The organism is Leptospira yanagawae serovar Saopaulo str. Sao Paulo = ATCC 700523 (assembly GCF_000332475.2).
GTDB lineage: Bacteria > Spirochaetota > Leptospiria > Leptospirales > Leptospiraceae > Leptospira_A > Leptospira_A yanagawae.
On sequence record NZ_AOGX02000015.1, the window covers coordinates 230,687 to 286,720 of the forward strand.

60 protein-coding genes and 1 tRNA gene (2 of these 61 only partly in view) are annotated in these 56,034 nt (G+C 37.6%); 26 read left to right on the forward strand and 35 right to left on the reverse strand.

Annotated features, from left to right (window positions below; all coding sequences use genetic code 11):
- Both LEP1GSC202_RS04700 and LEP1GSC202_RS04705 read left to right on the forward strand, forming a co-directional pair.
- Nucleotides 1–637: the final stretch of an ArnT family glycosyltransferase gene (locus tag LEP1GSC202_RS04700; protein ID WP_015676647.1), read on the forward strand. It extends 797 nt beyond the left edge of the window; 637 of the gene's 1,434 nt are visible here — the last part of the coding sequence; the start codon falls outside the window, past its left edge; the stop codon is at nt 635–637.
- 110 nt (nt 638–747) lie between these two features.
- Nucleotides 748–1,275 (forward strand): SGNH/GDSL hydrolase family protein, encoded by a 528-nt coding sequence (locus LEP1GSC202_RS04705; RefSeq protein ID WP_039928573.1) that lies wholly within the window; start codon nt 748–750, stop codon nt 1,273–1,275.
- Here the strand turns inward: LEP1GSC202_RS04705 and LEP1GSC202_RS04710 are convergent.
- Both LEP1GSC202_RS04710 and LEP1GSC202_RS04715 read right to left on the reverse strand, forming a co-directional pair.
- Nucleotides 1,264–2,055, reverse strand: coding sequence for a type III pantothenate kinase (locus LEP1GSC202_RS04710; protein WP_015677079.1), 792 nt, complete (start codon nt 2,053–2,055; stop codon nt 1,264–1,266). The two genes, LEP1GSC202_RS04705 and LEP1GSC202_RS04710, sit on opposite strands and share 12 nt — an antisense overlap.
- Nucleotides 2,056–2,811 carry a biotin--[acetyl-CoA-carboxylase] ligase gene (locus LEP1GSC202_RS04715; RefSeq protein ID WP_015677196.1) on the reverse strand — a complete coding sequence of 252 codons (756 nt, stop codon included), beginning with the start codon at nt 2,809–2,811 and terminating at the stop codon, nt 2,056–2,058. It abuts the gene before it with no gap.
- A gap of 61 nt (nt 2,812–2,872) precedes the next feature.
- Between LEP1GSC202_RS04715 and LEP1GSC202_RS04720 the strand changes: the two genes are divergently transcribed.
- Nucleotides 2,873–3,688 (forward strand): SDR family NAD(P)-dependent oxidoreductase, encoded by an 816-nt coding sequence (locus LEP1GSC202_RS04720; RefSeq protein WP_015676451.1) that lies wholly within the window; start codon nt 2,873–2,875, stop codon nt 3,686–3,688.
- Between the two features lie 12 nt (nt 3,689–3,700).
- Nucleotides 3,701–4,588, forward strand: coding sequence for a methylenetetrahydrofolate reductase [NAD(P)H] (gene metF, locus LEP1GSC202_RS04725; protein WP_015676442.1), 888 nt, complete (start codon nt 3,701–3,703; stop codon nt 4,586–4,588).
- Here the strand turns inward: metF and LEP1GSC202_RS04730 are convergent.
- On the reverse strand, nt 4,553–5,050 hold the full coding sequence (locus tag LEP1GSC202_RS04730; protein ID WP_015677518.1) for an MORN repeat-containing protein: 498 nt from the start codon (nt 5,048–5,050) through the stop codon (nt 4,553–4,555). The two genes, metF and LEP1GSC202_RS04730, sit on opposite strands and share 36 nt — an antisense overlap.
- A 78-nt stretch (nt 5,051–5,128) precedes the next feature.
- Between LEP1GSC202_RS04730 and LEP1GSC202_RS04735 the strand changes: the two genes are divergently transcribed.
- The 3 genes from LEP1GSC202_RS04735 to LEP1GSC202_RS04745 are packed head-to-tail and all read left to right on the forward strand — an operon-like array spanning nt 5,129 to nt 7,703.
- Nucleotides 5,129–5,494 (forward strand): response regulator, encoded by a 366-nt coding sequence (locus LEP1GSC202_RS04735; RefSeq protein WP_015677174.1) that lies wholly within the window; start codon nt 5,129–5,131, stop codon nt 5,492–5,494.
- Entirely contained in the window at nt 5,491–6,093 is a 603-nt protein-coding gene (locus tag LEP1GSC202_RS04740) for a chemotaxis protein CheX (RefSeq protein WP_015676609.1), read from the forward strand. The genes LEP1GSC202_RS04735 and LEP1GSC202_RS04740 overlap by 4 nt, the downstream gene beginning before the upstream one ends.
- Nucleotides 6,093–7,703, forward strand: a complete 1,611-nt coding sequence (locus LEP1GSC202_RS04745; protein ID WP_015676735.1) for an ATP-binding protein — start codon at nt 6,093–6,095, stop codon at nt 7,701–7,703. The genes LEP1GSC202_RS04740 and LEP1GSC202_RS04745 overlap by 1 nt, the downstream gene beginning before the upstream one ends.
- Nucleotides 7,704–7,743: 40 nt before the next feature.
- Here LEP1GSC202_RS04745 and LEP1GSC202_RS04750 read toward each other — a convergent pair whose 3' ends face one another.
- The 3 genes from LEP1GSC202_RS04750 to prfA form a co-directional block, all read right to left on the reverse strand.
- Nucleotides 7,744–8,328: a hypothetical protein gene (locus LEP1GSC202_RS04750; RefSeq protein WP_015677486.1), complete on the reverse strand. Its 585-nt coding sequence runs from the start codon at nt 8,326–8,328 to the stop codon at nt 7,744–7,746.
- A gap of 3 nt (nt 8,329–8,331) precedes the next feature.
- A complete protein-coding gene (locus tag LEP1GSC202_RS04755; protein ID WP_015676838.1) occupies nt 8,332–10,041 on the reverse strand; it encodes a S8 family serine peptidase in 1,710 nt (569 codons plus the stop codon).
- Between the two features lie 75 nt (nt 10,042–10,116).
- Complete coding sequence (prfA, locus tag LEP1GSC202_RS04760) at nt 10,117–11,178, reverse strand: peptide chain release factor 1 (RefSeq protein WP_039928174.1); 1,062 nt, start codon at nt 11,176–11,178, stop codon at nt 10,117–10,119.
- 67 nt (nt 11,179–11,245) lie between these two features.
- On the opposite strand from prfA, the gene LEP1GSC202_RS04765 reads away from it, so the two are divergent.
- Both LEP1GSC202_RS04765 and LEP1GSC202_RS04770 read left to right on the forward strand, forming a co-directional pair.
- Entirely contained in the window at nt 11,246–11,866 is a 621-nt protein-coding gene (locus LEP1GSC202_RS04765; protein WP_015676767.1) for a hypothetical protein, read from the forward strand.
- Entirely contained in the window at nt 11,863–12,990 is a 1,128-nt protein-coding gene (locus LEP1GSC202_RS04770) for a hypothetical protein (protein ID WP_015676839.1), read from the forward strand. Before LEP1GSC202_RS04765 ends, LEP1GSC202_RS04770 begins: the two co-directional genes overlap by 4 nt.
- On the opposite strand, the gene LEP1GSC202_RS04775 is transcribed toward LEP1GSC202_RS04770, so the two are convergent.
- The 7 genes from LEP1GSC202_RS04775 to LEP1GSC202_RS04805 all read right to left on the reverse strand — a co-directional run bounded on the left by LEP1GSC202_RS04775 (nt 12,987) and on the right by LEP1GSC202_RS04805 (nt 20,227).
- Nucleotides 12,987–13,184, reverse strand: coding sequence for a hypothetical protein (locus LEP1GSC202_RS04775; protein ID WP_015677631.1), 198 nt, complete (start codon nt 13,182–13,184; stop codon nt 12,987–12,989). The two genes, LEP1GSC202_RS04770 and LEP1GSC202_RS04775, sit on opposite strands and share 4 nt — an antisense overlap.
- 99 nt (nt 13,185–13,283) lie before the next feature.
- The gene (locus LEP1GSC202_RS04780) at nt 13,284–14,435 is read right to left on the reverse strand and encodes a carbon-nitrogen hydrolase family protein (RefSeq protein ID WP_015677567.1); all 1,152 of its coding nucleotides are present in this window, start codon (nt 14,433–14,435) and stop codon (nt 13,284–13,286) included.
- Nucleotides 14,428–14,850, reverse strand: a complete 423-nt coding sequence (locus LEP1GSC202_RS04785) for an NUDIX domain-containing protein (RefSeq protein WP_015676345.1) — start codon at nt 14,848–14,850, stop codon at nt 14,428–14,430. The genes LEP1GSC202_RS04780 and LEP1GSC202_RS04785 overlap by 8 nt, the downstream gene beginning before the upstream one ends.
- On the reverse strand, nt 14,847–17,297 hold the full coding sequence (locus LEP1GSC202_RS04790; protein ID WP_015677099.1) for a hypothetical protein: 2,451 nt from the start codon (nt 17,295–17,297) through the stop codon (nt 14,847–14,849). The genes LEP1GSC202_RS04785 and LEP1GSC202_RS04790 overlap by 4 nt, the downstream gene beginning before the upstream one ends.
- Nucleotides 17,298–17,301: 4 nt before the next feature.
- Nucleotides 17,302–18,744: an MDR/zinc-dependent alcohol dehydrogenase-like family protein gene (locus LEP1GSC202_RS04795; protein WP_015676530.1), complete on the reverse strand. Its 1,443-nt coding sequence runs from the start codon at nt 18,742–18,744 to the stop codon at nt 17,302–17,304.
- Nucleotides 18,744–19,406 (reverse strand): rhomboid family intramembrane serine protease, encoded by a 663-nt coding sequence (locus LEP1GSC202_RS04800; RefSeq protein WP_015677249.1) that lies wholly within the window; start codon nt 19,404–19,406, stop codon nt 18,744–18,746. The genes LEP1GSC202_RS04795 and LEP1GSC202_RS04800 overlap by 1 nt, the downstream gene beginning before the upstream one ends.
- A gap of 2 nt (nt 19,407–19,408) precedes the next feature.
- Entirely contained in the window at nt 19,409–20,227 is an 819-nt protein-coding gene (locus tag LEP1GSC202_RS04805) for an adhesin OmpL37 family surface protein (RefSeq protein ID WP_015677357.1), read from the reverse strand.
- 161 nt (nt 20,228–20,388) lie between these two features.
- On the opposite strand from LEP1GSC202_RS04805, the gene LEP1GSC202_RS04810 reads away from it, so the two are divergent.
- Both LEP1GSC202_RS04810 and LEP1GSC202_RS04815 read left to right on the forward strand, forming a co-directional pair.
- Nucleotides 20,389–20,931 carry a hypothetical protein gene (locus LEP1GSC202_RS04810; RefSeq protein ID WP_244147692.1) on the forward strand — a complete coding sequence of 181 codons (543 nt, stop codon included), beginning with the start codon at nt 20,389–20,391 and terminating at the stop codon, nt 20,929–20,931.
- A complete protein-coding gene (locus tag LEP1GSC202_RS04815; protein WP_015676447.1) occupies nt 20,928–21,965 on the forward strand; it encodes a zinc-binding dehydrogenase in 1,038 nt (345 codons plus the stop codon). The genes LEP1GSC202_RS04810 and LEP1GSC202_RS04815 overlap by 4 nt, the downstream gene beginning before the upstream one ends.
- 18 nt (nt 21,966–21,983) lie before the next feature.
- Here the strand turns inward: LEP1GSC202_RS04815 and LEP1GSC202_RS04820 are convergent, their stop codons facing one another.
- On the reverse strand, nt 21,984–23,936 hold the full coding sequence (locus tag LEP1GSC202_RS04820; RefSeq protein ID WP_015677142.1) for a PP2C family protein-serine/threonine phosphatase: 1,953 nt from the start codon (nt 23,934–23,936) through the stop codon (nt 21,984–21,986).
- A 36-nt stretch (nt 23,937–23,972) separates the two neighbouring features.
- Here LEP1GSC202_RS04820 and LEP1GSC202_RS04825 point away from each other — a divergent pair, with 36 nt between their 5' ends.
- A complete protein-coding gene (locus LEP1GSC202_RS04825) occupies nt 23,973–24,269 on the forward strand; it encodes a hypothetical protein (RefSeq protein WP_015676920.1) in 297 nt (98 codons plus the stop codon).
- 18 nt (nt 24,270–24,287) lie between these two features.
- Nucleotides 24,288–25,229 carry an NAD(P)H-dependent flavin oxidoreductase gene (locus LEP1GSC202_RS04830; RefSeq protein ID WP_015676341.1) on the forward strand — a complete coding sequence of 314 codons (942 nt, stop codon included), beginning with the start codon at nt 24,288–24,290 and terminating at the stop codon, nt 25,227–25,229.
- Nucleotides 25,230–25,288: 59 nt separating this feature from the next.
- Here the strand turns inward: LEP1GSC202_RS04830 and LEP1GSC202_RS04835 are convergent, their stop codons facing one another.
- The 4 genes from LEP1GSC202_RS04835 to thyX are packed head-to-tail and all read right to left on the reverse strand — an operon-like array spanning nt 25,289 to nt 29,693.
- Nucleotides 25,289–26,599, reverse strand: coding sequence for a cytochrome c biogenesis protein CcdA (locus LEP1GSC202_RS04835; protein ID WP_015676825.1), 1,311 nt, complete (start codon nt 26,597–26,599; stop codon nt 25,289–25,291).
- 10 nt (nt 26,600–26,609) lie between these two features.
- Nucleotides 26,610–28,007 (reverse strand): hypothetical protein, encoded by a 1,398-nt coding sequence (locus LEP1GSC202_RS04840; protein ID WP_015677443.1) that lies wholly within the window; start codon nt 28,005–28,007, stop codon nt 26,610–26,612.
- Nucleotides 28,004–28,717, reverse strand: coding sequence for a FecR family protein (locus tag LEP1GSC202_RS04845; RefSeq protein ID WP_039928177.1), 714 nt, complete (start codon nt 28,715–28,717; stop codon nt 28,004–28,006). Before LEP1GSC202_RS04845 ends, LEP1GSC202_RS04840 begins: the two co-directional genes overlap by 4 nt.
- 52 nt (nt 28,718–28,769) lie before the next feature.
- Complete coding sequence (gene thyX / locus LEP1GSC202_RS04850; protein WP_015676724.1) at nt 28,770–29,693, reverse strand: FAD-dependent thymidylate synthase; 924 nt, start codon at nt 29,691–29,693, stop codon at nt 28,770–28,772.
- Nucleotides 29,694–29,784: 91 nt separating this feature from the next.
- On the opposite strand from thyX, the gene LEP1GSC202_RS04855 reads away from it, so the two are divergent.
- Complete coding sequence (locus LEP1GSC202_RS04855) at nt 29,785–31,662, forward strand: alpha/beta fold hydrolase (RefSeq protein WP_015677141.1); 1,878 nt, start codon at nt 29,785–29,787, stop codon at nt 31,660–31,662.
- 12 nt (nt 31,663–31,674) lie between these two features.
- Here LEP1GSC202_RS04855 and LEP1GSC202_RS04860 read toward each other — a convergent pair whose 3' ends face one another.
- Entirely contained in the window at nt 31,675–32,196 is a 522-nt protein-coding gene (locus tag LEP1GSC202_RS04860) for an SRPBCC family protein (RefSeq protein ID WP_015677577.1), read from the reverse strand.
- 51 nt (nt 32,197–32,247) lie between these two features.
- Here LEP1GSC202_RS04860 and LEP1GSC202_RS04865 point away from each other — a divergent pair, with 51 nt between their 5' ends.
- Nucleotides 32,248–32,721: a nuclear transport factor 2 family protein gene (locus LEP1GSC202_RS04865; RefSeq protein ID WP_015677172.1), complete on the forward strand. Its 474-nt coding sequence runs from the start codon at nt 32,248–32,250 to the stop codon at nt 32,719–32,721.
- 24 nt (nt 32,722–32,745) lie between these two features.
- Here the strand turns inward: LEP1GSC202_RS04865 and LEP1GSC202_RS04870 are convergent, their stop codons facing one another.
- Genes LEP1GSC202_RS04870 through metG form a run of 4 tightly spaced genes read right to left on the reverse strand, consistent with a single transcriptional unit; the run spans nt 32,746 to nt 37,055 of the window.
- Nucleotides 32,746–33,096, reverse strand: coding sequence for a rhodanese-like domain-containing protein (locus LEP1GSC202_RS04870; protein ID WP_244147693.1), 351 nt, complete (start codon nt 33,094–33,096; stop codon nt 32,746–32,748).
- Between the two features lie 5 nt (nt 33,097–33,101).
- Complete coding sequence (locus tag LEP1GSC202_RS04875) at nt 33,102–33,710, reverse strand: phosphoribosyl-AMP cyclohydrolase (protein WP_015677368.1); 609 nt, start codon at nt 33,708–33,710, stop codon at nt 33,102–33,104.
- Nucleotides 33,707–35,005: an adenylate/guanylate cyclase domain-containing protein gene (locus tag LEP1GSC202_RS04880; RefSeq protein WP_015676613.1), complete on the reverse strand. Its 1,299-nt coding sequence runs from the start codon at nt 35,003–35,005 to the stop codon at nt 33,707–33,709. Before LEP1GSC202_RS04880 ends, LEP1GSC202_RS04875 begins: the two co-directional genes overlap by 4 nt.
- Before the next feature lie 4 nt (nt 35,006–35,009).
- Nucleotides 35,010–37,055 carry a methionine--tRNA ligase gene (gene metG / locus LEP1GSC202_RS04885; protein WP_015677505.1) on the reverse strand — a complete coding sequence of 682 codons (2,046 nt, stop codon included), beginning with the start codon at nt 37,053–37,055 and terminating at the stop codon, nt 35,010–35,012.
- A 120-nt stretch (nt 37,056–37,175) separates the two neighbouring features.
- Between metG and LEP1GSC202_RS04890 the strand changes: the two genes are divergently transcribed.
- Both LEP1GSC202_RS04890 and LEP1GSC202_RS04895 read left to right on the forward strand, forming a co-directional pair.
- Nucleotides 37,176–37,667 carry a tellurite resistance TerB family protein gene (locus LEP1GSC202_RS04890; protein WP_425256012.1) on the forward strand — a complete coding sequence of 164 codons (492 nt, stop codon included), beginning with the start codon at nt 37,176–37,178 and terminating at the stop codon, nt 37,665–37,667.
- Nucleotides 37,660–40,374, forward strand: coding sequence for a Tim44 domain-containing protein (locus LEP1GSC202_RS04895; RefSeq protein WP_015677006.1), 2,715 nt, complete (start codon nt 37,660–37,662; stop codon nt 40,372–40,374). The genes LEP1GSC202_RS04890 and LEP1GSC202_RS04895 overlap by 8 nt, the downstream gene beginning before the upstream one ends.
- A gap of 5 nt (nt 40,375–40,379) precedes the next feature.
- Here LEP1GSC202_RS04895 and LEP1GSC202_RS04900 read toward each other — a convergent pair whose 3' ends face one another.
- Entirely contained in the window at nt 40,380–41,087 is a 708-nt protein-coding gene (locus LEP1GSC202_RS04900) for a class I SAM-dependent methyltransferase (RefSeq protein ID WP_015676513.1), read from the reverse strand.
- A 23-nt stretch (nt 41,088–41,110) separates the two neighbouring features.
- Here LEP1GSC202_RS04900 and LEP1GSC202_RS04905 point away from each other — a divergent pair, with 23 nt between their 5' ends.
- Genes LEP1GSC202_RS04905 through LEP1GSC202_RS04915 form a run of 3 tightly spaced genes read left to right on the forward strand, consistent with a single transcriptional unit; the run spans nt 41,111 to nt 43,535 of the window.
- The gene (locus tag LEP1GSC202_RS04905) at nt 41,111–41,584 is read left to right on the forward strand and encodes a TIGR04452 family lipoprotein (RefSeq protein ID WP_015676432.1); all 474 of its coding nucleotides are present in this window, start codon (nt 41,111–41,113) and stop codon (nt 41,582–41,584) included.
- A gap of 11 nt (nt 41,585–41,595) precedes the next feature.
- Nucleotides 41,596–42,846, forward strand: coding sequence for a serine hydrolase domain-containing protein (locus LEP1GSC202_RS04910; RefSeq protein ID WP_015677517.1), 1,251 nt, complete (start codon nt 41,596–41,598; stop codon nt 42,844–42,846).
- A 2-nt stretch (nt 42,847–42,848) separates the two neighbouring features.
- Nucleotides 42,849–43,535 (forward strand): START domain-containing protein, encoded by a 687-nt coding sequence (locus LEP1GSC202_RS04915; protein ID WP_015676951.1) that lies wholly within the window; start codon nt 42,849–42,851, stop codon nt 43,533–43,535.
- Between the two features lie 158 nt (nt 43,536–43,693).
- On the opposite strand, the gene LEP1GSC202_RS04920 is transcribed toward LEP1GSC202_RS04915, so the two are convergent.
- The 3 genes from LEP1GSC202_RS04920 to LEP1GSC202_RS04930 form a co-directional block, all read right to left on the reverse strand.
- A complete protein-coding gene (locus LEP1GSC202_RS04920) occupies nt 43,694–44,323 on the reverse strand; it encodes a hypothetical protein (protein ID WP_039928574.1) in 630 nt (209 codons plus the stop codon).
- A gap of 69 nt (nt 44,324–44,392) precedes the next feature.
- A complete protein-coding gene (locus LEP1GSC202_RS04925) occupies nt 44,393–45,172 on the reverse strand; it encodes a hypothetical protein (protein ID WP_015676711.1) in 780 nt (259 codons plus the stop codon).
- 209 nt (nt 45,173–45,381) lie between these two features.
- The gene (locus tag LEP1GSC202_RS04930; protein ID WP_015676917.1) at nt 45,382–47,058 is read right to left on the reverse strand and encodes an acyl-CoA dehydrogenase family protein; all 1,677 of its coding nucleotides are present in this window, start codon (nt 47,056–47,058) and stop codon (nt 45,382–45,384) included.
- A gap of 133 nt (nt 47,059–47,191) precedes the next feature.
- Between LEP1GSC202_RS04930 and LEP1GSC202_RS04935 the strand changes: the two genes are divergently transcribed.
- Entirely contained in the window at nt 47,192–47,683 is a 492-nt protein-coding gene (locus LEP1GSC202_RS04935) for a crossover junction endodeoxyribonuclease RuvC (protein ID WP_015676708.1), read from the forward strand.
- Between the two features lie 15 nt (nt 47,684–47,698).
- Here the strand turns inward: LEP1GSC202_RS04935 and LEP1GSC202_RS04940 are convergent, their stop codons facing one another.
- From LEP1GSC202_RS04940 to LEP1GSC202_RS04950, 3 genes are all read right to left on the reverse strand, one after another.
- Nucleotides 47,699–48,439 carry an esterase/lipase family protein gene (locus LEP1GSC202_RS04940; RefSeq protein ID WP_015677440.1) on the reverse strand — a complete coding sequence of 247 codons (741 nt, stop codon included), beginning with the start codon at nt 48,437–48,439 and terminating at the stop codon, nt 47,699–47,701.
- 67 nt (nt 48,440–48,506) lie between these two features.
- Entirely contained in the window at nt 48,507–49,088 is a 582-nt protein-coding gene (locus LEP1GSC202_RS04945; RefSeq protein WP_015677233.1) for a YdeI/OmpD-associated family protein, read from the reverse strand.
- Between the two features lie 91 nt (nt 49,089–49,179).
- Nucleotides 49,180–50,220, reverse strand: a complete 1,041-nt coding sequence (locus tag LEP1GSC202_RS04950; RefSeq protein ID WP_015677393.1) for a hypothetical protein — start codon at nt 50,218–50,220, stop codon at nt 49,180–49,182.
- A gap of 97 nt (nt 50,221–50,317) precedes the next feature.
- On the opposite strand from LEP1GSC202_RS04950, the gene LEP1GSC202_RS04955 reads away from it, so the two are divergent.
- Nucleotides 50,318–50,608, forward strand: a complete 291-nt coding sequence (locus LEP1GSC202_RS04955; RefSeq protein WP_039928576.1) for an LIMLP_16025 family protein — start codon at nt 50,318–50,320, stop codon at nt 50,606–50,608.
- A gap of 90 nt (nt 50,609–50,698) precedes the next feature.
- Here the strand turns inward: LEP1GSC202_RS04955 and LEP1GSC202_RS04960 are convergent.
- Together LEP1GSC202_RS04960 and sixA are read right to left on the reverse strand one after the other, a co-directional pair.
- Nucleotides 50,699–50,770: transfer RNA gene (locus LEP1GSC202_RS04960), tRNA-Pro, on the reverse strand.
- Nucleotides 50,771–50,840: 70 nt separating this feature from the next.
- On the reverse strand, nt 50,841–51,329 hold the full coding sequence (gene sixA / locus LEP1GSC202_RS04965) for a phosphohistidine phosphatase SixA (protein WP_015676421.1): 489 nt from the start codon (nt 51,327–51,329) through the stop codon (nt 50,841–50,843).
- Nucleotides 51,330–51,401: 72 nt separating this feature from the next.
- Here sixA and LEP1GSC202_RS04970 point away from each other — a divergent pair, with 72 nt between their 5' ends.
- Genes LEP1GSC202_RS04970 through LEP1GSC202_RS04985 form a run of 4 tightly spaced genes read left to right on the forward strand, consistent with a single transcriptional unit; the run spans nt 51,402 to nt 53,954 of the window.
- Nucleotides 51,402–51,920: an RNA pyrophosphohydrolase gene (locus tag LEP1GSC202_RS04970; protein WP_015676435.1), complete on the forward strand. Its 519-nt coding sequence runs from the start codon at nt 51,402–51,404 to the stop codon at nt 51,918–51,920.
- Between the two features lie 21 nt (nt 51,921–51,941).
- Nucleotides 51,942–52,229: an acylphosphatase gene (locus LEP1GSC202_RS04975; RefSeq protein ID WP_015677089.1), complete on the forward strand. Its 288-nt coding sequence runs from the start codon at nt 51,942–51,944 to the stop codon at nt 52,227–52,229.
- 1 nt (nt 52,230) lies between these two features.
- Nucleotides 52,231–53,247, forward strand: a complete 1,017-nt coding sequence (locus tag LEP1GSC202_RS04980) for an aldo/keto reductase (RefSeq protein ID WP_015676958.1) — start codon at nt 52,231–52,233, stop codon at nt 53,245–53,247.
- 50 nt (nt 53,248–53,297) lie between these two features.
- Complete coding sequence (locus tag LEP1GSC202_RS04985; RefSeq protein ID WP_425256017.1) at nt 53,298–53,954, forward strand: hypothetical protein; 657 nt, start codon at nt 53,298–53,300, stop codon at nt 53,952–53,954.
- Between the two features lie 17 nt (nt 53,955–53,971).
- Here the strand turns inward: LEP1GSC202_RS04985 and LEP1GSC202_RS04990 are convergent, their stop codons facing one another.
- The 3 genes in view from LEP1GSC202_RS04990 to LEP1GSC202_RS05000 are tightly spaced (each overlapping or abutting the next) and all read right to left on the reverse strand, a layout consistent with a single transcriptional unit that may run on beyond the window.
- Entirely contained in the window at nt 53,972–54,685 is a 714-nt protein-coding gene (locus tag LEP1GSC202_RS04990; protein WP_015676826.1) for a histidine phosphatase family protein, read from the reverse strand.
- Nucleotides 54,686–55,150: a hypothetical protein gene (locus LEP1GSC202_RS04995; RefSeq protein WP_015677602.1), complete on the reverse strand. Its 465-nt coding sequence runs from the start codon at nt 55,148–55,150 to the stop codon at nt 54,686–54,688.
- On the reverse strand, nt 55,140–56,034 hold the 3' portion of the coding sequence (locus tag LEP1GSC202_RS05000) for a phosphotransferase family protein (protein WP_015676947.1). The gene runs 137 nt beyond the window's last position; only the last 895 of its 1,032 coding nucleotides appear in the window; its start codon lies off the right edge, out of view; the stop codon is at nt 55,140–55,142. The genes LEP1GSC202_RS04995 and LEP1GSC202_RS05000 overlap by 11 nt, the downstream gene beginning before the upstream one ends.

A 56,034-nucleotide genomic window follows, 5' to 3' on the forward strand; every position in this document is an offset into this window, starting at 1 on the left:
TATTTTGATTGAGTTATTGTCTTTAGGTTTCATTTCCTATAAACTATATAAAAGACACCACTCCATATCCAAAACATGGATTCTTTTTTGGATATGGACAGGATCAGTATTATTTGCTTTATATTCTTCTTCGGAAGGTTGGTATGTTTTTCATATCATCTTTCCTCTTTCTTTTGGTATGGCTTTATTAGCGGAAGAGAAATCAATTTTAAACCGGATACCGATGTTTGGAATTTTACTTTCGCTTTCTGCTATGATTTATATTGCCCAAATACATTGGTCAAAAACGGATTCGGGAGAAATTCAAAATGCACATTTTCGAAATATATCATCAAGTTTGGTTCATTCCAAAGCTGTGTACTTACAAAGTTTACCTGATCCCTATTTTTATCTAAAATCAATACGTCCTGATTTGGATATATTGGAATTCATTCCCGGTGAATTGGAAATCCCTTCGGAAACTTTTTTAAAAACAATCCATTCACGAGATAGTTTTGTATTTTATGATGAATCCCTCATCAATGAGGCAATCAGAGATTATTTAAAGTCAGGAAACTGGATTCGAGTTGAATGGGAAATTCCTGTTCCCAGGGACCACTGGTTACACTACAAAACCATTATTTATACTAAAAAATGAAACGATTCCAAAACATAATTTGTATTCTTGGAATTTGCTTGTGTTTCCCTAATTGTTATCATTCTGACAAACCTTCAGTGCAATATTTATCGATTTTAGGAGCCGGTGTTATGAATCGTAATATTACAATTGTTGGTGATTCATTGGCACAGTGGTCTGAAGGTTTTGGTTTACGAAATCGTTTGCCGAGTGAGTTCCGTGTAACAGATGTATCCGTTGCTGGTTATACAACAGAAGATTGGTTACAGAACCAAAATCGATTGAATGAAATTCCTACTGACCTCTGGATTTTGGAATTGGGAACCAACGATGCGATGGTATACGGAACAAATGGATTTGAAATCAGGACTCTTGAATTGATCAACTTTTTACAATCCAATCAAATCTCATCTGTCTTACTGACTCTTATTCCAAGAACAAATATGACTTCTATTAAAGAAACCATTCGAGAAAACAATGATACACTTCGAAAAATAAAAGCACAAAAAGAAAAAGTGGATATCGTAGATATCGAATCAATTTTTGAATCCTACCAAGGCGAAATTCCCCTTTACCCCATTTCCGACCCAATCCATCCCAATCAAATTGGATATGATCTTATGGGGGAAACGTATCGAAAGAAAATTTTAGGAATTTAGATCGGCTAAAATTTTTAGTCCCTTTAAAGTCATCATTGGGTCTATTTCGTCAAACACTTGGTTATGCGAAGCGTGAATGGTCGTGACAAGTCCACCAGTCCCTACAACAACATAATCACCAGGGTGTTCTTCTTTGATAGCACGAACGATCTCTTTTAACAAACCGATCCAACCAAAGAAAAATCCAGCTTGGATTGACTCAACAGTAGACTCACCTAACACACGTGATGGTGAACCAAAAACGATAGGTGGAAGTTGTGCAGTATTTCTTGTGAGGGCATCCATTGAAATTTTTAATCCAGGTGCAATCACACCACCAATGTATTCCGGTTTTTCGCTAATGACACAAAAGGTAGTTGCTGTTCCTAAATCTACCAAAATGGCTTTTTTTCCTGGGTAAGTTTTGGCACAGTATGCCGCGTTTACCAAACGATCGGCACCTATTTCAAATGGACGTGGGTAACTAATACCAAAGTTTAAATTCATTTGGTAGTGAACTCTTAATGGATTTACATCAAACCAATCTTCTAACATCCTTTCTACGATTGGATTGAGAGAAGGAACAACGCTTGAATAGATTGCTTTTTTAACACGATCAGCCTTTACATTTTCTTGTGTTAAAAATCCTTTTAAAAAGAGACCTAATTCGTCAGAAGTACGATCTCTTCGAGTAACAGTTCTTTTATGAAAATCAGGAGTTTCTTCGCCTTCACGAAAAACTCCAAACACTGTGTTTGTATTTCCAACATCGATGACAAGTAAAAGTGGTGAATCTGACATTTATATTATCCGAAATTTTGGCGAAGTGTCCATGAGTTCAATTTTTTGGCCAGTTTCGGTCATTATGAGAAGGAATCCTAATTCATCAATTCCCAAAACTCTTCCTCTCACCATTCTTTCTTCCCATTCGGTTTCTATGACTTTGTTCTTTAATAAAGAATGTTCTTCAATCCATACTAAATCTTTTAGTACTTGGCCTGGATCTAGTAGGGTGATGATCGCTTGGTTGATTTCTATTACCAATTGGTTGGCAAACCGTTCCAACTCACCTTCCGAAAGTGTTGTGTCACATAAAAAACTTGCTTTTTCTTTTAAGTGATCGGGAATTTGTTTTCCAAAAAAATTCAAACCAATTCCTATCACAATATCATACACACCGTTGGTGAATTCTGATTGGACGAGAATCCCTGCTACCTTTTTCTCAATTTTGTATATATCGTTTGGCCATTTGATCGTTGTGTCTTCAGTTCGTTCTGGAAAAAACCGGAAGATTGTTTTGAGTAAAGCTGAAGAAATGAAAATGGATACCAAAGGGAGCGAAATTTCAGCAGCAGATAATCTGATTTTTCCAGAAAAAATCAATGGGTCTTCGCCTAACGACTGCCAAATATTTTGTCCTCTCCCTTTGCCTGCAGTTTGCTCATCAGCAATCACCCATGAACCAAAAGGGATCTCTGGATTACGAATCCATTCGTTGGTTGAATTCACAGTGGAAAGTCTATGCCCTAATTCAGGTTTTAAGAGTCTGTATTGCATTTGAGTCTATTTCCTATATGTTTCGGATTGACGAAACCAAAAAATTCACTAGTGTATTTGTATGAAATTATATGGAAATACGGTTTTAATCACTGGATGTGGAATGGGCATTGGTGCCTTAACCGCAGAAAGATTGGCAAAAGAAGGGAATGATATCATCGGTATCGATATCAATCTTTCGCACTTAAAAGAGATCCAATCCAAGGTAGAATCACTTGGAAAAAAATTTTATGGATTTGCTTGTGATCTTTCAAAAGAAGAACAAATTTCCTCCCTGATTAAAAAAATCAAAAAAAACAAACTCCAATTTCAAATTTTAATTAATAACGCAGGCATCGCACCCAGTGGCCCATATGAAGGTAAAAACTTTTCGGTTTGGGAAAAGGCATTAAAAATCAATGTACATGGACCAATGCAACTTGTGTACGAATCGTTACCGATTTTAAGAGAACAAAATGAAGCAACAATCATCAATTTAGCAAGTATTGCTGGCAAATTTGGAACAGAAGGAACTGTAACCTATTCGGCCACCAAACATGCAATGGTCGGATTTTCTCAAGCCTTGAAGATGGAATTGTATGATACTCAAATTGGAGTTAGTTGGATCTGTCCCTCCATGGCAAAAACAAGGATGATTGATGGGGTCAAACCTTCTTTTTTTACCCCAGTCATCGAACCCATCCAAGTTGCAGATGCAATTTGTAAGGCCATCCAAAAGAATCCTGGTGAGGTCCTAGTTCCGTCTTACTTACGGTCAACCATTGTGATTTTGCCAGCGTTATTTCCTAAATTTTCGCTATGGCTTGCCGTGAAAACAAAAGCTTCAAAAGGTTGGTTACTTGCCAACAAGGGACTTGAGAAAAATATTCCCGTTTAGAGGATAGGTTTTATGCACATTTCTCAGGTCCTCCAGAAAAAACAGACTACGATCAGCTTCGAATTTTTTCCTCCCAAAAACGAGGAAGCATCTGAGGATTTATTCCGCAATATCCAAGAACTATCGCAAATGAATCCAGCCTATGTAAGTGTCACTTATGGAGCTGGAGGATCCACAAGAGACTTAACACATGACTTGGTTGTCAAATTACAAGAGCAGACCGGACAAACGATTGTTAGTCATTTAACTTGCGTAGGTTCCACCAAAGAAGAGATCCGAGAAATTTTAAAACGTTACGAAAAAAGTGGAATTCATAATATCATGGCTCTCCGAGGGGATCCTCCAAAAGGGCAAACCGAGTTCCAAAAAACAGAAAATGGATTTGGATTTGCGGGGGAACTGGTGGGTTTCATTAAAAAAGAATTTCCAAACATGGGAATTGGAGTGGCAGGATTTCCAGAAGGACACCCATCCACACCCAATCGTCTGAAGGAAATTGAATTTTTAAAATGGAAAGTAGACCAAGGTGCAGACTATATTTGTACACAAATGTTTTTTGATAACAATTCGTTTTATGATTACGTGGAACGTTGTGAAATTGCAGGTATCAAAGTCCCGATCATCGCAGGGATCATGCCAATCACTTCTAGAAAGGGAATGGCACGGATGGCCGAACTTTCGTTAGGAACAAACTTCCCAGCCAAACTTTTGAAATCCTTATCTCGTGCCGAAGATGATTCATTTGCTGAAAATGTGGGAATCCACTGGGCTACAGAACAAGTTCGCGATTTGTTGGATCATAAAATTGCAGGAATCCATATGTATACTTTGAACAAATCGAAGGCTACACGCAAAATTTACGAATCACTCGGGATTCGAAATTTCGACACGATTGTTTGATTCTTCTTTTGGTTTGATTCCTAAAAATTGGTTTTGGTTCCAATAACCTTCCAAAACCAAACTTCCTTTTGCATTGGTGATTTTTGCTTTGCCAACCAAACCATTTTGGTCCCAATAACCTTCTAAAATAAATCCATCGACAAATCGATATTTGCCATATCCATCTCGTAGGCCTTTGGTATAATTGCCTATAAATTCATCACCATTCGCATAACGATAGATACCTGGACCGTTCTTTAATCCAAATTTGTATTCTCCTTCAAATATGTCTCCATTTGCATAACGATAAATTCCAATACCATGTTTTGAATCTTCTAAAAAATCACCTTCAAACTGATCACCGTTTTCGTATGTCACTACGTGTTTTCCATTCCGGCAATTTTCGCCTTCACATATTTTTTGATTCGATTTACAAAAAATAAAGAGAGATAAACATAAAATGATAAAGTATTGGGAACGCATAGATGATTTCTAATTAATTATTTCGTCAACTGTGTATACATACTGATATAAATCTAGTTTGGAAATAAGGCAATCTATATGTCACAAAAAAAAGCCCTTGTTGTCGATGACAGCACAGTCACCAGATTGATGATTCGGAAAATAATTTCTGAAAAACACCCGAATTGGGAAATTTTGGAAGCTGACTCGGCGGACAAAGCTAATCTCATTCTCCCTGATCATCCCGACATTGATTTTTTTAGTTTAGATCAAAATATGCCGGGCACGATTTCAGGCCTTGATCTTGCAGAAAATTTAAAATCATCCTACCAAAATGCAAAAATTGTTCTAATCACTGCCAATATCCAAGATGCGATCAAAAATAAGGCAAAAAACTTAGGCATCGATTTTATAGAAAAACCAATTACAGCAGAAAAAATCATCCCCGTTTTGGAAAACTTATGAACCACCTTACAGAATTAGAACGTGATTCATTATGTGAATTGTTTAATATCAGTTTAGGTAGTGCTGCAAAATTAATGAGTGAAATGATCGCCGATGAAATTTTATTAACGGTTCCAACATTAAAACTCATTACAAAGTCTGAAGCTAGAAATTTTGAAAACTTATCAAAACAAGAAGTTTGCACTGTCGAACAAAAGTTTGTTGGTGATATCGGAAAAGGTTCAGCTTTTCTATTATTTCATAAAAGTTCGAGTTTAGAAATTGTAAAGATGATGATGAAAGATTATGTGGCACTCAATGAAGTGTCTCAATTTGAAAAGGATGCTCTTGTTGAAATTGGTAATATTATTCTAAATGCAATTTTATCTAATTTAGCCAAGATGTCAAATTACCACATCGAAACAAACGTCCCTGAATTTTTCTCAGGAAAATATGAAGATTTGCTCTTAAATCGAGATCCGAATGAGGATAATTCAATCCTTTTAGTCTTCATCGATTATCAATTAAAAGGTAAAGAAATTAAAGGATATATATTTTTCATTTTGAATTTTGATAGCATTAAAAATTTATCCCGAGTACTCATAGAAAAGTTAAAATAGTGAATGTTTTAACAAAAAAACATTTATTGGCTATTATAAAAAAATCAGGAATTGGTATTCTGATTTTAGATGAATCATTAAATATTATTTTAACCAACCAATGGATTTTAAAACATTCTAATTTACGTGAATCAGATCTCCAAAACAAACATATTTCCGATGTCTTTACCGATTTAGTTGGTACTCGTACTCTAAAATCCATTCAGCAATGTTTAGAATCTTCTCAGTATTCTATCTTAACTCATACTCTGAATCCGTTTCCATTTCCATTGTTTGAAAATGAACAAAAGAAGTTAAAAAATGAAAGGATATACCAATACCTACATGTAATACCAATTTCCATTGATGATGAACCCAATCGATTTTGTATGATTCAGATTTCAGATGTTTCCCAACAAGTAATACGAGAAAAATTATTACGCGAACAAATGATCATTGCCAAAGAGAGAGAAACAGAGGCCAAAAAAGCATCCCAAGCAAAAACAGATTTTTTAGCTTCAATGAGCCATGAAATTAGAACGCCCCTCAATGCCATTTTAGGTATGGCTGATACATTAAATGAAACAGATTTATCAGAAGAACAAACCGAATATCTGACAGTCCTGCGAAATTCCGGAAGGGCATTGTATAATATCATCAATGATATTTTAGATTTTTCTAGAATCGAATCAGGAAAATTAGAAATTGAATTCGTTGATTTTTCGATCCATGAATTGATACAAGAAACTATTTCTCTTTTTTTGATCAAAGCAAAAACAAAAGGAATTCATATCTCCTATTCTATCAGTGAAGAGATTTCCCCAATGATCAAAGGAGATTCCACTAGAATCCAACAGATTCTTATCAATCTAATCGGAAATGCGATGAAGTTCACTGAAAAAGGAAGCATTTTCATAAAATTAATGTTAAGCGAAAAGAAAGAACACCTGGTATTTGAAGTGAAGGACACTGGCATCGGAATTCCAAATGACAAACTACAATCCATTTTTGAAAGTTTTACACAGGTAGATAGTTCTACGACCCGAAAGTATGGTGGAACTGGACTTGGGTTATCAATAACCAAAAAATTGATATTAATGATGAATGGAACGATTTCTGTTCAAAGTGAATTAGGAAAAGGATCAACTTTTCAAATCGAAATTCCTTATGAAGGATTACTCCCATCAGAATCAAATCAAAACCAACATTGGCTTGATTTAGAATTACCAAACCCAGAAAATTTTCCACCATGTAAAATCCTTTTGGCAGAAGATTCAGATGAAAACGTATTCATCATCAAAACGTTTTTGCGTAAATATCCTATCCAATTGGATATAGCTCAAAATGGAAAAGAAGCATTTGAAAAATTCAAATCTGGCGATTATGATCTAGTTTTGATGGATATGCAAATGCCAGAGATGGATGGAATGGAAGCGACTAAACAAATTCGAATTTTTGAACAAAGGAATATAAAAAACCAAAGCGGTGAAACTCCTATCATCGCAATTTCTGCCAACGTACAAAAAGAAGAAATTAAAAAGAGTTTTTTAGCAGGCATTACGTCTTACTTAGCAAAACCGGTTCGTAAGATAGAGATTCTAAAATTAATTTATTTTTATATCGCCCGCTAAAATCTAGATCCGATACGCCCTTAGGTTTCAAAGGCATCCATTACTTTAAAACTTTTTCGACAGCTGTTTCTGGATACGCTTCTGAAACCGAAGGTTCATTTAAAAGTTCATTTGCTTTTTCAACAGAAAGATAACCTGGTTCCGTTTGGAAACTTGTTAAACGTGGATTAAATGTATGGAATATTTGTATTTTGTATTTTTTAGCTAATTCTGAAATGAATTCTTTTGATTGGTCAGTTCGAAAAGAAACAACGATAATACCTGGCAGTACGATGTTGGGTCCATATCCATTCCCTGGATTGTAAACCTCGGTAACTTTGGATTCATTCCCAGATTTTAATTGATTGGAAACTAAAGTTTTTCCTGGTTTACGAAAGTTCCAACCTGCTTTCAGATTTTTATTCGCATAACTTTTATTTTGCGAACCACTGACTTGATTGGGGGCAATGAATTCCGCTTCTAAGTTCGGGTTTCGATAAAAGGTCTTTTGAACTCCACCTTCTGTGTAGGTGATCTGACTTGGTGGTTCCTTTGATAAAATTGAAGATACAAAGAAACAACCCAAGATAAAAAATGAGAAGAGAAAACGTTGTGATAGGAAAATTAAAATTTGTTTTGTCTTCATAGTTTACCTACCATAAATTTTCATACGGACAGTTTGAATTGTTCCCGTATCACCAACACCACCATCATACATTCGAATGGTCCAATTCCCATTTGGATTCTCACCTAGTGTTCTAGCAATTCCAAACCGATAGGTGGAAGAGCCGGTCATGGCTGCAATCGTTGTACTGCCAAATGTACAACCTGAATTTGTCGCAGGATTTGCACAGGCATGTGGTTCCGCAAGTACACTTTGAGTCATACCATTCGGCGAAGTCACAACAATTCCAAGTTCAGGAAAATAGGTATGACCTGTTGTGATTTCAACATCGACATATTCTATATAACTAATACTAGACGATACAGGATACATCACCGATACACCAATCACATTATTATCTGGAATTGCGGTTCCATAATTAACTGCGGACATCGTCTCAACCCTTTGTGGAGTCGTGATCGGAGTCCAAGAACTAGCTCTTAGTAACAATTGTTCTGCGTCAATGGCCCCAAATCCATACTTATGGTTAACATGTAACCCAGCTCCGTTGGTATCCCAATCAGTATCACCTATATCGTTTTGTCTTGCAGAGTAAGCCACTAACTCGCGAACATCCCTCCATGTTAGTGATGGGTATTTACTAAGAAGTAGGGCAACTACCCCTGCAGCAAGTGAAGTGGCCGAGGAAGTTCCATTGAATCGTCTTGTGTAATTCGAAAAGGAATAATCTCCTGATGTTCCACCGGCGTTCAATCCAAATACACCAGCTGCATCCGTTGTTGTGATTGCCGTTGTATCCGCAGTCGCTGAATTTCCTTGGGTATGGGCTACCGCCCAAAGGTTGGCACCTTCTTCCGAATAGGAAGCTTTCATTCCATTTTGCCCAATGCCACCGATCGCCATCACACCATAATAATTGGCCTGCCCATCATAATTCGCATTATCGACTAACAATGGTGAAATAAATCGATTGGGATCATTGTTATTCGCTCCGTTTGCACCATTACCCGCTGCCCAAAGGTATACGGTTCCCAATCCCCCACGACCTGAACTGATTCCTTCGTTGATGCCTTGTTGCCATAAGGAGCTAGATGGCCATAACCATCCATACTCATCAGGGGAACCCCAACTATTATTGGAGATGTAGACTTTCCCCATCTCATTCACCATGGCTCGGTATTCGTCTGAAGTATAAATGGTGGATTTCTCTAGTAGGTTCACACCCACCAGTTTGGAGCAAGGGGCCGCTCCCCTAACACCGATTCCATTCCCACCACGAGCACCGATCACACCTCCAACAGCGGACCCATGAAAACTAGTACTATAGGCATGTGATGGGAACAAAGAATTGTTAAATAAATTCAAACCTTTGGCAGAAATTGAGATATTATCTTTTAAGTCTTCGTGTGTTAGATCAATTCCATCATCCACCACGCTGACGATGACTTGGTTTCCTGAATATCCTTGGTTCCAAACAGATCGGACGCGAGCATCCTCACCCGTTGTTCCTCCAAGTTGTCCATAATTGTATAGGTGCCATTGGTCATTAAAAAGAGAATCTGAACTTGTGGGCGAGAACGTACAATCCAATTCCCGAGCATTTAAAATTGAATTGAGAAGGTATAAAAATAAAAAATCGTCACTCACTAAATCGTTATTTTTTTTGGGAACACAATGGCTCAAAATAAGGAGTGTCACCAACAAAAAAGCGGAGATCCAACGTTTGAGAGTCATGTTTTTATTTCCTTACTAAAGAATAACAATTAGTCGATTGGTTTCAACCGAATTCTAGCGAAAAAATGATCCTTTTTATGCCTTGGCTTCTGCTAATCGTTTAGACCGGTCTTCCTGCACCAATGCATCAATTAATTCATCCAAATCTCCTTCCATAATGGAAGGAAGATTATGACTCGTAAATCCAATCCTATGGTCAGTACAACGTCCTTGTGGGAAATTGTAAGTACGAATCCGCTCCGATCGATCGCCAGAACCTACTTGTGCTTTTTTCAAGGCATCTGCACTTTGTTTGGCGGACTCTGCTGCTTGGTCTGCAATCCTTGCACGGAGTACTCTCATGGCTTTATCGCGGTTTTTAATTTGGGAACGTTCTTCTTGGGAAGCAACAACAATGCCTGTCGGTATATGAGTGATTCGAACAGCCGAGTCGGTTGTGTTGACGTGCTGACCACCGGCACCGGAGGAACGATACACATCGATTCGCAAATCACTTTCTCTAATTTCTACTTCTTTCTCTTCTGCTTCAGGTAGGATGGCAACAGTGACTGCCGATGTATGAATCCTCCCACCAGATTCAGTTTCTGGAATTCGTTGTACTCGATGAGTCCCAGATTCAAATTTGAATAAATCATACGCTCGATCATCATCCAAAGAAAATACAATTTCTTTGTAACCACCAATCCCTGTTGGACTCATATCAATGATCTCAGTGCGAATTCCTTTTTTATCAGCATACTTATTGTACATTCGAAATAAGTCAGCACAAAACAAACCAGATTCTTCACCGCCTGTCCCAGCGCGAATTTCCACAAGGATACTTTTTCCAGAATTTGGATCTGGAGGTAATAACATAATTTCGAGTTCTTTTGCAAGTTCTTCTAACTTTTTTTCACCTTCTTCAATTTCGGATTTTAACATGTCGTGCATGTCCGCGTCATTTTCCGATTCTAATAAAGACTTTGCATCTTGGCAATCCTTGGTGATCCTTAGGTATTCGTCGGCTTTTGTATATACTGGCGTTAGGCGAGATCTTTCTTTCGATAGATTCTTCAAAGTATCAGAAGCAGTGGCCTTTGCGAGCTCATCCTCGATACGCAGGTATTTTTCTTGAATTTTTTTCAATCTATCTATCATGTCTATGGAAAGGATACAGAATGCCTGTTTTTGATAAACCAAAATCTAATAAGGATTTGAGAAACCCGTGAACGAACTCCCACATAAGGGCAATTCTAATGGATTTTTAGAGGGTCTCATCGAGTTATTTGCTGGGTTTGAGGACTATAGAAGTCCCTATGCTCCAACCATCCAACCACCCGAGGAACTATTAAAAGATTTGGTTCAAAATGCTTCCTTCAAATCGGGACTGATTAGTGCTACCTGTTCCCTGCCTCCAGGGCCTTTGGGAATCTTGAGTATCCTTCCCGAGTTACTGATGGTGTATCGAATCCAGGGACATTTGATTATGGATATTGCCGCACTCTACGGAAAAGAGGTACAGGTAACCAAAGAATTGTTACTTTATTGTTTATTCAAACACGGTGGGGCACAAGTTTTTCGTAAAATCATCGAAGAATCAAGTTTTAAAATTCTCATTCGCCCAACAACCGTTAGGGTATTTCAATCGGTGTTAGAAAAATTAGGAATTATGATTTCCAAATCAATCATTCGTAAACAATTTGCTCGTTGGGTTCCCATTGGTGGTGCCGTCGTAACAGGAACTTTTGCTTATTATGATACAAAACGTGTAGGGAAAACAGCCATGGAACTTTTCTCAAAAGAAATCCATTCGGACGAAATCAGGGACCTGTTGGAGACTCAGTGAAATTTTTTTTCCTCATTATTTTTAGTTTATTTACTTTCATCCATTGCCAATCCAAACATGAATCCTTAGTTTCTGAAATTGAAGATCTCATAGCAAAAGAAAAGTTTGAAAAGGCTCTTGTTTTACTCCAAGACCGACTTTCTTCAAATCGTTCCACTGCTGAAATTTTATCAAAAAACAAACCAAACCAACCTCGACTTTTTGCTGTATCTGAAGACAGGACCAAAATCGTTTGGACAGAAAATAAAACTTTATTTTTCAAAGATCTGGTAAATGACAACAGAAACTCTATTGAATTAAAACTCAGACCTGACTCCATACAACTATCAGCTAACGGAAACTTTGTGGCTGTCCAATATCCGTTAAAACAATATGGAGGTTGTGCTTTATTTGCTTATTCAACGAATGATTCATCACTGGAACACGAATCCATTGTGCATATCCCTTGCAAAACAGGTATGGCCATTTCCAATTCAGGTGACATCTTATTATATTTTTTTGAAAATCAATTGTTTGTCGAAAAAACAGGAAAATCTTCAAAACCGGAACGTTTTCTTTCCAGTGATTTGTTTCCATCCCCCTATCCAAAATTAAAAATTCAATATCACATTTCATCGATTGGAAATGAGTATTTAATTTGGTCTGGTGTTGGAGGCGCTTACCATTTGTTTTTTCTAAACATTGAATCTAAACGAGTATCATTACTCTCTAAGGATATTGTACTTCCTAAATTTTATTATAATAGCGGTAACTCTGGTTATGTGGTCGGAGGCAAAATTGGTGATTTGTATTTAAAAGAAGTAATTTACCAACAAGGGAAATCACCGTCCATCAACCGAGGAATTCCCATTGTCACCAGGGAAGCTTATTCTTGGAAATTGACAGGAAAAGATGAATTCATCACAACAAATCAAAACGATCCCAACCAACCGATGAAGTGGAAAGTTTCTGGCAAAAAAGAACATTTCCCATTCTTCTTAGAAAGGTTATGGGGAGTTGCTGGAGATAAAATTGTTTATGAAAGTAAACGTGGTGAACTAGTCTTGGATGATTTAAATTTTAGCGAAGAAGATTGGAAAATTTACGAATACTTTAAAAAAGTCCGGAAATTGAATGACGGTTAAGCCGCTTGGTCTTTCTCTTTTTTCGCCGAGAAAATTTGACAAGATTTGTACAAATCTTGGACACAATGAGAAGTAAGCCGCTCTAAGTCTTCTGATTGCAAACGATCCTTGGAACTTGGGCATACAGAAAGTCCCTTTGCGTATAAGGGGCATTTTACATAAAATTCGTTTTTAGGTAGAGACTTCTGTGGCATAACTCTGAAAATTTTTTGTGAAAAGCATGCCCTGTCAAACGGATTTTAAGTGAAATCATAAAATTAAAATTCAAAAAAATTGGTGTAAGACTTCTAAATTTAAAAGTACAAATTTAAGATTGTAGGGTTTTCTACCGAAATCACTTGGTCTTCAAATGTGAAGTCTCTTAAATTGAATGTTTTGCCATTCCAATGGTTTTCAAATAAGTGCCCAGAGAGAAACACTTGCACTAAGTCCTGTGCTCTCGTTGATTTGATGTACTTAGCCATTCCTTCTCGTTTCCAAACATTGACATCGGTTAAATCTAATCCTGACCATTTCATATTGGGAAAGACAGCTGCTGGGGATATCAAACCATCCACCGCCTTTCCTGTTAGGCGACTATACAAAGATGCATCAAAAACATCCTGTCCAATAAAAATAGCAACCTTCCAACCAGGCACAATCCAAATTCGATCTTGATTAGATTCACCAGCTGAATAGATTTTTTGTTCATCCTCTGACAAAATTATTTTTTTGACCATCGGTTCCATAAGTTTTCCATCAGCAGAAAATGGGATCGCAACATTGTATAATGGACCTTTAGGATCCAATACGAGATTTCCTTTTACTATTTTTGGATTCGGTAATACAATGGTTCCACCTAATATCGGAACATTATAATCCTTTGCTAAGGATGAAAAAGTACGAACATAAACTTCAGCCATCAATTCTGACTTTGCTAAAACCAAATCAGAGAAACTAAAATTTTCACCTTTAGTTTTCAGTGCTTCGGATAAAGAATCCGAATTTAAAAATTTTGATTTTTCATTTAGAAAAACAAGTCCACTCCCTATATGTTCTGGAAAAATAACGATAGTTTTGCGATCGAATATCCCAGAAGACTTAGCTTTCGCTAATGTTTCATCAATTCTTTCTTTCCACCATTCTTCCTTTACATAATCCTCAGGTCTCAAAACAAGTTGGATCCCGACAAGGTTTCCATATTTCCTGTCTGATCCATTTGTTTGGATAGTAACCTCATTCCATGTTTTATTTGGTTTTTGAATTTCTTCGTCAACCTCAGGTTTGCTAAAATTAAAATCAAATTTGAAGTCAAAATTAAAACTAAAATCGTTTTTTGGTAATTCCAGTTTTGGTGTTGGAATCGTTTTTTCGAAATCCTTTAAAAAGGTCGCAGAACCATATCCTAACCCAAACAATACAATGAATAATAAAATTTTATACGGTGGTACGTAGAGGTTATGCATATTCTTTTAAATAAAGTTGGACAGCTTCCAACATATACTCCGAAAAAAGTTTTTTTGGATCAAAGGATTGGATATTTACCCATTCCATATAATCATGTTCGTCAGACAAATTTACTTTACCTTCCAAACATTTTGCTTCATAAGCGATGATAATACAAGGATGGTTCCCTTCATTCACTCGATGTTTATGGACAAAAATAGGAACAGGATTGACTTCAATTTTAATATTTGAGCCCAGTTCCTCGTCTATTTCTCGAAAAATACTTTCGGTCCAATCATTAAAAAATTCATCTTCATTCATCCTCCCACCAGGAAGATCCCCGTGTCCGGATTTTTTATCTCTTAAAACTAATAATAAATCACCGTCTCTTAAAAAAAGTTTTTGAGTGATTTGAAAAAAACCATGTTTACTCACAAAGAATTTCCCCAAACATTGATTTGGTGGTCTACAGCATATAATTCTGGTTTTGGAAGATTTTTTGTATGATGTTGGTTTACCATTCCTAATGAAACACTCGCCAATTGTGAAATGATTGGATCCATCGACTCGGTTGGAACACCAAAAAACAAAAAGTTAACAGGACTTCCATCACTTATCAAATAAATTTCCTTTTCCAAATTTAGTTCAGGAATTTTGAAAATAATTTTAGATCCTAGATCCATTTGTGTTTGAGGATCCAAAATTCTATGAAACGAGATTAAGGTCTCCTTTTCAGCTAATTTAGGATTATCAGTTAAATTTAACTGATTCGTCCATTGGATAAAATTAGCAAATTCAACTGTCTTTGTAGAACCTGATGCCAAAAACAATTGTTTGTGTTCACTTTTAAGGATCCATGATTCAAAATCTTTTGGTTCTAAAATAGATTCACCAGTCACACCAATCACCAAATCGATGTTTGCAAACTCTGTTTCACTTACTCTATTGAAAAACTGTTTTTGCAAATTTGAATTCAATTCAAATTTTCGATCTACTTCTAAGACATCCAAATGGGATTCGTGAAGAGAGCCACCGACCAAGTATTTTTTCAAAAAACCGCCAATGTTACCTTTGGAACCTAAAATGAGTACATTACGTTTGGATAATACTTTTCCAATTCCATGGAGAGTATTTTCAATCGCATTTATAATGGAACGGGCAACCTCTTTGGATTCTTCCAAAGTTTTTTCCTTTGAAATTGCTATTGAATATGCAGGTAAAAATAACGATCCTTTGTCTTGTTTCACTTTGGTTAATCGGTCATAACCGTTCCTAGTGTGTTCCACTGTACCCACGATATGCGAATTTAAAATCTCAGAAAACTTTTTGTCTTTTAAGGAACTAAATTTTCCTTCAACCCAGAATTCAGCCAAAACTTCGCCAAACGAAACATTGTCTAACGCTCGTTCATTGAGGATGGGAGCAATATATCCTCCATCTTCAATCAGAATCATTTTTTCATTTTTTTCGGCCAATTCAAATAGTTGATTTAAAAACAAATACATTGCCAATCGGCGCATGGCTTCAAAAAATCCTAATTTTGCTTCTTCTAATTTATGTCGAAATGAAGTATGAACTTCAAAATCACTATAAAGCGGAGATACACCGTAATATGGAGTGTTGTTATTTGTAAGTTTAAACTCCAAACCTGCCATATAAAATGATTCTGTTGGAATATCTAATAATATATCCAAATAGATTGGAGGAATATTACCTCCATATTTCACAAAGGCAACATTCAGAGACTTTGCTTTCAGCCTTCTAAAAGTTTCTATCAATGAAATAATTTCCGAAGTAATATGATGGATTAAAAAAATATGAATACCATCAAAATTGAATTTGTGGTCTTTTGAATTCGCAATGGTTTCTAGAATTGGCATTCGTTTTAAATAGAAATTAGCATCAACTAACGTGCGTTTTTGATTGAAACTAAAATTTAAAACTCGATCTAACCTCGAAAGATCAACATACACTGCAGTTTTCCCGATCTTAGCTCTTAGTGTATTTCCCTCTTTAATTTTCTTGGAAGCAGAAGAATCTTCCAATAGTAAAAATAGTTTTTTTAATATGGAAAGGGAGACACTTGGATCGGAACTCAAAATCAAATTGCGATACTGTTCTTCCCAATAGAAGTTGATATTAGACAGTTTTCCAAGTGGGGTTTTTTCAATTTGTGAAAACACTTTGCTAAAGTGACTATTCTCTTCTTCGTAAAATGTTTCCCCTTTTTGGGCTACGTTAATGATTCCATTACTCAATGATTCACTGATTTTGGATGCACCAGCAATGTATGTTCTAGAATGTACATCGCTAATTACTTCATGTTGGATATTTGCCAGATTCAAACACCCATCTTCCCGCGAATCAATCGTTATGCGAAGGAAAAAATCGCCAATTCTATTTTGATTTTGTACTCTCTCCATTAATATATAATAACCTGAAGGATGTACAAATTCCGTATCAAAAGGAAATAGCAAGGCTACAGAGGAATTTCGATTTGGGTCTTCTCCGTAAAATTCTGGATGAATTTTTTTTGCGATCGATTGCTGCTGGAATGATCCGAATACAAATCGTAAATTCTCTTCAAATTCTTCTCGAAACAAAACCCAATCTTTAAGGATTCCTGCTCTCGCAAAAACTTGGACATGTTGGATGTGCATATCCACTAACTCATGATTGATGTTAGGATTGATTTTATATGAAAATGCTAAGTCACCGGGTAAAGATTGTAATAGATTTCCAATTTCTTCACCAATCGTGCGAGATAGAATCGATAGTCCAAAAAAGATTCGAAGATTTGTTAAGTCAATTTCCCATAAACCGTCTTCTACTTCGTGTAAGGTGGGCCCAAGTGATGTTTTAATTTGTTTCTCTGAAGTCATATGCTTATTGAAAATCAACCACTACCTTTACACTCGATGGATCTTTGGCTTTTGCATATGCTTCTTCCAATTGATTGGCGGGGAATCGATGAGAAATCAAATTTGTTTCTAAGGAATTTGTGATTTCAGGGTTATCTTTTAAAAGGGAAATTGCCATATGGAAATCACCGCAACGTGAACTATGAATTTCTTTTCTTTGTTTAAAAAAATCTTTAACCAAACTGAGATCAGATGGCCAATCCGAATCATTTGTTGTATCCACTAAAATCACTCCTCTAGGTCGTACAAGTGAATTTTCATGTTGAGCAGATGGTCTTATTGCGAAACCAATTTGATCTGGTTTTGATACCACAACAAAATCAAAACGAGGCATTTGGCCAATAAATGATTCGGAATTTAAAATTGATTCGCCTGTCGATGCATTGCCTTCATACACTTGGAATCTTTCTTTCAATTCAGATTTTATCGATTCTGAAACTCCATCAAAAACAAAAACATTTTTGTTACTTCGTTTTTCTTTTTGCCAATGGAAATTAGTATTCTCTAAAGAATAAGGCAAAATAGAAAGTTCATCCACAACCAATTCGGTTAAATGATGGATTCCTGCCATCGATTGACCATTAGTTGTTTTTAAATGGACTTCTCTTTTGGAAATTTGAAGAGCAGTTTCAAATCCAGAAGTGGTTGATGTTGTATCATAAACAATATCAAATTTATTTTTTAAACTTTCAACATTCGTTATGCGAAGGTCAATAATTTCGTCGGCTCCCATTTCTTTGGCTAATTTCACTAAATGATCATGTCGTGTAATTGCTGTAATGCGAAAATTGGATCCATTTGTTTTTCTATAAGATGAAAGTGCGGCAAGTACCAAACTACCAAGCCGCCTCGGGCCAAGAACGGCTACATGATCACCAGGTTTAGGTGGAGAGGCAATGATCGCTTGTAAGGCAGCTGCAAAAGGTTCCATTAACACGGCCGCTTTGGGAGACACACCTTCCAAATTGATCGCAGCGTGAACTGGTGCTAAAATATAAGGTCCAAAACCGCCAGGCAGGCGATCAATTCCAAGAACCCTCCTTTCTGGAGAATGGGTTGGGATTCCTTCTTTACAAAACACATCCGGATTTTTGTCCCCTCGGGCTTCGTAGGTGTCGTTGATTTCCACAACGAATTGTTTCCCTTGGTTTTCACCAAGTCCTTCTGCCAAAACTTCGTGACCAATGATTTGTGGAAGGGGGAAAGGTAAAAATCGTCTATCAATATCAGTGGAACAAACCCCACAGGACACAGTTTTGAGAGGGATGTAACCTGGGCCTAATTGGAGATATGGGGAACCATTCCGCTTGATTTCCCAACCTTCATCTTGATTGCCAATGTATTCATATTCCGCTGATTCGAACGAGTCATCGGAAAGGTAATCCTTTGCTCGGAATTTTAGATTCATTACCTATTGTTGATAAAAAATAGAAGAATGATCGTCAATGTAAAAAAGGTAAAGTTAAGCAGAAAGCCCTGTCTGATTTCTTGTCTTTCTTTTTCACCGAGCAAATAACTTGTGACAAAGACGGAAAAAAATCCTCCGAGGTGTGCCCAGTGTGCCACATTATCTCTAGCAAAGACATTCGTCACATCAGAATACACCATCATCCATCCAAACAAAAACACAGGAAATGGAATTGATTTATGTTTAGAAATGGGAAAACGAAAGGGTGAAAGTAGAGTCGCGGCAGATGCAAGACCTGAAATTGAACCACTTGCCCCAACGATGGGAGTTCTATCTCCTAAAATGAGTCCACGTACAATTCCATCGCCTAACACTGATAATATACCGGCCATAAAATAGAACAATAACCATTTTGCCTTTCCAACTCTTCTTTCGACAACTCTACCAAGCAATAAAAGAAAAAATAAATTGGATAAAAGGTGAGCACCTGATCCGTGAAAAAAAGTAGATAAAATCCAATTGATTGGTTCTATTTCTCCGGGTGTAGCAATGAAATATTCTGTCACTAAATTTGGCAAAAAAATAGAAACAAAAGGGTATAACAAAAATAAAAATAAAGCAAAACTAGCTGTTAAAGGAAATTCCCAAATGAATGATCGCATAACTATTTAAATGTGGGATTTTTTGCTTCTTCAGGATTTCGAAAGTATGCTGGATCAAAGTTCGGAATCCCTGTTGCCAATTCATGTAAATCAGGTTGTTTCCAAATTTGTTCGTAATAATTAAGTGATCCATAAGAATCAAAATGGCTATCATATAAGAGTCGTAAGTATTTTTCTTTATCACTGACGATGATACGAATCACTTCATTCACCATGGCTTCAAAACTGCGACTCTCTTTATCAAATTCATCAACAGAATCGTGTAATAATCCAAGCAAAACTATATATTTTTCCGCTTGTTTTAAGGATTTTAAAGAGTAAGCCAATTCTTGTAGTTTCATCAAATACAAATAGGGTCGGATATTTTTTCCAATGGTTAATTTTTGTTTGGCCACTGCAATTTCACGGTATCCCAATCGTAAATATAGTTTTGTTTCTGTTTTTTCCTTCCCATTGGCAAGCCTTGCCAATCTTCCCAATTCTATTTCCAATTCTTCAATTTCATCTTCTAAAACATGGATGTAAAGTTGGATGAGTAATCCTTGTGTCCTCCGTAGTTCCGCATAAGATTTTCCTAAATCCATTTGTAAATGTAAGATTTCGGACTCAATGTGGTGTTGCACGCAACGTTTGAAGTATTTTTTTTGGTCTTCTGTCCCACGATTGCTGATAGTAGAATTTAAAATGCGAAGAAACTCGTAGTTATCCTTAAGTCCATAACTAACACGGATTAACTGTGTCGCTTTGGAACTGGATTGGTCCGGCGTCATCTCTCCCATTGCCGTGAAGAGAAGCAGTAGTATTACCGAAAATCGTTTCATCTATGCAACTAGTTTCGGCCGTACCTGGAAAACATTAGCATGATAAAAAAGAAAAGACATATACGTCTCATATTTCAGAATTATGTCGAGAGGAAACTGTGCAAAAGTTAGGATCACTACCCAATTCTCCCCTAGAAGCCATTGACCAACTAAAAACAGAAATGGACCAACCAGTCTGGGAAAATCGCCTCTTGGATTTGATGAAATTGGCTGCAAATAACGATAAAAATGTTTGGGCAATGATCTACCAAATCATCCGAGAAGCGGATTCGGGAAGGTTGTCATGGGGATACCACAAAGTACTACTTTCAGGAATGGTATACCTACTCTCCTATGTTGGAGATTCCAAAAGTTATCGTGTCCTTGTGAATTATGTCAAATCTTTGGATCGCACAATACCCATTGGAGCAATGGAATTGATCTCCGATTTACTACCAACATTTGCAGAACTTGATATTCGTGAACTATTTGTGATCGCAGCCAACCAAGATGAATTAAAATCCGCATTTGGTGTTCTGGCATTATGCAAACTCAATTTAGAAAATCGGCTTACGGAAGATGAAAAAACAAATTTAAAGACCTTTTTATCCAATTATAAAAATTTGAAATACTATTTAAATGATACCATCGAACTCACGTTGGAACAATTAAATGAAACTGATTCGAGTGACATGTTATCAGAACTTGATGGAATTATCTTATGAAAGCAGCAGTTTTGACTCCGCGATCTAGGTCTCTTGAAATCCAAGAGTTGGATCTACCCCCACTCCAACCAAACCAAGTAAAGGTGAAGGTAAAAGCATGTGGGATTTGTGGTTCTGACATTCATTTTATCTTACATGGGAAAATGAAGGCAACTTATTCACCCTGTGTCCCTGGCCACGAAACATCTGGAGTTGTCACCGAAATCGGTGAAGAGATCACAAAACTTAAAATAGGTGATAGAGTTGTTGTGAGTGCTGGAACATCTTGCGGAAAATGTAAACATTGTTTGTCGGGACGGGAAAATCTTTGTGAACAAATAGGTGTGATTGGTTTTAATCAGCGAGGTGGATTTGCAGAATTCATCCAAACAGAAGAAAGATACCTTCATGTTTTACCAGATGAAATTCCTTTTGCGGAAGGTGCCATTTTAGCAGATGCTGTCTCCACTCCTTACCATGCAGTCAAATACCAAGGAGAATTAAAAGAAGGAGAAACAATTGCCATTATTGGCTGTGGTGGCTTAGGGATTCATGCGGTGGCGATTGCGAAAGCTCTCGGAGCAGGAAAAATTTTTGCAATCGATATCGATAGTGGAAGTCTAGAAAATGCAAAAGCATATGGAGCTGACGAACTTATCTTAGTTGATAAGAACATGCAAGTGGGTAAAGTTTTAAAGGAAAAATCTGGTGGGATTGATCTTTTGTGTGATTTTACAGGGTACATGCCAAACATCGAAAGCAGTGTCCGGGCAATGAATCGAGGGGGAAGGATCGTACTTGTTGGGATCGGCAGAAACAAACTCGAAATACCAATGCCATTTTTTCTCATCGAAAGGCAAATTCGTATTACGGGGTCTTATGGATCGGATAGACGAGCCATACCTGAACTCATCCAACTCTACCAAGAAAAAAAGCTGAATCTCACCAAGTCAATCAGTGGAATCCATAAACTGGAAGATACCAACGAGTATTTGCATGCATTAGAAGAAAAAAAAGGAAATCCCATTCGTTTCATCATAAACCCGGAACTTTGATCCACTCAATCCAGTGTGTTATTTGATTTCCACCAAAAGAAAACTCAAGTCATCCATTTGGTGACGCCAACCATTTGAAAATCGAAACAAAGAATCTTGCAGAATGCTAGATAAATCTTGTATGTTGTGAAATCGATATTCCCATAACAAGGATTTTAGTCTCTCTTCCCCGAAACTTTCTCCATCTTCATTCAACAAATCAAATATACCATCTGTATACAGTAAAATTCTATCCTTTGGTTGTATTGATACCGTCTCCTCTGCATACGATTGTTGGGAAAAAAGACCTAAAGGTTTTCCTTTTGCTGTTAGGTGTTTCACTTCCGTTTCTGTATTGCGTATGAGAAACAAACTTGGATGACCCGCATTGCTAAATGTGGCTGTATACGATTCTGTATCAATAAAGAGATAAGTTGCAGTGATGAATAAATTTTTTGTTTTACCAACCAAATGCCGATTCATCAAATGAAAGACTCTCGCAGGAAATTGAAGATAAGGACCTGCACCTACAAAAGCCATTTTTGACATGGCAGCAACCATCGCAGAAGAGATGCCATGACCCGAAACATCGGCTATCAGTATCGCCCAATTGCCCATACTATCCTTTGTATGGTCAAAGTAATCACCTCCTACCGATTCCAGGTTTTGCGAAAAACCGATGATACGAATTTTATCATCTTCATTGAATTTTGAAGACAATAAAGATTTTTGTAAAGCGTGAGCCAATGCAAGATCTTTATCAATTTGAATGAGCCTTTGTAATTCTTTATTTTTAGATCTGAGTTCCGCATTCATTCGATTGATGGAATGTAATAGTTCCCAATAGTGTTTAAAAACATAATAACCAAAAAAACCTAACATCAGAAAAAATCCATAATGGATAATTCTAAACTGATGGTTTACGATTTCCAAATCTACAAAAGTATCATGAAGACCAGCAATCACTATGATTAAAATGCCGATGGTAATCTCTCTTACTTTTTGATTCCCTTTGATAAAAACATAAATTGAAGAAACGATAGCGATGAAAGCTTCCAAAACTACAATCCAATTGTATCCTTCTTCGCTGTTTAAAAATGATATTCCATTTTCGTAATGCCGAAAAATGGAAATGAAAAATACAATGACATGCAGAAAAGCAATGAGTTTGAATAAGTTTCTAAAAAATGGAGGGAAAACACATATTAAAAATAACAAAAGTGCAAATGGAAAAAAAGTAAAATTGAGAAAAGTTAATGGTACAACATAGTTCGCATATTGTCGCAATGAGAAACCAACAAATCCGTTTAATGCTTCGATCAAAGATGCGGACATTAACAAAATTGAAAAATTAAAAAAGATCATCTCCTTTCTTCGTAAAAAATAAAATCCCATAAAAATGATAGATAATACAAGTAAAATGGGAGCGAAAAAAGTTTTGGAAAAATTTTCCATAAATAATTCGATGAGTGCTTGTGAATGGTTTTTAAATATTACATCATGATCCATTCCTATAAACCCATTGTATCGAGACTCGAATTGGATAAAAATAAAACCTTTTGGTTCGGAATTTAATGGAATCAAGTGTGGGAAAATAAAATCTGTCACATCGGTTTGATAAACAATTTCTCTGCCTTGGAAAACTTTAAATCGTTCTAAAGCAATTTCCGAATACAAAATGGGACTTTGTAATTGGCGGATGAATTGATCACTAAACTTTATGTATAAATATTCTTTTTCTTTTTTTTTAAAACCTAAAACCTTTTCCTCGATTCGAATCCAATTTTCATTTGGAATGGACTCGGGGTCTAAAATTTCTTGTTCTGACCAATAATAATACCGATCAACCAAATAAATCGATTGTTGCAGATGGTTTTCCACTTTGCTTTCTGAATGGAGATCAAAACAATTTTGGAAAGATAGAAACCCAAATAAAAAAAGAACGAATTGAATCTGAAGTGGAATGGATTTATATGATTTGACTTCTTTCAATTTTCAATTCCTATAGAAAAAGCAGGATTACGTTCAATGAATCGCACTCGATTCCAATCACTTTTTTACCTACTTCCTTTACTATTATTGTCTCTTTCTGCTCTAATTGCACAAGAGATTAAATCACCCCAACAACTCTTCATGGAAGATAAGATGGAATGTTATTCGATCGCAACCGAGATCGATGGCCAGGAATACCAAAAGTCACTCAAGTGTATTTCTCAAGATTCCATTTGTTATATCATCCAGGGATTTGCAATGAGTTGCATTCCCAGATCTGGTCGATATCCATCGGACCTTCCTAACCTAACTCCTAAACCAACCCAGCCATAATCGTATAACAGGAGATTTATGAAAATCAAAACAAAAATCAGTGAGATGTTAAAAATTGATCTACCTATTATTGCCGCACCGATGTTTCTGGTCTCCTATCCAGAGCTAGTGGTGGCAGTTTCCGAAGCAGGTGGGATAGGTTGTTTCCCATCTCTCAATTACCGAACGCCAGAACAATTACGGGAAGGCATTCTTGAAATTCGTTCCAAAACAAAAAAACCTATTGGTGTGAATTTGATTTTACATAAGGAACATAATCCAAATTGGGCGAAACAATTTGATGTGGTGATGGACTTAAAAGTAGAATTAATCATAACAAGCCTTGGAACACCAAGAACAATCGCCAAAGAAATCAAATCCAACGGATCCTCATTGTTCTGTGATGTAACCACATTAAAACATGCAAATATTGTCGCGAAATCTGGTGCGGATGCATTAATTGCAGTTTCACAAGGAGCAGGTGGACACGCTGGTGCCATCACTCCTTTTGCATTAATTCCGTATCTCAAAAAAGAGACAGGCCTTCCAGTCATTGCTGCTGGTGCCATTTCAAATGGATCACAAATGGCCGCAGCTTTATCCCTCGGAGCCGATGCTGTGTATATTGGAACTCGATTCATTGCCACTCCAGAATCGCGAGCTCAAAACGAATACAAACAAATGTTAATTGATTCGAGTCCTGACGAGATTATTTATACAGAAAAAATTTCAGGAATCCCTGCCAATTGGTTAGCTAAATCAGTAAAAAGATCACCAGAAATTTTAGAAGATGGTCCAAAAAAAATTGCGGCAGGCCATGCAGGCGGAGAAAAAGCCATTGAACAAGAATACAAACGTTGGAGAGATATTTGGTCTGCAGGCCAGGGTGTTGCGCAGATCGATGAGGTAAAACCTGCAGGTGAGATTATAAAGGAAATTGCCAACGAATATTTGGCAACTATCAACTCCCTCCCTAGATAAATTCGCTAAACAAAGATAATGCGAATCTTTTTTAAACAAAGATTCGCTATTTTTTTGTATTAATCATTTTTATGCAATTTGTGGATGGTTTCAATCATACCTTTTGTATCTAAATAATCATTTGATTTGTACAACATGTCCCCATCTGCATTCAGGATCAAAAAGAATGGTAAACCTATTTTTAATTCAGGATAATTTGGATCATTTGCAAATTCGTCAAAAATGGGATCAGTATCGTAAACCTTCCATAATACCACATCTTTTTGAAAAGTTAGGTTCCATTCCTTATTGGAAAGAGTGATTTTTTGAAATTCCTTACAATTGGTACACCAATCTGCATAAAAATCAATGAAGATGGGTATATTTTTTTCTTTGGCGAGGGCAAAAACATCCGCTTTATTTCGATACCAAACCAAATTCCCGTGTTCTTCCTTTAACATCTGCTCTGCGAATTTATGATTGGATGCGGAAAATCCATCTTCTTTTCTTAAAATGGAAACAGTTAACAATGAAAATAGAAGTAGAAGTGACGAAATGGCAACCAACTGATAGAGTGATTGTTTCATTTTCTCAGTTGGGGATCCTTCTTGTTTCAGAAGGAAAAGGGAAACTAAGGAGAGGGTCCAAAGTAAAAAAACGTTAATACTTAGCCCAGATTCAAATCCCCATAAAGCGAAAGCCTTATCCAGGTATGTGTAAGAAAAATAAAAAATGAGGATTGCCAGAGCCCACTGGATGTACTTCATCCATTTTCCTGATTTCGGTAAAGATAATCCGAACACACCAATTAATAAAAAGGGAATTCCAAGTCCCATTCCAAAAAGAAACATCTTAAAGGATGTGAATAAAATTGGTAATATCTTAAATCCTTCCGTTTGGTATGTGATGAGTTGGACTAAAATAGAAACTACGACTGGCCCTACACAAGGGGAGGATAATAAACCTGCTCCCATTCCCAAAAAGAATGTGTTCGCATAATTTAAGTTAACCGAATTTTTAACGTCCCCTGAAAAAAAAGGAAAATACAAAAATTCTGCAACGCTAAGACCCAATACAAACAAAAGCAGTGAAAGGACTAGTTGTGTTTCTGGATAACGTAAAAATGAATTAAATACCCCTCCACTCACTCCAGCAATCAAACCGAAGATTGCATACATAAGAGCAAGTCCAAAATAATACACAAGTGGGTGAGACCATTTATGTTTAGAAACACGAGTTTTTAAAATGCCGGCAGTGATGGGATAAAGCGGATACACACAAGGGAGTAAACCTGACAATAATCCTCCTAAAGCTAAAAAGAAAACGGTGGTTAAGGAAAAATTGCCAGATGACAATTGTGATTCAATGAAGGTTTGGATTTCAGAAAACATAAATTTTATCTTAGAATGTGGCTGTGGCTTTCAAAACGATACTTCTGTCCAATCTACCATATTCGGAAATTGGAAATGTTACCGGTTTCGAAAACTGTTCTCTATATTCGACACGATTTGATGCCTCCCCGGTACTGTCTACATACCATTTATTGGGTTCCCCTTTTGCATCATAGGAGCGAACTTCTGTGTACCCTAAAGCAAGCCTCGTTGTCGCAGTTAGGAACCATTCTCCAAAAATTTGTTTTGATACATAATAGGATTGGTTTGAATATCGGGGTTCCGTGGTTCCAGGTTGGAAACGCACCCAAGGCTCTCTTTCCACAGTTTCTGTGGCACGTAAGCCAGGGTTTGGTCCTCCCGTAGCTGCCTCACCGCGGGCAACAAGGCGTAGGATTCCATTCCCAAGCCCAAGCCATACGTAAGCGCCACGGCCAATTGCTTCCGGAACCATGGTTCCCTGTTGGTAGGGCGCCATTCGATCGACAATGGTTCCACCCAATTGTTTTTTGAACATCCCACCTAGTCCCAAATTAACTGTTTCTTTCCAAATTAGATTTGATTCTAAAGCGACCACTTGCTCTTGGTTGAGAGAAACTGGCCCTTGCCTTCTCGTATTTGGATTACCATCATCCAAAAGGCATTTTGTTTTTCCTTCTCGACATTCATCACTCGCATAACCAAAAGCATTCGATGCACGACCGAGCAGATGAATTCCTGTTTTTAGATTTTCTGTCCAAGTTGGTTCCCATGCTATTTTTCCAATAACATCATATCCAGTGTTTGTTGTATTTTGAACATTTCTATAACCTTCGCCATTCACCACTGCGGTTTGAAGTGAAAATGACCTCCATCTAACCAGATAATTGATTCCTAAATCTACTGGGTCTCTAGCGAAACCAAGTGACTCGAGGGGTGATTTATCAAAATAACGCCAATCATAATACCCAGACCAAACCGAAAACATATGAGGTAATTCAAACATTCCAAATTGGATTTGGTGTTTTGTATTTCCTAGTTCGAATGTTTTTGCCAGGTTTGCTCGCCTAACAAGAAATACATATGGATTTTCTTTTGTTCCCGTTCCAACAGAAGTGTCATTTGTTAGTGCATCATTTCTAAGAATTTCTCCCCAAAATTCTACTTTTAATCCTAAATCTTCCCATTCTTTGGAAATGGAAAACAAGGTCCAGGGCATGGAAAATCCAGACTTATCGGAAGGGGAAAGGTCGGTGGTTCCAGAAGCTTTGTCTCGGATTCGTAACGAAGCCGTGGGAGTGATGATGGCACCTAGTTTTAAACCATAATAACCATCTGGTTCTTCTTTTTTAGTCGTAATTACCTCTTCACCTAATATAGGATAGGTGAAGAGTGAAAGTATGAAAATATATCGATAAATAAACTTCACTTTTTGCCGTAAGTTTCATCCGGTGTAATCGATTTGTCTTCCCAACCAATTGGTTTATGGCATGGCAAACAACGATTCAACATTGGAAATTCCTTTCGCTTTTCTTTCAAAAGAACGGTAGCCCCTTCTTTTGTGATGATATCCTTATATTCGTTTTTCTCAAGTTCCGTGGCACCTTCTTTTTTCGCACCACCTGTCCCTTTTGGAAAATCAGTCCCGTTGATATTCACAAGACCTTCACAAACACAGGTATAACCCCGTTTTTCTTTTTCTTCAAAAAAGACACCAAATGCAGTCCCTCGCACTCCCGCAGTGGTTGTTGGTGTGGAAACCTCAAAACTTCCTTTTTTGAAATTGTTCACCCGAAACCAAGCCGCTCCATTTTGGACAAAAGCTTTCGCTACCTTTTTCTCAGAATTCCATTCTTTTAAGGTAAATTCTGTATTTGGTTGGATTCTGATTTCTGTTTCTTGGTACAAAAAGTCGACTTTCGAACCATTTCCTGTTTTGATCCGATCACCGGGTTTGAGTACATCGTTTACCTTCAGGGTTTTCCAAAGTTTGGAAGTATCAGATGCTGATAAAAAACTCACTTTCCCACGTGTGAAGGTAGCGACGGCAAAGTCTTCTGCAAACAGGGAAACGGAAGTTAGGAGAGAAAAAAGGATGGTTAGAGGGATTTTGAGGCTCATAATCACTCTAACAACCATAGGGAAATAAATTATCAATCAAAAACTAAATTAGCAAGGATATCCTAAGACCTTACCAAGGGATGGCAAATCCCAACTGAGACAATTTGTACTCCAATTCCTCACGTTCTCGGCTTTTTTTAGCGGTTGTTCCTTGGTCATCTAACATTCCCAGTTCGATCGCTTTTTTACGAGCACCTTCCTTTCCCGAAACATTCAGAGCTGCGATGATTTCTGTGTCATATTTCGTTAAGTGAAGGGCACTCAATCGGTAGTCCACAAACGCTTCCCAAGTATGAGGTACCCATTTTTTTACAATTTGTTCACCAATGGTTTTCGCAAATAAACGAATTTCTAATTGAGCATGATCGTCCATTCTGAGTGCCAAAAAATGGAGTAAATTATGTAAGTCTATTTTCCAATACGCTTCTGTGTAAGTTGCGAGGGGAAGGTCCTTTCTTGCTTGTTCACGGGCAACACCCATTTCCAATCTTTCATTGTAAATATCATTGGCAAATTTTTGGAATTCCGTTTCACGCTTTGTTAGGTGGTCACCTTTAGATGATTCTAAAAATCCATCACTTCCTTGTTTGTTACCTACTGATTGTACACGCCATTCTCCAGGCAAAGTAGTCTGTGCAGAATCAATGGCTACGGAATAACGCGTAGAGTATTCATTGACATTTGCCATACGATGGCGGATCCACTGACGCCAAGTGTCCATGGGAACTCTTACATGTAGCTTTAGTTCGCACATTTCAAAAGGAGTGCTGTGGCGATGGCGCATCAAATAACGAATGAGACCTCGGTCTTCATTTACCTTTTTTGTTCCTTTTCCGTACGAAACGCGTGCAGCCTGAACGATTGATTCATCTGAGCCCATGTAATCCACAAGTCTGACAAACCCATCATCCAAAATTGGGAAAGGTTTTCCTAAAATGGAGTCTAATTCGGGAACGGATACTCTTGAAATGGATTCGAAATCAGATTGTTGCATATTAGCTTTATTTTTTAGTTCACAGGCATATGAAAAGTCGAAAATAGAGTTATAGCGTACCGCACAGGCACATAAATAGAAAGGATGCTAAATGGCACTTGAAGAAAATACTTTGGAAGATCGTTTGATCAAAATTTCCACCAGAGAAAGTAACAAAAATCTCATGGTTAGCCCGGATAAAATTTATATTTTTCCGGTGCCAAAAACCACCTTCCAATTTTTGGAAAATATTTGGCAATCTTTCACGAACAAAATGGTTTCGCTTGTAGATTTTAACGACGATCCCATTTTTAATTTTTCGATTTTTGAAGTCATTGACCAAGATGAAATGAAAATCGTGGCAACTGCCACCCATTTCAAACTGAGAGAAATCGCAGAACGCCGCAAAATCCCTGGAATCGAAGAGTACATCAAAAAATCGAGACCCATCCATTTGGCCGATCCAAGGAATGAATCTGCACGTTTCATTCGAAAAGCGATCATTGATTTTAACAAAGGACTTCGTCCCGAAGTCACATTTGTGAATCTGAAAGAAGAAGAAATTCACCCTGAGAAAAAAGTTTTACTTTCTGAAACCATGAACCATGCCATTGGGATTCCACTTTTTGTGAACGAAAACCCAATTGGAATTTTATGGGGTATTACCAAAGATCCAATCCCTGAAGACCAAATCAGGCAGTTAACATTACAATTGTATTCTCTTTTTGATGTAATCGAGTTTGTTGTGGCAAAGGAAATGGAATCGGGGAACGACCATTACATTGCCCAAAAGAATATCGAAAAAGCAGATACGGTTTCTAACTCAAGAAACCTCTTTTACACGACTACCAAAGACCAAAAAGAACCGGTAACATCGATAATCTTTAAATCTCACCAGTATAACATTGAATATAGAATGGATGCATCCTTCATTATTCCAACAACTGACGGTTATGCGGTATCACTCAAAAGTTTTATTCCCGAAAAATTAAACAACACAGGTAAAAACCTTCTTCTCATCCCTGGATTTTTTTGTCGGCGTTCTGTAATGGACAAATTGGCAAAAGAATTGGCGCTCAAATATGGATACAGAGTGTTCTTAATGGACATGCGTGGTCGGTCGAGACAAACCATGCCAAAACATGGAAAAAAAGAAGGATGGACCGTTGATAATTACATCCAAGACGATTTTCCTGAGGTACTTCGTTGGATTCGTTGGCACTATCCTAGTGAGAGAACTGTTGTCGTTGGGCACAGTATGGGAGGGATGATCCCAAGATTTTACGTTTCTTCTTATGAAACAATCAAAGAACTCAAAGAAGAATTCAATTTACCTCAACCGGAAGAATACATTGCAGGGATTGTCTCCATTACCTCACCAAATTATATCAGCTTAAAATCAAATTTTATTGGGTTGGATACGTTGAAACGAGGGTTTAGTATGCTCCCTCATAAAATGATTTCGGATATGATTTTAAGTATGGCAAGTTTTTCGATGCAAGCGACCATACAAACCATCGATCTCAAAAAATTCTTCAAACTGATTTTAAATCTTCATTCAAGTCTTAGAAGTTTTAGTTATAATATTGGAACCAAATCACTAACGATCAAAGACTTTGTGGGTTATAAAGAAATCACTCCTCCAGAATGGTATTTTCTCATGGAAGACGTATTTTGCGAAGAATCTGTCTCTGTGATCATGCAGTTTTTCCAAAGCCAAATTTCCAATGAAAGGAGTTTTTGGTCAAACGATGGTCGTATCAATTACACAGAGAATTTTTTGAACAATTTCACGATGCCAATCTATAGTGTGGTTGGAACTGTTGATAAAATTGTTCCAGAAGAAAGTTTAACAGAATTAAAAGATCTCAAATCAGAAAACAAAGTTACTACTTATTTTGAACAAGGCCATCTTGGGATTATATTCCATGGCGAAACAGTTAGAAAAATTTGTAAGGGAATGGACGAGTGGATACAAGGGTTAAAATGACCTAAGATTCCCCTAACGACCGCTAAATCGATTCCGAATTAGTTCCATTTCTTTTAGCAAAGTGGCATCGCGGCCTGCTAAAAGGTAGGCTCCTCTTACTGGGATACTTGTGATTTCTGAATCTTCGATGATGGTCACAACCGTTCCAGGGATTTTTGGTTCCAAAACATAGGTCCATGCACCACGCATTTTAAAACTGGCATCCGTCAGTTCGATTTTCCACCTGCGATTGGGGATGGACTCTTTCAGTTCAAATATCATAAAGCCACCCATATCTGGTGTTTCCATCCATTTTGTTGGAGTTCCATCTGGCTTTGCTTCCAAAATTTGAATCGCCACTACCTCTTTTCTTCGATTCGGAAGGTCATTGATATCTGTAATATAATTCCATATGTCTTCAGGTTCTGCTTTTAGCCATTCACTTGTTTCTTTATGGAATTTCGGATCTTGGAAATAACCCACAGCCAAAAATAAAATAACGAGACCGATCAGCAAAAAACTTGTTCCAAAAGCAAAAAGAAGAATTCGTTTCATAGCTTTTTTTCTTGCTATATGCCCATAGGATCAATCATAATCTTTTCCACAATGAATGCAAATGAAGAGTTGATCCAAAAGTTTTATACAGCTTTCCAAAATAAAGATGGGCAATCTATGGTATCCGTTTACCATCCAGAGATTCAGTTTGAAGACCCCGCGTTTGGGAAATTAAAAGGAAAAGAAGTGGGAGCAATGTGGCTTATGTTATTGGAAAGAAGCCAAAACCTAACCATTCGATTTTCCAATATCAAAGCAAATGAAATGGAAGGTTCAGCAGATTGGGAAGCCGATTATAGTTTTAGCAAAACAGGACGTCTCGTTCAAAATAAAATCCATGCAAGATTTACCTTCAAAGAAGGAAAGATCATCCAACATAAAGATCATTTTTCAATGTGGAAATGGCTTGGAATGGCAATGGGTCCTATTGGGTATCTACTTGGATGGTGGCCTGCTCTCGGCAACAAAGTCAAAAAAGAAGCAATCACAGGATTACAACTTTATATGAAACGCAAACGAATGTAGTATTTATGGAAAGATTGCCAAATCCTACTCAGGATTTGGCATATTGGAAAGTCCGCCAGCATTGATCACTTGTTTGTATCCAATGGATTCTAAAAAAGATTTGGCGCTGCCACTCCTTCCACCAGAAGCACAATACAGAATGATGGTTTGGTTTTTGTCACCAAACTCATCCACTCGTTTCGATACCTCGTCAACTGGAATGTTTTTTGCGGTTGGATAATGACCTGCATTAAATTCTGCAACTGTACGCACATCTACTACCAATGCACCAGAATCAATTTTTTCTTTGAGTTGCGATTGGTCCATACCTGATGCATTTCTCAATTGGTAAATGATAAACAAAACTGCGATAATTACGATAGCGACTGCGATCATTCGATTCAAATCTTCTCCCCCACTTTATTAGAATAGACGAATGAAATAGATTCATTTTGACCGATCTTTCTAAAAAAACAGGAATAATAACCAGTATGGCAGGCCGCTCCAATTTGATCTGTCACATATTGGACAAAAAAAGGATCCATGTGAACATAAATCTGTTTTAACTTCTGAAAGTGACCAGATTCTTCACCTTTTACCCATTTTCCATTACGCGACCGACTAAAGTATGTTCCGTTCCCAGTTTCAATGGCATTGAGTAAACTTTCTTTTTTCCCCCATGCCAACATCAAATCTTTTCCAGTTAGATCTTGTGCTAAAAATGGAGAAATGGTTGGTAAGGAATGCAATAAAGAATCAATTTTATCATGGGAAACTACTATCTTTCCATCTTCCCATAACAATTGTTTAGCGAAACTTTTCTTTTGTGGAGATATTTCTAAAAAACAATCTTCATCGCAATCCACATACAATTGATTCAGTGTAAAATCGAAATTCTGGATATGTTCTTCTATTTGTTTTGAAGTTAAAATTTGTAAGGAAACATCGTGAGACAAAAAGTTAGTTTTTGATAGTAATACTATATCCTTTTCTTTAGGAATTTGTATCATGTAGTCACCTCAATTCCTAAAATCTCAGTCGTTTTCGTTTTGCCGCGGAGTGAAAGAGTTCCCAAAGTTTTAAATTTTAAATTTTGTTTAAACTCCAAACGGATATGATCAAACAGTTCTCTTGAAATCAAAAAATTCCGTTTTAACTCTTTACCAAGGGCTTCGAGGCGACTTGCGGCATTGACAGTATCACCAATCACAGTATATTCCAAACGTTTTTCCACTCCCACGTTTCCAACGATGACAGGACCATAATGAATCCCTATCCGTATAGAAATTGGTTTTTCACCATTTGACTCTCTCTTTTTGTTCCACAGAGCCAATGCCTGTAACATGGCGATCCCAGCTTTTACAGAATTTGTTGCGTCTTCTTGGGAAATGGTTGGAGTTCCAAATGTCACCATCATTCCATCTCCGATGAATTTATCGAGTGTTCCATGATTCTGAAAAACAATATCCAACATAAAACTGTGGTATTCTGATAATAGAGACATTGTTTTTTCAGGACCCAAACTCTCTGAGATCTGCGTGAAATTAGCAATATCACAAAATAATACGGCTACCGTTGATTCTTTCCCACCTGGTTTGAAAAAATCTTCACCTGCTTGGTCCAGTTCTTCTACCACGTTTGGTGAAAAATAACGAGTGAGCTGGGTCATCTTCACTTCATTCGTAACGGCGGAAAGCACAGTTCGCCGAACACGATAGGTTAGGTAAGCCAAAAAGAATCCTAATACACCAATGATACCCATTGACATGATATAGTTGTTCACGTGGGCAGCTGGACCCAAAAAAGCTTCCTTAAAATTTTCCGTACTTATAAACCTTGGGTCTTGTTGTGCATACACTAAAATCCCAGCTTGGCTAATCACGACACCTAGAGCATATAACATAGGATAAATGGGTTGGATACTAAATGCGTTTATGACCAGTGTACCTGCGATGATAAAATGGACATAGGTTTTGATTAGATAAGTTCTCGGAACTTGGGATTCCCCACCCACCGCATTATACCAGATAAATGGAAGGATTGTGATGATCACAAGGTCTATTAAAACGCAGAAAAGTCCAACAAAGGATACATACTTTCCTTTTTTTAAAAATTTTGAAAGTATATATAACACTAAATTCAGTGCTAAGGAAATTGCTGTTATGGTAAATAATTCAAACAAAGTTTGTGCAACAAAGAAAGTTCCAATCGTAAGTAAACTAAAGATAATCATTTTTCCATAGAGACTAAATTTAATCCCCTGGATTTCTTTTTCTCTTAGAATTTGTTCTGACTTTGTTGCCATTTTCTTATTTCAAAAGGTCACCTGGATTTGCATCTCGGTCAGGCACAAACAAAGATAAAGTTTTGTCTTTACCGGAAGCAAGTAACATTGCTTCCGACAATCCAAACTTCATTTGGCGTGGTTTCAAATTCGCAACTACAACCACTTTTTTACCAACTAGTTCTTCAGCTGTGTAACTTGCTTTGATACCTGCAAATACATTTTTGATTCCTTTTTCTCCTAAATCTACTTTTACAAACAAAAGTTTGTCGGCTCCATCGACAGGATTTGCTTCTTTGATAAGACCCACTCGAAGTTCCACTTTCGATAGTTCATCAATTGTGATGTAGCCATCTTCGGAGACAGATGCCGTTTTTGTCTCGTTTGTATTGGACTTAGTTGGTTCCCCTTTTGCTTGATTCGGATTTGATTTTTCAAAGGATTCTTTCGTTTCTGCAATCATAAGTGTAATATTTTTTTCCTCAACACGTTTCGATAACATTTGGTAAGGCCCAAGTACCTTGTTTTCAATGGTTTCTGTTAAATTCAAAAAACTCAAACCTGGGATCTGAAATAACTCTGTCATCGCCTTTGCAATTTTGGGAGTCACTGGTGCCAGGTAAGTAAAAAGAATTTTTGCGCAATTGAGAGAAGTGGTGACAACCTCTCTTGCTTTTTCCACATCTGTTTTGATTAAATTCCATGGCGCATAATCATTTACATATTTATTGACTTTGTCACCGAGTCCTGTAATTTCTCTCATCACTTTTGAATAGTTACGAGATTCATACGCTTCTCGAATTTCGACTTCTTTGTTTAGGAGTTCTGTCACTAATGATTTCCCTTCGACAGACAAACTTCCTAGTTTTCGATCCATTTTATCGAGAATGGATGTAGAAACTCGAGATACTAAATTGACCAAGTTCCCAATCAAATCAGAATTTACACGAGATACAAAATCTTCAAAGGATATGTCAACGTCTTCCATTCCGGAACCCAATCGACATGCCATATAAAAACGAAAATGTTCTACATCTAAATATTTAGCAAAAGTGGAAGCATTGATGAATGTTCCACGAGATTTGGACATCTTTTCTCCATTCACAGTTAAAAATCCGTGAACATTCAATTGGCTCGGAGCTTTGTAACCAGAACCCATTAACATAGCTGGCCAAAACAAACCATGAAAATACAAAATGTCTTTTCCAATGAAATGGACAATTTCTCCTTTTCCATCTTTCCAAAACTCATTGAATTTTTTTTCATCTTTTAGAAAATTTAAAGAAGAGGCCATATAACCAATTGGTGCATCAAGCCATACATAAAAATATTTGTTTTCTTCTTCTGGGATCGCAAAACCAAAGTAAGGTCCGTCACGGCTGATATCCCATTCTTGTAAACCGGAAGTAAACCATTCTTGTAATTTCTTTTGGGCACCTTCATTCAATCGGTTCCCTTCTTCCATCCATGTTTTTAGTTGGTTTTGGAAATCTTGGAGTTTAAAAAATAAATGTTTTGATTCTTTGAGAACAGGTGTGGTTCCACATATCGAACAATAAGACTCTTTTAAATCTTTTGGCGAATAACTTGTTCCACAGACTTCACATGAATCTCCATACTGATCTTTCGCTCCACATTTTGGGCAAGTCCCTTTGATAAACCTATCAGGCAAAAACATTTTATCGTGTTCGCAATACGACTGTTCGATGTTCCGAGAAACAATATGCCCATTTTTTTTGAGAGTTAAGTAAATCGATTCAGAGAACTTTCGGTTCTCTTCCGAGTTAGTTGTATAATAATTATCATATTCGACACCGAAGGAAGTGAGATCTTGGTAATGTTCCTTTTGCACATCCTCAATCATGGACTCTGGAGTTTTGCCCGCTTTTTTGGCTGCAATCATGATAGGTGTTCCGTGTGTATCATCCGCACAGAAAAAATAACATTCATTCCCAATCAACTTTTGGAATCGCACCCAAATATCTGTTTGGACAGCTTCTAATATATGACCCAAATGGATGGAGCCGTTCGCATAAGGCAAAGCACTTGTAACTAAAATGTGTTTCGACATAGATTAGTTCCAGTTTCCTGATGGGATTTTCCAATTCAGCCTATTTTTGAGAAAAATCAAGAAAAGAGTAAAAAAATGAAGTTGAAGGAAGGATCGTTGCCCATAAACTTCCTGTTTGTTATGGCTAAGAAAATCGTTCAAAATTTGAAACAAGTTAAGGGAAATAAAAAGAGTCACCCGGAAACCATTCACAAAACCCTCGATATTGAAAGTGACCTCCATATTGAATATGCAAAAGTACTTTTGAGTTTGTGGTCCTATGCTTGTAATGCGGATGGCCAATTCAAAAAGAAAGAAGGGGAAATTGTGGGAGAACTTGTGAATGTCCTGTTTGAACCTGATTGTTTACTCAGTGGGTTCCAAACCCAAAAAAAACAAGTCCTAGACATTCTTTCCAAAACGTTCGATAATCCCTTACCGATGAAAACGATTTCTAAGGTTGTCGCAGATAGTGATGAATATGCGTTGAATTTTTTTGAAGATGCGGTTTGTATCGTCGCTTCCGACGGATCTTTAAACCAAGCGGAGATTCAATTTTTAGATGATTTAGCCAAAGAATTTAAAATCAGTCCTATGGACAAAGTGCGAGTGGAAAAAAAATACCTTGCGTAACATTTTCACTCTTCTTTCCCTACTTGTCTTTTGGATGAACACCCTTGAGGCAAGGCCTGGGATGGGAAATTCATATCGATCTTCCAGCTCAAGTTCGAGTAGCAGCCGTTCTTCCTACTCAAGTTACAAACCTTCTTCTTCCTCAAGTTCCTCGTCCTCAAATTCTAAAAATTCCTCTCATTCCTATTCATCTTCCAGTGCTCCGGAACCAACTTCATATTTTGAAACCAAAAACCATTCAATATCCATCCATTTCCATGAAGATGGAAGTGCCGTTGTAAAAGAATCATTCCAACTCCAAAAAGACCAATCCAAAATTGGAATTCGGCGGCCGTCCATTCTCATCCAAAAAGAATCTGAAATTTCTGATTTGGTCGTTTTTCCAGAAACAATTTATTCTTCGCATAACGCAGGTAAATTGACATTATTTTGGTCAAACGAAGGACAAAATCCAGAAATGGATATAAGTATAAGTTACAGAATCAAGGAAGCCATTGTTCCTCTAGGAAAACGTTCTGTTGTAAATTGGCGTTTGTCCAAAACAAACCATACCTCAGAACCCTTCCAATTTGATTTACGTTGGGACCCCAATTCCTTTTCCAAAAATTTACGAATCCAAAAAGAAGTATTCAATTCTTCCCTTTTGGAGTATGAAAGGATCAACATACCCGTTTCCTTTCAAGATTTTCATTTCCAATACCAAGCCAAAGAAAAAGAAGAATCCACTGATTTAATCGTTATTGATGTTTCCAATGACTCTAAAAGTGTAAGCTCAGGCAAAAAGAATTCCACTTTTCAATATACCGATTCTGAACCCATTTCAAATTCGCATGACAGTAGTTATACATTAGATGAAACAGTGACACTCAAATCGAATGGCTCTCATTTTTATCAGTCCAATGTACAAATTTCAAATAAAAACCCAAACCTTGATGCCTTACAATTCCAATTGGGACTGAACCGATTTCGTGAATCTGGTGAATCCTCTTGGAACCAATTTTGGACGCCAGCATTTCAAATCACCTATGGTTTTGAAGGACTTACCACCTATTTTTGGCATCTGTTTAGTGTTTCCCTTTCTGAAGCAAGTGATGGACCAAACGAGAAAAAAAATTATGGGTTTTCTTTTCATACTTTGGGTGAGGCTTCCAATCGTTTGGCAAATGGAATTGAACGTTGGATACGTATTACGAAATTAGAGAAACGTGAGAATTTAGAATTGCAGTCATTTTCTTTGCGAGTGTTATGCGAAGATACCTGTGACCCAAACCTCACACAATTAGAATTGGTATTAACCGCTTGTGACTATTGTTCTGATCTGATTGACCAATCATCTCTCATCCTCCCAATCGAACCAAAATGGGAGAGTGATGGATTTACCATCCTTTGGGAAGATCCACTGCCATCCCACTACACCATATCAATTCGGATGAGAGAACAAAACAAAGAGATCACTTACAATCCATTTTTGATTTATTATGCAGTACTCAATGCATTTCTGTTTTCCCCAGGTTCGGGAAACCATTTGGGACATTTGGTCACCATCGGGATTTTCACCTGTGTTTCAGGACTCATTGGATTTTTCGGTTTGGATCGTTTTAAAAAAAAGAAAAAGGAAAAACAATCTTACAAGTCGATTATATCTGAAATTAGGAAATACGATAACAACTTTGATTTCCTTCTCTTCAAAGAAAAAGTAACAGCGATTACAGAAAAAACAGTTTTGGCTTGGGACCATGGGAATATGGAACCAGTTCGTAATTTTCTATCGGCGGCAGTTTACCAGAGGTTCTCAATCCAACTTCAATTGATGAGATTGGTTGATGGTGAAATCAATCGTATGAAAGGATTTTCTGTATTATCAGTTCAGATCATCGATTTTATCATCGAATCAGATTACCTTACTTTACACTTAAAACTTAAGTGTAAAACAAAAGACAATACGTTTCCCAAACAAACTCCAGAATTAGAAATCCAAAAAAGTTTAGATCATACAAAATTTAGTACTTATGAAGAAATCCATTCGTATACAAGAAAATTGAATACCATCACCAAACCTAAGATCGATTTAATTCATGATTTATGTCCGAGTTGCGGAGCTACCGCAAAATATTCACATCACACAAATAAATGTGAATATTGCGGAGGAATTTTTAATTCGGGTGAAGCAGATTGGGTATTAACGGAAATCACACAGACTGTTGAATGGGATTCGGCTAAAAATCCAAAACTCCAATCATTACCAAAAAACGTCGCAACACAAATATTGGAAGACCGGGCAGCCACTATTTTTTGGAAGTACCTTCATTTCCAATCAATCGAAAATAGCCAAATCCTAAAAAGGGAAACAGCAAGTGCAACCGATACTGATTTAGGTGATTCGAGAAAAGAACCAATGCATTCGCCAGTAGTAGGATCTTGCCATCTGGTAAAATACGAAAATGAGATTACACCACAAATGACTTGTGAAGTTCGTTGGAGTGTCGCAAGGAAAAAAGGACTTCTACCAGAACATAGGCGTTCCCATATCAGTTTGGTATTACCAAAAGAAAGGGCAAAAACTCTGGGATTTTCTGAATATTCTTGTGAGAATTGTGGTGCTCCCTTTCCCGAAGTGGGTGCAAGTGAATGTTCGTTTTGCCGTAAACCAATTCCGAAAACGGTAAGTGATTGGTTATTCCAATCGATCAAAATGGTTTCCCTCTAAACCATTTACCTTGGTTTCGAATAACAAATCCAATGTTGATCTGAGATGACTTCTATATTGAGTTTATGACTCATACGAATCTTCGCTATCATCTCTGTAACCTCTTCCAAACGAAAAGCAGCGAGTAAACTATTCAAAAAATCATTTTTTAAGATTTCCGATTCTTGTTTCGCATAACGCTCTACAAGTTGGCGGGCTTCTGAAATCGAATTAGGTCGCAATAAATCACATACAAAGATAAAACTTTCATCACCAACGGATCTTTGGATGGCTGACCAAAACTCATACGGATCGTGTATATGATGCAAAAGTGAATTTGAGAACACCAGTTCAAAACTGGATTCGGGAACAAACTCTTGGACAAGTTCGTTTTTAAAAATCATTTTATTGTTTCTTTTTTCAAGATCGAAAGTAGAAAGGCGCTTCTTACAAAAATCTAACATTAAATTGGAGCCATCGAGAAACGTGAAATCGGCATTAGGAAATAATTGGAATAACCGAGAAGACATCTCCCCAGGTCCAGATCCTAAGTCTAACACTGAGTGTGGCGAAAATTTGAGAGGAAACCTATTTTGAAACTGTTGAATGATCATCGAATGTGCGGATTCAAAATCGGCATTCGCGTAAGAAACAACTTGATTGGGTTCTTCCATCAACTCCGGTTCGGGGATTCGAGGTTGGTATTGAAGGTGAGTGAGTTCCCAATTTTTCATTTGGTTATGAGGTTCAGTATTCTATGAAACAAATCATTTTATCCATTCTTTTCTTGTCCTTTTTGGCAAATTGTATGATCACAGAAGGGATCGGAATTCCTACCTATGGTGCCATCAAAGGTTCAGAAGCTAAAAAAAGAATCTCTGATGCAATTTTGGAAGCGGAAGCTACGGCATCCGCATTTTGGTTGGCTCAATCAGGTATGAAGGGTGGCCAAGGACCGATTTCTCCCCTTCTCATCATCAATGGATTTTTAGCAAAAACTCTATTTACGTTCACATCCAAAATCGAAGACGATGAATCGTTTATGGATTCTTCGGTTTTACAATGTGAATCAGATATTCGCACAAAGGGTGCTGTTGCTCTAGGCAGTATCTATGACGGCCTAACAACTGTTGGGGGAGTTGCGAGAGATGCCCTTCTTTTACCAGAGTTTGCTTCCTGCGATTTAGAAAAAACAGGCAAAATCATCACTCTCGAACCCATTCGTTTTTAAGGAGATTTTATATGAAACACAATCGATTATCTGTATTTGCCTTCTTTGTCATTGTTTTCTTTTCGGTCCAATGCCAAAAATCTGTAGAAACAAACAAAGAAGCTCGTTCTATTTTATTTGCTGGAATTCTCGGATCTTGTTATAGTTTGGATTCTTGTTTTGACCAATATGTGAAAACAACAGATGAAGGGGCCAGTTTCCAAGTTTATGATCAAAATGGAACTCGGATTTATGCAAGGCAGTCTGTCCTTGACTATAACACCTACAAACCCATTGCATCGGGTTCCAAATGGGTGACTGCGATCACAGCCATGCGTGCGATTGATTGTAATGCTGGTAGTGCTTCAAATTGTGGTACGGTAACGGCCGGTTCATGTAATAATGGTGCGGTCGGAGGTGCGATCACCCTTTCACGCACCACAGCACAAGTTTTGGGTTGGACAGGCACTTATGCGAATGTCACCTTACGTCAGTTACTTGCATTTACTTCCGGGCTCAATGCTGGAGGGGGGAATGGTTCAGGTCAAGCAAGTTGCATTTCAACTTTGCCTCTTGGAGCAACGGACACTCAAAAAAATAATTGTGTGAATGATATTCGTGATCAATCCACAGGTACTCCAGGAGCACTATACCAATACAATTCAAATCATATGGCAGTCGCACAACGAATGTTAGAAGTAGCATGCAATAAGACTTGGGATACATTATTCGCACAACTCATTGTTACACCTCTTGGTTGGGATGCAAGCCAAGCAGTTTGGCGGGGGAATTTCAGAACTGGTGAAGATACTGATGGTAGTTTATCGGGAGCCTATGGGTTATCCATTTCACCGGCGCATTATGCAGGAATGTTAAATGCCCTTCTCACAAATGGTATTGCAAAAGATTCATCTGGTACAAACGTGAACACTTTTTTGACATCCAATTCAGTAACAGAAATCTTAGCAGACCAATACAACGGGGCAAGGATCGGGTATTCCCAATTTTCGGCTTTTGGATACCGCTGGCAATATGGGTTAGGCAATTGGAGGTTTTGTACCGTGACTGATGTACCTTCGGAATGTGATAAAGATTTGATTTCTCATAGTATCGGCATCAACGGATTTTTCCCATGGCTTGATAAAAATCGAAGTTATATGGCGATCCTTGCAGTGAATAATCTAGGAAGAAAAAATGGATTGAACTTGTTACCACCTTCTTCAACCTCATTATTCTTTGCAGAAACAGTAAGACCGCTGATCCATACGCAAATAGGTAGGTAACCATGATCAATCAACAGACAATATTAAAATTTCTTTTAGGATGTATCCTAATCACAAACGCATTTCCACTTTTTTCAGAGGCTACAGAATGGTCTGAATCAAAACGAAAAAAAGGAATCCAAATTCTCACAAGACCAGTGGCAGGTTCGAATATAGAAGAGTTTTTAGGAAAAACAGAAGTGGATGCATCCATTTCACAAATCATCGCGTTACTTGTGGACCCACAATCTTGTAAGAATTTATACCACCAATGTAAGGAACTTACGGTCCTTTCTGGAACCGATAAAAAATCATCAGTTTATTTACGAAATGGTGCGCCTTGGCCAGTAAACGATCGTGATGTGATCATGGATCGAAGTTTTGATCAGAATGAAAAAACACTTACAACCACTATGAAAATGAAACGGTTGGATTCAAATGCAAAGTCTGCTCCTTCCGGAGTCACACGAATGCCTGCTTTTGAAGGGTATTGGAAACTCATCCCACTCGCGAATGGCAAAACAAAAATAGAATACCAGGCTCATTTTGAACCAGGTGGATCCGTTCCACAATCTGTTATCAATATGGTTCTAACCGACACTCCATACGAAACCTTATTAAACTTAAAATCTCTTGTTGAACAAGGGAAACACAAAGATGCGAAGTATGACTGGATCAAAGAACCAGTGACTACGAATTCAGGTAATTAATTTTAAAAATCGTTAAAAGTAAATATCCTATAAATTCAATGGAATCCATTGAATTTGTGGGGTACTACCAAACTAAATAGATAAACCATTTCCCAATTCCTTATAAAACGTTTGTTTTCAATTGAGAATCTTTTGCCGTTTATTTGAAGCAAGTGGTGTTAAAAGGCAGTCCTAAATCCATAAGAAACAAAATTAGAACCACAATTGGGATCAGGTGGACAATACAGTCCAAAGATTCCAGATCTATGATGGATTCGTAAAAAGATTTCTGTTTTTCTTTCGAATGGCAAATAAGAACTCACTTCAACCATCATGTAATTTAAAAGCGCTCGGGATTCAATTGCATCTTTTTGGAGTCCAGTTTCTAAATAATAACCTTTCGCTTTGTTTTCTAATTTTGGGTTCTCGGATGCCAATGACATCCCTTCCCCAAGAGACAAACTGAATGGTGAATCATAGATACGATTGATTTTTACGATATAAAATGCATTAGCTTCCCAATGTTTCATTTCGCCAAAATGTTTTGTGACATTGGCTTCCCATAAAAAATCAAACCACCGAATGCGATATTCAAGTGGCCGAGTGACTCCAATCGTTCCAATATAAGATTCTTTATAATCAGTTTTTTGACGAAAGACGATAGGAATTAGATCCGTAGTGGTAAAGATTCCACCATATAAAACAACACTCCAATTTTCTTTTGGAATTGTGACGGAGCGAAGGCCTTCGGTTGGAGAGAACATAAGGCAAAGGAATGAGATGGAAATGAAAAGAATTTTAGAATTCATATGGTATGGATAAAAGGATTTTTTAGACATTGAATTTGATTCGATCATGTTACAAATCCAAAATATAAATTATGGTTGGAACCAATCTTGATTTCGTTTTTCCCATTGACTGAGTTGTAGATGGATCACTTCATAATTTTGTAAAAATAATCTTCTTAAAAAAGTTTCGTATTCCTTACAATTTTCTGCCATTGGCTGTTCCATCGATTCTCTGAGTTTGGAAGGTTTCTCTTGGAAACAATACTTTTGTAAATGGGAAGGATACCTGTTTGCATTGAGAATGGGCGCAACAATACTCGAACCCGTACCAATATAAAATGGCATAGGTGCCCAGATGGTTTCATGTGTTGCTAAAAAAGAAATTCGGTGTAAATTGTTTTCCCCTGACGTCCAAACTAGTTCTGCCTCTGTTTCCATTGTGCCATAATACATCATTGTGAGAGCCAATAAACTAATACCTATACTTTTGAATGGCCTTTGGCTTTCATTTCGGATTACGAGCGTTAAATTGTCTATATTGGTTAATTCAAATCCTCTGTCCCATCTAGGGAGTTCATTCGGATTCATTGGTTTTGGTTTTTGGATGAGGGGGGCATCGTTTGGGTTGGGTGGTGGCAAAGGAACCGAAGTTAGGTCTGCAACATTAACTTGGTCATCTAACAAAACAGCCGGTGGAACTGGGAATACCTCTGGAAACACTTTCGCAAGAACAGGATCAGTTGTTGTCCATCGGATGGAAATGGTTTTGTTTTTGGAAAGTTTTGCTTCGGAACTTAGTTCAGGCATTGGGGTTTTACATGACCATTGCAGAACCAATAAAATCGATAAAAATACAAATTGTAACTTCATATAACAGAGATAAGTTCTCAATCTATAGGTTAGACTTTTATCTTTTTGTTGGAAAGAACATTATCCATTTTGATTCAAGATTTAGGGATAAAAAAAGCCCGATTTCTCGGGCTTTTTCGTGAATTTTGTCGCAAGGTTTTAACCTTACTGACTAAAGTTTTCTTTGTTGAATCAAAGGAAAAGTTCCTCCGATAACAACCTTTTTTGGTCTACGAAGCAAGTGCTTGGTCTAGAAGGTCTTTCGCTACTACGCGAAGGGCCATCACTTCTTCCGCACCTTCAAAGATAGAGAATACGCGAGCATCTACAAAGTAACGTGACACTGGGTATTCTTCCGCATAACCCATACCACCATGAATTTGCATTGCTTCTCGAGTGACCCACTCAGCAATTTTGGATGCATACAATTTAACAAGAGTTGCTTCCATTTGGCCTTTGTGGTCATCGAGTAGTGTTGCAACATAGTTTGTGTATTGGCGAGTTGCTTGGGTGATCATTGCCATCTTTGCAATTTTGAACTTTGTTAACGTATAATCGTAAATTGGTTTTGCAAATACTTTACGTTCTTGAGAATAACGAAGAGCTGCTTCAAGAGCCGCTTGCATCACACCATTGGCACGAGCTGCAGTTTGGATCCTTCCACCAGCAAACCCTTCCATTTGGAAGTAAAAACCCTTTCCACGGCCAGCTTCGCCACCAAGTAGGTTTTCTTTTGGAACAAAATAGTCTTCAAAAGAAACTTCGTAGGAGTGCATTCCACGGTAACCAATCGTTCCAATTGCTTTTCCTTGGATGGATCCACCACCTTCTTGTTTGTAACTGAACTCGTGACCTTCAAAGGATGGTTTTTCAGCTAGTAGGATGGAAAGACCTCTGTGTTTCAAACTTGGGTCTGCTTCTGTACGGCAAAGGATGAGAAGTAGGTTTGCATACCCTGCAAATGTACACCAAGTTTTCACACCATTGATGACAAATCCACCTTCCACTTCTTTTGCTGTAACAGAAACGCCGGCAACATCCGAACCATAGTTAGGCTCTGTGACCATGATTCCTGCGAATTTTTCACCTGAGGCAAGGAGCGGTAACCATTTGTTTTTTTGTTCTTCGGTTCCCCCTTTGAGGAGGGCCTTGGACATAATTTCTGGACGTGTGATGAGAGATCCTGCTGCTCCAAGAGAGCCTCTAGAAAGTTCTTCCGTCACGACTAACATGGAGATGTTGTCTGGACGATCGTTTGGTTGGATTCCACCAAATTGTTCTGGGATACAAAGACCAAAACATCCCATGTCACGAAGGCCATTGATGATCTCTTGTGGGATCAAATCGTCGTGTCTATGTACATGTTCTGCGTGAGGGACAACGACGTTCTCAGCGAAGTCTTTGAAAATTCCACGGAAATTTTCGTGGTCTTCGGAAAGTCCGTAAGCACCGAAGTGTCCTAAATCAACAATTTTGTCTACGATTGCTTCGTAGTTTTCCATTTTGGAAGCTGCTTCTACGAAACCATTGATTTCGTCGGAAAACAGTTTGGAGAATAATTCCTGGTAGGTAAGTTCGTATTCAGCAGGACGCGCTGCCAGTTCGGAACGAATGTTGGAAACAGTTTCAGCAACAAAGGTAAGTGCCATTTTCTGTTCCAATTCACCAGTTCCTTTGGAAGCATCCCAAGCATATACGATAAAGTTCTCAGCTACACGTTGTTGTGCAGTCATCCAAGCAAGTTGGTAAAACACATGTTGCGTTTTGTCCATTTTGCTAATGGATACTTTACCGTTGTCGGAATTTTTCTGTGCGAGTCGTTTCGTAACTTCATTGAGGAGGGCGGCTTGGGCGTTCAATGCCTTCTCCGCCTGGGATTTTTCGAGTTTCACTGCCGTTGCGGTCATGTGTTTAACGTTCCTGCGGGTGGTTTTCTTCCACTATACGGAAGGAAAGTACCCTGTCATTTTCATTTTTAGACTAGGTTTTGGGTTGGGTCTGCCAAAAATGTCCTTAAGATTCGAATTAGGAAATAAATGATTGAAAATCATCGGAATTGATCCAGGGTCCCACCGAGTTGGGTATGCCATTTTATCCTTTCCTGAAGGAATGCGCCGAAACCCAGAACTTTTGGCTTATGGCACGATCGAAGTGGCACCAAAGACCCCATCTCCCGACAATCTATTGCACATTCGGTCCGAACTCCAATCAATTCTCTCCGAATTCCAACCGGAATGTGCGGCAGTCGAAGAATTGTTTTTCGTCCAAAACACGACCACTGGAATGAAGGTTTCCGAATCCCGCGGTGTGATTTTACTCACCTTAGGCGAAAACCAAATTCCGATGGTGTCACTTACAGCCACTCAAATCAAAAAAGGAATTTCTGCGAAAGGGAACGCCACTAAAAAGGAAGTCCGGGCGGCGATCCAAATGATTTTGGGATTTAAAGACTTAAAAGGCCACGATGACTCTTGGGACGCCATCGCATGTGCGTTTGTGGGGCGGTCATTGGCTAGGAGTTTGAATCCATAATCATATTGGGCGAAGTTATCGTTCATTTTTAAATTTGCCAAATTTGAAGTAATTTAAAATTGCTTCTTTGACTTCTGGTGCATCGACGATAAAATTGTGAGTTCTTTCCACTAAAAGAAAATCATTCATATTCTCTAATTTTGAATTTTCAATCGAAACCTTACCATCATCATCTCCAGGAATCAAATAAGAGGAAATAGGATCTATCGTTACGTTTCCCATTATGATTCCAAATTGAAAATTTGGTAGTCCTAATGAATTCACATAACTATTTTGATCTGTTTTCAGTTGTGAAACAACTGGTCCAAGAATTAAATTAAAAACTTTAAATTTAGACAGGAAATCAGCCACTTCACTACCTTTGTTAGGTGGCGCTAACATAACAATTTTTCCAAGATGTTTGATTTGATTTTTCTTTAAATAAGATCGAAGTAGGATTCCACCGAGGGAATGGGTCACAAAATGAATTTTTTGATTTTGGCAATGCTCTTCAAAATTTGAGAGATTGGAATCAGCAATTTCAGAAATGGACATCGATGTTGATTCATATTCGATAGACACAACATAATATCCGTTCTCAATCAGAAAATCACTTAAATTCTTTAAGTGATTGGAAGATCTGAGGAATCCATGAATCAATACAACACATTCTTGTTGATCAGAGATTTTTGTTTTTTGAGAGAGTTTTTGGTCCGTGCATCCTGTGCCGAGTGCAAAAAACGAAATGAGAAGGAAAAGAGTATTTATTTTTTTCATAAACGATTTAGATTCAGTTTGTTTCGCATAATGCTGTTTAGGTTTATCAAAAAAACGTTATTTTATATCAATGTAATTTTTGTTGGTTTTCCATCATTTCCAAAAGTTGCTTCATTCGTTTTTCTCTTGTTTCCGGTTTTTTCGCAGTTTGTAATCGCCAAGCGATCGCAAAATGGTTTGATTTATTGAGGGATTGAAAGAATTCATGGGCTTTTTTGTTCTTTTTCAATTGAACCAAAAAATCTTTTGGCATTTCCATATTACTTTGTGAATCATATGCCTTTTCCCACCTTCCATCTTTTTTAGCAGCTTCTACCTCTTTGAGTCCACTAGGTTGCATTCGTTTTTCTTTGATCAGTTTTTCGACTTTTTCCCGATTTCGTTTCGACCAAATGCTTTTAGCCCGACGTGGAGTGAATTTTTGGATCCAGGATGTTTCATCATATTTTTTTTTCTGGCTATCAATCCAACCAAAACATAATGCTTCTTCTAAGGCTTCATCATAAGTAATCGTTTTGATTCCTGAGTCCTTCTTAAAAATTCGAAGCCATATTCCATCATCTATGGAATCAAAATGAACACTAAGCCAATCCTTCCATTCTTTTTGAGAAGAAAATGATTTTATGACGATGTCTTTTTTGAAAGTCATAGAATTTTCTTAGGGTTATATATTTGGATCTGTTTATCCACAATACGACAGTGACAAGATCACTATCGTAATAATATGATTATGTATTTTTCTAAGGTCTTGGGCAAACCAAAAGGAAATCTTCGAAAACTTGTGAGATCAGTAGTTTATCTTTATAAACGAGACCAGTACTTCCTGCTGAAATTTCCGCACCTTCATTGGAATACACTTCTGTGACTTCTTTTGTGTTGGGATTGACTTTGAATACACGTGTGGGTGCTAAGTTGGTTCGATTCATCACATGGCGAATGAATTTATAAGTTGAATCATGTGCTGCAAGCCATAACATTCCTGTTTCATCTTCTAAAATATTATCTGGACCTGCCCCAATCGAAATCGATTCTAAATATTTTAAATTGATTTTACCATCAACTCGATTCACTTCATACACGCGAATCGCTTTTTCAGCAAAGACAGATCGGTATAAAAGTTCTTGTTTCCCATTTTTACGAATGTAAATTCCATTCCCGAGCATCACTGGAACACCTAATGATTGGAATGTATTTCCATCATAATAAGATACGTCAGCCCTTCCACTTCGAATGATCATGTCCCAATACTTGCGTATCGCATTACTTGTACCATTATCGTTGGATGTAAAAATCTCACCCGCCTCGTTCATAAATACATCGTTTGGACTTGTGAGTGATGGATCACTTAGAGTTTTTGTATGTGTCCATTTACCCGTTTTGGATCGTTCGAAAATTTCAAGTGTATGTGGAATTTCATCTTGAAGGGTATGTGAAATGACTGCGAGTGTATCCACTCCTTTCACTTTTGCATAACTGATTCCATGTGGTCGGAAATTTTCTGGGTAATTGGTTTCAATTTTTTTGGCTTCTAACTTTTGTTTTGGATTGGCAAAGGAAATTTCATATAAGGCACCAATGTCCTTTAATCCATTTCGTCTTTCATGAGAGGAAACGATCAAAGTGGATGTTTCTCGGATGAGATCGAAGTCTTCTGGCCCAGGTGTGCCTGAAATTCGTTCACAACCAGCGATGGGTTTTTCTTGGATTTGGCCGCCACAATTGGCCAAAACAGTCAAAATGGAGAAAATGAGGAAAAAAAGCCGAGGGGAAGTCGCGTGCATCTCGGTAGTTTACCCTAAGATTTCGCTTTCCTCCACAAAATTCTTTCTCGACATTATTGTGCAGTGCAAAATAATGGATGGAGAAGGGGTCAATCCGATGAGCAACGTGGAAAACAAACTACAAGATATCGTGAATGCCGGAATCGGTGCTGTCAAAACTTCCAAAGAAGTTTGGGAGAAACTGGTGGTAGACCTTAACGAGAAAAAAAGCCAATTTGAAACCAACTTTCAAAAACTGAAAGAGCAAGGCGAAAGTGATACAAGTGACAAAGCACTAAAAGTGAAAATGGGTGTTGCTTGGGGAATCGTTCGTATCGAAGAACTGAGAGACAATGTTGTGAAGTATCTCGACAAAGTGAAAGAAGGTAAAGACAACAAACCTTCTTAAGTTTTATTTTTTCATCTCACCATCCTGAATTTTCTACCGGCAGGTTTGTGCTCAAGCCTGCTGGGTTTTTTGAATCACAACATTTTCACTTCGGAGTGACCGGATTTGAACCGGCGACCCCTTGCCCCCCAGACAAGTGCGCTACCGCTGCGCTACACCCCGTGTTATGAAGTCCAAAAACCTGGCCTTACATACTTGGTCAAGCCTTACTGGTTTTAGACTTTGATTCAAATTAAATTCCGAGATTGTCCGGTGAAATGGCCCAAATGATTTGGCCGTGGTCAAATTTTTCTCGTGCGACGTTGATGGCAATTGTAGATCCAGGTTGGAAAACTAAATTTTCTGCAACGCTGGAATTCCCTAGTAGTTTTGCAGCAAAATATGTGATATCTGGATTATGACCAACTAACAAAACTGTATCGGAGTTTGAAAAGTTGACAAGACACGAAATGATATCGGAGCAACCTCTTCCTGCAGCCAAATCATCTGAAGCAACCATGTCACCTTCGTACTTTAGTTCTTCTGAAAGGATTTCTGCTGTGTGTTTGGTTCGAGTGTAGGGGCTGTAATACACTTGTTTGACAGATAATGACGAGTTTTTAATGAACTTACCAATTTTATGAATATCACTTTTCCCTTTGTCTGTGAGTTCCCTTTGCGTATCGGAAATGGTAGAGGTAGAGTTCTCAGCCTCACCGTGACGAACCAAAATGATCTTCATACTATCTCCTAATCCCAAGATTGGAACCACGGATTTCCCGAGAAACAAAAAATTAAGGAATTTCTTGCGAAAATGAAAGAGAAGGACATACTAACGATTATGACAGACAAACCCTACCGCAAAAATGTAGGAATGGTAGTTTTTAACTCTAAGGGAATGGTCATTGTTGGTGAAAGGATCCAATTTCCTGGATCTTGGCAATTTCCACAGGGCGGCATTGACGAAGAAGAAGATTATCTTGAAGCCGCTAAACGAGAATTATACGAAGAACTAGGAATCAAAAAGGCAATTTATGTAACTGAATATCCAGATTGGATTCCATATGATTTCCCAAGCTCACTAGGACTTAACTCCCATCTTCAAAAGTTTCGAGGGCAATTACAAAGGTGGATTTTGTTTTATTGGGATGGTGGTTTGGACGAATGTGATTTGGTCCATCATGAACAAGAATTTTTGACCATTCGCCATATGGAAATCGAGGAAACAATCCAAGCTGTAATTGATTTCAAACGACCCGTTTACGAAAAGTTTGTTCCTCTTTTTAAATCAGCCATTCAAAATTACATTGCAGAGAATGTTAAAACCACATAAGGTAATTGTAGGAGACAATCTTTGGGAAAATCAGAAGAAGCGAGAGCAAGAATTTTAGTGCGGGGAACCGTACAAGGTGTGGGATTTCGGTATTATATATTACAAAAAGCCCAAGAGATGCGACTCAAAGGTTATACACAAAACTTACCGAATGGGGAAGTCGAAGCTGTTGTGGAAGGTGATAAACTTTTTATCGAAGATTTGTATCGTGCCATGCAAAGAGGACCAACCAAGGCAAAGGTTAAGGATCATGTGATTGAATGGAGTGATCCAAAAAACCAATTCAAAACTTTTTTAATCAAAAAATAACATGAAAAAACGAAGACTTGGCAAAACAGGAATGGTGGTTTCCGAAATTTGTATGGGAACCATGACTTTTGGATCTTCATGTAACGAAGATGAGGCGTTTAGGATTTTAGATCGGGCTTATGATGCAGGTATTGATTTTTACGATACAGCAGAAATTTATCCAGTACCACCACAAAAATCTTGGGTACATCGTACCGAAGAGATTTTTGGAAAGTGGTTAAAAACAAAACCTAGGGATGGAATCATCATTGCGACAAAAGTGGCAGGTCCAGGACATGGATGGTTTAGCCCACCACTCCGCGAAGGGAAAACGGCTCTTGACAAATACCATATCCGTAGAGCAATCGAAGGCTCCTTGCAACGGTTAGGTGTAGAAACCATAGACTTGTACCAAACTCATTGGCCGGACCATGACGTTTCCTATGATGAAACGATGGAGGCCCTTACCGAACTCAAGGAGGAAGGAAAAATCCGTTATGCCGGATGTTCCAATGAAACTTCTTTTGGACTCATGAAAAGCCTTTGGACATCAGATAAATACAATTTGATTCGGTATGATTCCATCCAAAATAATTTTTCCATTTTGAATCGTCGATTTGAAGACGAATTAGCGCAGGTTTGCCGAAAAGAAGGTGTATCCTTATTACCTTATTCTCCACTTGCAGGAGGAGTTCTCACGGGTAAATACAATGTGACTACGAAACCGGAAGGGGCACGTTTTGTTCGTTATATGGTGGAAGGAGAAAGGCAAAAGAGGATGTCAAATCGATTCCTAAACGAACAAACATTAGCATCTACTAAAGAATTAATGGAAATTGCAACAAAGTACGGAATGAGCTCGACAGTCATGTCAGTTGCTTGGAGCAAACAACACGATTTCGTGGCTTCCACCATCATCGGAGCCAATACTGTAGAACAGTTGGAAGAATCTTTGAAGGCGACCGATGTCATCCTTTCCGATGAAATATTGTCCGAAATCAATGCAGTTTCTAAAAAAATTCAATACCCAATGGGTTAAGGACTTCGCCAAACATGAGTTCAAATTTGAAAAATGAAAAGCATACGGAAATGGAAACGAAGAACGAAAGAATGTCTGAAGTAAAAAAAATTTCTAAATGGGAACAATTGACATCTGGAGTTTTTCGTAAAATTTTGATTTTACTTTTGGTTAGCTATTTATTTCCTGAATGTTCCAGTTTTGGTCCTAAGAATTCGCAAAGTAGTTTGATCATTGTCCATATGACAATTGTGAAAGATGAAATGATTTTGGATGAACTCATTGACCCTCGGTTCCAAAAAGTCACCTTACGCAAAGGAGAAAAATCAATCGAATACAGTGAAAGTTCAGGCCACTATTATTACTTTCAAAATTTAAAAGAAGGCCAATACGAAATCTTTGATGCGATCCATTTATTGAATCGTGGTGCTTCTGATTTTGCTTTCGGTAGTACGAAGCAACCGAATAAAATCGATATTGATTTTGATTTGGATGACATTCGGAAATCAAGAATTGACTTATTACCTGGAACGGTTGTGTTTATGGGAAGTTTCCACGTCACCGTTGACTTTAAATTCCAAGAGGAACCAAAAATCACAGTTCGGTATAGCAAAACAAATGAGGAAGAACTCGCAGCGATGGACCATTTGTATAAAAATTATCCAAGGTCTGGATGGGGTCAAAAAGCCAAAAACCGAGTGAAGTTACTCTCATCCTTTACCCAATGATCCATTTAATCTAACATCTATACAATGGTGATCAAATCGGGATCTTGCAAGTGTGGAGTTCCATTCCAACTGACAGGTTCCCAACCAGTGGACTGCCGACGGAACACACTGAGTGATGAATTCAAAATGGACTTCATAAAAATAGGATAGTCCTTATGATCCATCTTACAACTAAGTCCCATCATAATCGCAATCGGAGTACTAGAGGATACAACCAAAGTACTTTTAACATCACTAGGAATTTCTTTAGGTCCAAATGTTACTTTTTCAACATATTCTTTAAACGTATATGGTTCTACCGGATCCCAGACTCCATTCACCCAATCAGCTAACACAAGTTGAATGAGTTCTTGGAAGTAACTGCGAGTTTCTTCTTTTCCTTCTTCCCAAGCTTGTTTATAGGATTCATAGAGTTTTGCAAATTTTTCGTTTGAATTTCGAATTTTTGCAGCTATACCCAACCACATTCTAGAATCAAATTCGTCCCAAGCAGAATTTTCCAATGGGTCAGGTATACAAAAACGATCTGAGGTAAAACTTTTGAGGATTGCTTCTGCCGTTTGTTTTTGTCGGTTCAATGTACCTGTATAAACAGAATCAAATTCAATTCTATGGTTTTTGAAGTATTCTCCCAAAAGAGATGCTTGTTTCCATCCAAGTTCTGTTAGTTGGTCATAATTTTTTCCAAGTCTATCCGCCTGACCATGCCTGACTAAATACAAATACGACATTTAGGTTTGGAACCTCGGATTTGAGACAGCTAAGTTTTCCTTTAATTGTGATTTTACCAAATTCCAAACCTTACTTCTCGGTTTTATATCCAATTCTGTTTTGTTCTGGATAGGTTCTGATTGTTGAGTCCCAAATAATGAAGATTTTTTGCGAATGAGTGACGCAAGATTTTGGTTCCATTCTCGGAGAACTTTATTTTTTTCTTTTTTGGATAATTTATAAAAGGAATCCATTGGGTAATTCGTTTCTAAATCTGATATAGATAAATTTGAATCTAATATTTCCGACCAGGTGCTCGTAAAATCCGAATTTTCAATTTCTCTAGCGATTACACCTAACATATTCCAGGAAACTAATGTTTTATAAGATAATAAATCATCACCTTCCAATTTTGGAAGTAAGTCTTTCATCAAAAAATCTTGGATGGCTTGGAGTAATTCTTTTGAGTCTGGTCTATACTGCATTGTCTATCTCCTCAATAAGACGTATGGCTTCCCATTCCATCTCTGCTGTCCTTCTTCCAATGGAAGCAAGTTCAATCCCTTTGTCTTTGCCTGACAAATGTCTTTCTGCTTGTTGCGCGCTGCCAATTGCCCAACGAATATTTCCCATGATTTCCCAAAAAGTGACTTTAAATGGATCTACTTTGATACCCGAAGTAGCTTCATATTCTTTATAAAAATCGATTCTGTCACCAAAACCACCAACTTCTTTGTTTAGGCGACCAAACCGCCAATCTCGCATACACAACCAAGCAATGTCTTCGTGACGATCTCCCCAGTGTGCAAATTCAAAATCCAATATCCCTTGCAGTCCGTCTGGATTCATCATAAAATTTCCAGTACGATAGTCGCCATGAACTAATACGATCTTATCAATATTAGGTGCTTGTAATTCCATCCAGTTTAAACACAATTCGATGGCAGGGTGTGCTTCTGGTAATTCATCAAGTGATTTGCGTAAGTCCGAGATAGCCAGAGTGATATAATTTTGAACTGTTACTAACTTTAATTTTAGTTTTAAATCTTCGTCATTTACGGATTCAGGAGTGACAGTATGGAGTTTAGCTAAATTGGATGCAAGGTCTGAAACCATTTTAGTTTTACGATACAAATCCAATTCTTTATCTTTTGTGATGTAGCGACCTGTAGCCTTCCCCGCAATTTTTTCCATAAGGAAAAACGGAGAACCAATGACAGAAGACTCTTCTTCTAGATAAACAGGAGTGGGAGTTTTGACACCTGCCTTAAAAACCAGTTCGGCAACTTTGTATTCATCTCGTTTCGACAAAGAAGATAACAAACTTCCACCTTTGTCCGTACGCAATACAACAGATTTTTTAGTAGAA

What these genes read in the sequence shown, in the direction of transcription:
- LEP1GSC202_RS04805 (WP_015677357.1), bottom strand. Translation starts at nt 20,227, where the DNA reads ATGAAACGATTTTCGGTAATACTACTGCTTCTCTTCACGGCAATGGGA.
- LEP1GSC202_RS04970 (WP_015676435.1), top strand. Translation starts at nt 51,402, where the DNA reads ATGAAAGAGAAGGACATACTAACGATTATGACAGACAAACCCTACCGC.
- LEP1GSC202_RS04930 (WP_015676917.1), bottom strand. Translation starts at nt 47,058, where the DNA reads ATGACCGCAACGGCAGTGAAACTCGAAAAATCCCAGGCGGAGAAGGCA.
- sixA (WP_015676421.1), bottom strand. Translation starts at nt 51,329, where the DNA reads ATGAAGATCATTTTGGTTCGTCACGGTGAGGCTGAGAACTCTACCTCT.
- LEP1GSC202_RS04910 (WP_015677517.1), top strand. Translation starts at nt 41,596, where the DNA reads ATGAAACACAATCGATTATCTGTATTTGCCTTCTTTGTCATTGTTTTC.
- LEP1GSC202_RS04810 (WP_244147692.1), top strand. Translation starts at nt 20,389, where the DNA reads ATGGACCAACCAGTCTGGGAAAATCGCCTCTTGGATTTGATGAAATTG.
- LEP1GSC202_RS04905 (WP_015676432.1), top strand. Translation starts at nt 41,111, where the DNA reads ATGAAACAAATCATTTTATCCATTCTTTTCTTGTCCTTTTTGGCAAAT.
- LEP1GSC202_RS04855 (WP_015677141.1), top strand. Translation starts at nt 29,785, where the DNA reads ATGGCACTTGAAGAAAATACTTTGGAAGATCGTTTGATCAAAATTTCC.
- LEP1GSC202_RS04870 (WP_244147693.1), bottom strand. Translation starts at nt 33,096, where the DNA reads ATGATCGCAGTCGCTATCGTAATTATCGCAGTTTTGTTTATCATTTAC.
- LEP1GSC202_RS04950 (WP_015677393.1), bottom strand. Translation starts at nt 50,220, where the DNA reads ATGCACGCGACTTCCCCTCGGCTTTTTTTCCTCATTTTCTCCATTTTG.
- LEP1GSC202_RS04990 (WP_015676826.1), bottom strand. Translation starts at nt 54,685, where the DNA reads ATGTCGTATTTGTATTTAGTCAGGCATGGTCAGGCGGATAGACTTGGA.
- LEP1GSC202_RS04715 (WP_015677196.1), bottom strand. Translation starts at nt 2,811, where the DNA reads ATGCAATACAGACTCTTAAAACCTGAATTAGGGCATAGACTTTCCACT.
- LEP1GSC202_RS04865 (WP_015677172.1), top strand. Translation starts at nt 32,248, where the DNA reads ATGAATGCAAATGAAGAGTTGATCCAAAAGTTTTATACAGCTTTCCAA.
- LEP1GSC202_RS04705 (WP_039928573.1), top strand. Translation starts at nt 748, where the DNA reads ATGAATCGTAATATTACAATTGTTGGTGATTCATTGGCACAGTGGTCT.
- LEP1GSC202_RS04985 (WP_425256017.1), top strand. Translation starts at nt 53,298, where the DNA reads ATGGAAACGAAGAACGAAAGAATGTCTGAAGTAAAAAAAATTTCTAAA.
- LEP1GSC202_RS04800 (WP_015677249.1), bottom strand. Translation starts at nt 19,406, where the DNA reads ATGCGATCATTCATTTGGGAATTTCCTTTAACAGCTAGTTTTGCTTTA.
- LEP1GSC202_RS04755 (WP_015676838.1), bottom strand. Translation starts at nt 10,041, where the DNA reads ATGACTCTCAAACGTTGGATCTCCGCTTTTTTGTTGGTGACACTCCTT.
- LEP1GSC202_RS04790 (WP_015677099.1), bottom strand. Translation starts at nt 17,297, where the DNA reads ATGACTTCAGAGAAACAAATTAAAACATCACTTGGGCCCACCTTACAC.
- LEP1GSC202_RS04995 (WP_015677602.1), bottom strand. Translation starts at nt 55,150, where the DNA reads ATGCAGTATAGACCAGACTCAAAAGAATTACTCCAAGCCATCCAAGAT.
- LEP1GSC202_RS04780 (WP_015677567.1), bottom strand. Translation starts at nt 14,435, where the DNA reads ATGCATAACCTCTACGTACCACCGTATAAAATTTTATTATTCATTGTA.
- thyX (WP_015676724.1), bottom strand. Translation starts at nt 29,693, where the DNA reads ATGCAACAATCTGATTTCGAATCCATTTCAAGAGTATCCGTTCCCGAA.
- LEP1GSC202_RS04900 (WP_015676513.1), bottom strand. Translation starts at nt 41,087, where the DNA reads ATGAAAAATTGGGAACTCACTCACCTTCAATACCAACCTCGAATCCCC.
- LEP1GSC202_RS04945 (WP_015677233.1), bottom strand. Translation starts at nt 49,088, where the DNA reads ATGACTTTCAAAAAAGACATCGTCATAAAATCATTTTCTTCTCAAAAA.
- LEP1GSC202_RS04825 (WP_015676920.1), top strand. Translation starts at nt 23,973, where the DNA reads ATGAATCGCACTCGATTCCAATCACTTTTTTACCTACTTCCTTTACTA.
- LEP1GSC202_RS04845 (WP_039928177.1), bottom strand. Translation starts at nt 28,717, where the DNA reads ATGGTTGTTAGAGTGATTATGAGCCTCAAAATCCCTCTAACCATCCTT.
- LEP1GSC202_RS04775 (WP_015677631.1), bottom strand. Translation starts at nt 13,184, where the DNA reads ATGCCACAGAAGTCTCTACCTAAAAACGAATTTTATGTAAAATGCCCC.
- LEP1GSC202_RS04835 (WP_015676825.1), bottom strand. Translation starts at nt 26,599, where the DNA reads ATGTTTTCTGAAATCCAAACCTTCATTGAATCACAATTGTCATCTGGC.
- LEP1GSC202_RS04730 (WP_015677518.1), bottom strand. Translation starts at nt 5,050, where the DNA reads ATGCGTTCCCAATACTTTATCATTTTATGTTTATCTCTCTTTATTTTT.
- metF (WP_015676442.1), top strand. Translation starts at nt 3,701, where the DNA reads ATGCACATTTCTCAGGTCCTCCAGAAAAAACAGACTACGATCAGCTTC.
- LEP1GSC202_RS04925 (WP_015676711.1), bottom strand. Translation starts at nt 45,172, where the DNA reads ATGAAGTTACAATTTGTATTTTTATCGATTTTATTGGTTCTGCAATGG.
- LEP1GSC202_RS04710 (WP_015677079.1), bottom strand. Translation starts at nt 2,055, where the DNA reads ATGTCAGATTCACCACTTTTACTTGTCATCGATGTTGGAAATACAAAC.
- LEP1GSC202_RS04735 (WP_015677174.1), top strand. Translation starts at nt 5,129, where the DNA reads ATGTCACAAAAAAAAGCCCTTGTTGTCGATGACAGCACAGTCACCAGA.
- LEP1GSC202_RS04720 (WP_015676451.1), top strand. Translation starts at nt 2,873, where the DNA reads ATGAAATTATATGGAAATACGGTTTTAATCACTGGATGTGGAATGGGC.
- LEP1GSC202_RS04740 (WP_015676609.1), top strand. Translation starts at nt 5,491, where the DNA reads ATGAACCACCTTACAGAATTAGAACGTGATTCATTATGTGAATTGTTT.
- LEP1GSC202_RS04915 (WP_015676951.1), top strand. Translation starts at nt 42,849, where the DNA reads ATGATCAATCAACAGACAATATTAAAATTTCTTTTAGGATGTATCCTA.
- metG (WP_015677505.1), bottom strand. Translation starts at nt 37,055, where the DNA reads ATGTCGAAACACATTTTAGTTACAAGTGCTTTGCCTTATGCGAACGGC.
- LEP1GSC202_RS04920 (WP_039928574.1), bottom strand. Translation starts at nt 44,323, where the DNA reads ATGAATTCTAAAATTCTTTTCATTTCCATCTCATTCCTTTGCCTTATG.
- LEP1GSC202_RS04815 (WP_015676447.1), top strand. Translation starts at nt 20,928, where the DNA reads ATGAAAGCAGCAGTTTTGACTCCGCGATCTAGGTCTCTTGAAATCCAA.
- LEP1GSC202_RS04830 (WP_015676341.1), top strand. Translation starts at nt 24,288, where the DNA reads ATGAAAATCAAAACAAAAATCAGTGAGATGTTAAAAATTGATCTACCT.
- LEP1GSC202_RS04795 (WP_015676530.1), bottom strand. Translation starts at nt 18,744, where the DNA reads ATGAATCTAAAATTCCGAGCAAAGGATTACCTTTCCGATGACTCGTTC.
- LEP1GSC202_RS04750 (WP_015677486.1), bottom strand. Translation starts at nt 8,328, where the DNA reads ATGAAGACAAAACAAATTTTAATTTTCCTATCACAACGTTTTCTCTTC.
- LEP1GSC202_RS04940 (WP_015677440.1), bottom strand. Translation starts at nt 48,439, where the DNA reads ATGAAAAAAATAAATACTCTTTTCCTTCTCATTTCGTTTTTTGCACTC.
- LEP1GSC202_RS04955 (WP_039928576.1), top strand. Translation starts at nt 50,318, where the DNA reads ATGAGCAACGTGGAAAACAAACTACAAGATATCGTGAATGCCGGAATC.
- LEP1GSC202_RS04980 (WP_015676958.1), top strand. Translation starts at nt 52,231, where the DNA reads ATGAAAAAACGAAGACTTGGCAAAACAGGAATGGTGGTTTCCGAAATT.
- LEP1GSC202_RS04890 (WP_425256012.1), top strand. Translation starts at nt 37,176, where the DNA reads ATGGCTAAGAAAATCGTTCAAAATTTGAAACAAGTTAAGGGAAATAAA.
- LEP1GSC202_RS04875 (WP_015677368.1), bottom strand. Translation starts at nt 33,710, where the DNA reads ATGATACAAATTCCTAAAGAAAAGGATATAGTATTACTATCAAAAACT.
- LEP1GSC202_RS04880 (WP_015676613.1), bottom strand. Translation starts at nt 35,005, where the DNA reads ATGGCAACAAAGTCAGAACAAATTCTAAGAGAAAAAGAAATCCAGGGG.
- LEP1GSC202_RS04860 (WP_015677577.1), bottom strand. Translation starts at nt 32,196, where the DNA reads ATGAAACGAATTCTTCTTTTTGCTTTTGGAACAAGTTTTTTGCTGATC.
- prfA (WP_039928174.1), bottom strand. Translation starts at nt 11,178, where the DNA reads ATGATAGATAGATTGAAAAAAATTCAAGAAAAATACCTGCGTATCGAG.